Raw genomic sequence first — 56,670 nt, 5'->3', positions numbered from 1 at the left:
GCGGACCATCGTGCATGCCCGGCACCTCATAGACCGCAGCCGCGAGGATCTGCAGATCTTGTATCGCCTTGGCGGGCGCCTGGTGACACCCGATGATCCGGAATGGCCGGGGTGGCAGTTCCAGAGTTTCGCCATGATCGACACGAAGCGGATGCCGAGTGGGCGAGCACCGCTTGCACTCTGGGTGGTCGGTGAGCATTCCCTGTCGGAGGTGACGTCCCGGGCCGCGGCACTCGTCGGTACGCGCGCCTGCACGGGCTATGGCGAACATGTGACGGCCGAACTCGCAACGGGTTTGGTGGCGCGTGACGTAGCAGTGGTCTCCGGCGGCGCGTTTGGGATCGACGGTGTCGCGCATCGAGCGGCACTGGCCTGCGAGGGCATCACGATCGCTGTACTCGCGGGAGGTGTGGACGTACCCTATCCGGCCGGTCACTCGGGGCTGCTCTACCGAATCGCCCGCCACGGACTGGTGATCAGCGAGTACCCGCCAGGCGTGCGGCCCGCGCGATACCGATTTCTCACCCGAAATCGGTTGGTGGCAGCGCTCTCCGGCGCGACGGTGGTGGTGGAGGCGGGTATCCGCAGCGGAGCTGCCAACACCGCCGCCTGGGCGCGCGGGCTGGGCCGGCCCGTTGGTGCGGTGCCCGGCCCGATCACCTCGGTTGCGTCGGCGGGTACCCATATTGAGATAGCCGAACGCGGCGCGCGACTCATTGGCTGTGCCCAGGATGTGATCGAGTTGGCAGGTCGATTGGGCGAGTTCGCACCCGAGCTCGAAAGGCCCACCAACGTCGTCGACGAGCTCGGCGAGGACGAGAAGCGTGTCTACGAGGCACTGCCCGGTCGTGGTAGAGCCTCAATTCAACAACTGGTCGTCGAATCGGGGTTGAGTACCTGCCGAGTGCAGGGCGCGTTGGCGATCCTGGAGCTTGAGCAGTTGGTGGAAGACGCGGGCGGTGACTGGAAGGTCGCTCGCCGTCGCCGGTTGCGGCAGGTCTGAGGCCAAGGGAGGCGCTATACCCGACTATCGAGCCCCGCGGCGACAGCGACCACCTGGCGGATGCCGTGCGGGTCGACACTGCTCATTAAGTAGTCGTCGAAGTACTTGGTCCGTGCTATGACCTAGGCGGCCAGGCCCGCCCCGCACGCGGAGGCGAATTGACCGCATCGGAAAGCGCTTTGGCGTAGGGGTCGATGAACACGGCGTCTGGCCGCGTGCTCTCTATTGCCTTGATGCGGGCGATCCCCAGCGAAGCGCTCCATGAATGCCATTATCGACTTTGCCTGGTAGCTAGAGCGATTTGTTATGAACTGGCGCAGTCTGAACTTTTCTTGTGAATGTTGGGCATATCTATTCAAGCGGGTAGTCGTAACATCCAGAAGGCGAGATAGCCTCCGCTGCTGCGTCTTTCGAACACGGGGGGTATCCGCAGTTCGGCAAGGTAGTGGGCGTTCGAGTTTGTTGTGGCGGTGGATGATTGCCAACTGATTGCGGATTGGCGTTGCGGCATCCATGGATTCCAGGCATATTGGACTCGGGTGCTTTCAATGGCTGCGACGCCCATCGGAGAGATCTGCCGGGGCTGCCACCGTCGGCTGCAGAGTCTGCAAGTCGATGAATTCGCTTCCAGCAGTGCGTGTCTCGATGTGCTATGGGGAAGTGCTCCGATCCCCTCGGGAGTCAACCTTTGGTTGAATTAACTCAACTGTGTGTTGAAGATCACAGGCATGCTATACCCCGGTAGGGTATGAAGGAAATATGAGATCTGATCCGAAGACCGCCTGGAAGGCGCTCGAAGAGGGTAATCAGCGTTTTGTCGGTGGTTGTCCGCAGCATCCGAGCCAGAGCGTCGCGCGTCGTACCGAGCTGGCTAATGGCCAGAACCCGCAGGTGATGTTGTTTGGCTGCTCGGATAGCCGGGTGGCCGCGGAGATCATTTTCGATCAGGGCCTGGGCGACATGTTCATCGTGCGCACCGCGGGGCAGGTGATCGACTCGGCAGTGCTGGGTTCGATCGAATATGCGGTGGCGGTGTTGGGTGTGCCGCTGATCGCGATCTTGGGGCATGACTCCTGCGGCGCGGTGGGCGCCACGGTGCAGGCTCTGGACACCGGTGAGGTACCGGGCGGGTACATCAGGGATCTGGTGGTGCGGGTGATGCCCTCGATCCTGGGCGGCCGCAAAGACGGACTGACCCGGATCGATGAGTTCGAGGCCCGCCATGTCGAGGAGACCGGCATCAAGCTGCTGCAGCGCTCGCAGGTGGTGGCCGATGCGGTCGAGGCCAAGAAGCTCGCGCTGGTGTATCTGACCTACAAACTCGCCGACGGGCGCGTCGTTTTGCACGGCCACGTCGGCGACATCGGTAAGCCCTGAGTTCGCCGGTATGAACACGAAGAGGGGTGGCGGTTCGGTGGCCGTAGAGAACAGGTCTCAGGGCGATAGGGAAATCGACAATCGCAACGGTGATGCCGCGGCGTCCTCATCTGCCGACGCGGTCATAACACGCGAAGCCGCCATCGGAGGCGAGGCCCGGCTTTCCTGGCTGCTTTCCGGGCTCGCCGGAATGGTTGGGGCAGTGGCCTTCTTGCATAGCGCGGGCTACTTCGTGACGTTTATGACCGGTAACACCGAGCGTGCCGTGCTGACGTGGTTCAAGGTCACGGACAAACAGCAAGTGGCGGGTGCGGGTCCGATTGCCGCTATCTCGATGATCGGCGCCTTCCTCTTTGGGGTCATCGTGGCGTCGTACTGCAGGCGAAAATTTTGGAAGAATCACCCGCACGGGGCGACCGTCCTGACCACGTTCGGTCTTCTCGCGGCGGCCGCCGTCGACTTCTTCCAGGACCGGGGCTTCAACGCGAATGTTGACGTACATTTCACGCCAATTCTATTGTTGGCCTTTGCGATCGGGGCCTTGAACACGTCGTTCGTTAAGAAGGGTGAAACGGCCATTCCCTTGAGCTATGTCACGGGGACGGTCGTCAAACTGGGCCAAGGTATCGAGCGGCATCTCTTTGGCAAGGGTTCTGTCTTTGAATGGCTCGGGTACGCCATGCTTTACCTGTCCTTCATTCTGGGCGCCGCCATAGGCGGCGGCATAGCCTCGCTCTATAGCGGGTCCAAGGTGATACTCACCGTCGGATTGATATGCGGTGCAACAACTCTGATCACCTTTTTCCACTCCGACCGAAAAACCATTCTCGGTTGAGTGGTGCGGCGATTCTTGCCAGTTCGGTCTGTCGATAGCCGGAACGGTTCTTCCATAAAGTTAGAGAAGAGAAAGGATGCACGTCATGGAGCCTGGATTTCAGATATACGAAGCCCGGAAAGGTCAGCCGGACAGCCCTATCGAGCGCATGAACGACCTCGCGACGGCGATGATCATCGCGGTCCTGTTCATCGCTCTGGGAATGGCCAAATTCGGACCCCTCTGGCTCATCAACTACTGAATGTCGCAGGGACACCATATTTCTTCTCGTGAGCACGCCCAGTGGCCCCTCTGAGGTGGATCAGCCGTACCACTCGAACGCCACGAATACCGCAAGCACGATCAGGATCACGTTGACGGGGGCCAGCTTCCATTCGTTGCGACGAACGTGAACACCGAAGGCCCCTGCCTGCAACACCGCGAGTCCGGCCGCGGCAAGCGGGCTCAGCACCGGGGCGATTCCCGTCGCGTGGGGGAGTACTACGCCAATTGCGCCGAGCACTTCCAGTCCGCCGATCCCCTTGACGACGGTGGGGGTGAAGTCGCTGGCCCAGGCGAGGTTGGGATTGGCCGTGATTTTCTCGTACGGCGTGACCAGTTTGAACACACCCGCGCCGAGGTGCACCACGGCGAGAATGCCGGCACAGATCCACAACCAGGTAGCCATCGCGTCAGTATGCCCGGCCGTAACGGTGGTGTTCGGAGATCCCGATAAAGATCATGACCGTTGTGCGGAAGTCCTCAACGCGATTGCCGGTACGTGGGGGGATGATGGTTATGAAGGAAGGATGTGGCGGATTTCGTGACTGATGCCGGTGAGCTGACGCGGCGCCCTCGTGGCCGGCCGCGCAAAGGCGGGGAAGGAGTGTCGGCCGACGCGATCTTCACCGCGGCGCTACAGGCCTTCGCCACTCATGGGTATCAGGGCATGTCGATGCGCACCCTCAATCGCGAGCTGGGCGTGAGCCATAACCTGCTGCATCAACGGTTTTCGTCGAAGGAACAGCTCTGGTACGCCGCCATAGACTGGGGATTCCAGGCGATCGTCGACAAGGTTCTGGCAGACGACGACGAGAGCCTGAGTTCCTCCGAGCGGATCAAACGATTCATCAAGATGTTTGTGATCTTCGCCGCCGAGCACCCCGAGTTGATCCGCATCATGGACATCGAGGCGGGCCAGGACAGCGAGCGGCTGCAGCACATCTGTCAGGCCTACGTCATCCCCATGCAAGAACGGCTTGGCCCAGTCTACGAAGAGGCAGTCAAGGCGGGGGAGCTACGCGATGTACCGCTCCAGACCAGCTTCTTTCTCATCACGTCCGGCACCGCCGCCTTGTTCAGCAGCGGAGCGCTGGCCCGTACGGTGTTCGGGGATGCGGTGTTCGATCCGGAGCAAGTGCAGGCTCACGCCGAAGCCGCCGCCGAGTTGATCGTCAGGGGCATGTTGCCGTGACGGGGGCGCCCATTCGCGGTTGTTCCTCCGTATAGTCAAGGCAATTGACATAGAGGATTCGACGCAGGAGGCGATATGGCACGCCCGCTACATGAGTTGCAGGTAGTTCGGACCGAGCAGGTGACTCCGCATATCACCCGGGTGGTGCTTGGCGGTAACGGATTTGACGGTTTCGAGGCCACCCCAGACACCGACAGCTATGCCAAGCTGATATTTCTTCCGGAGGGCCACGAAGGGCCAGGTCCACGGGATATCGACCAGGCGCGTGACATGGAGGCCACCGTCCGCACCTACACCATCCGCTCCGTGGATGCCGACCGTCGCGAGATCGCCATCGACTTCGTCGTGCACGGGGGTTCCGGTGTGGCCGGCCCGTGGGCAGCGCGCGCCATACCCGGAGACAGGCTGTACGTCACCGACTCGCACGGCGCTTATTCGCCTGATCCAGCCGCCGACTGGCATCTACTGGCCGGTGACGAGTCGGCCATCCCGGCGATCACCGTCGCGTTGCAAGCACTGGCGGAGGGTGCCCGCGCCAAGGTGTTCATCGAGGTGGCCGGTCCGCAGGACGAGATCGCCTTCGATACCCGCGGCGATGTCGAGGTCGTCTGGGTCCACCGCGGCGCCGGTGCCGACGAGGTCGACGCGAACCTGGCGGGGGATAACGCTCCGTTGGTCGAGGCGGTGCGCTCCGCGGAGTGGCTGCCCGGGCAGGTGCAGGTGTTCATCCACGGCGAGGCTCAGACGGTGATGCACAATCTGCGGCCATACATCCGCAAGGAGCGTGGGATAGCACCGAAATGGGCCGCCTCAATCTCGGGATATTGGCGTCGCGGCCGCACCGAGGAGACTTTCCGCGTGTGGAAACAGGAGCTGGCGGCCGCCGAAGCTACCGTGAGGGAGTGACACCGCAGCTGACCGCGATTCTCGACGAGTTCGCCGAGCATCTGGCGCTGGAGCGCGGCCGGTCAGTCCACACGCAGCGCGCCTATCGGGGGGATCTCACCTCGTTGTTCGATCACCTCGCGGCGGCCCATCCGGACGCTACTCTGGCTGACCTGTCGCTTCCCGTGCTGCGGTCATGGCTTGGCGCTCAGGCCCGGCAGGGTGCGGCACGTTCCACCGTCGCGCGGCGTACCTCGGCGGTGAAGATTTTCACGGCCTGGGCGACCCGTCGCGGACTGTTGGAGACAGATCCCGCGATTCGCTTGCAACAGCCTAAGTCTCGCCGTACGTTGCCCGCTGTGCTGCGACAAGATCAGGCCGTCGCGGCGATGGAAGCAGCGCATTCGGGCGCCGAACAAGACGATCCGATGGCATTGAGGGATCGATTGATCGTCGAGATGCTCTACGCCACGGGGATCCGCGTCAGCGAGCTGTGCGGTCTGGATATCGACGATATCGACAGGTCGCGAAAAGTATTGCGCGTCTTGGGTAAGGGCGACAAGGAGCGCACTGTGCCATTCGGCGGTCCCGCCGCCGATGCTCTGACCGCATGGCTGGACCGCGGTCGACCACATCTTGCCACCGCCGGTTCTCGCGGGGCGGTGCTCCTCGGCGCGCGTGGGCGGCGCATCGATCCGCGTCAGGTCCGCACCGTGGTGCATCAAACCATGTCTGCCGTGCCCGGTGCCCCGGATATCGGCCCGCACGGTCTGCGGCACAGCGCCGCAACGCATCTGCTGGAAGGCGGCGCGGACTTGCGTGTCGTTCAGGAGCTGCTCGGGCACTCCACGCTGGCCACCACTCAGCTCTACACCCATGTCACCGTGGCGCGCCTGCGGGCCGTCCACGATCAGGCACACCCGCGGGCGTGAGGGCGTCACGCGCCATCTCGTGGCTTTCTTCTCCATCGGCACATCCGGGTGGGATTGACGCGACTCCTCCAGCGTTGCCGTCGGTTACGGCGGGTTCGTGCCTCCAAACTCGCCTTTTCTTGCCGTGATTGCTTGCGCATCATGCGGTCCACTTCGCGCTGGTAGTAGCTCATCGATCCGCCATTACCACCGGCCGCCCACAGGGCCACCACCACCAGGAACAGAAGCACTGCGGCGAACCCGGCTCCCGTAAGCACGGCCGTTACCCGCGGTTCCCAGCGCGCGATGTGACGATGCTGAGCTGTAGTGGGCCGAGGTTCAATTCGCAACTGCGGTCATCGAGATATCTTGTGCCCAGGTCCATCTCGAGTGATGTGCGAGGCGCAACGGTCGTTGATATGTCGCAGCTGCACATGTGCGCGTCACCTGCCTCCGGTGGTCACGAGCTGACTGCGGTCAGGAACATCCGGGGACGTAGCGCTGTGCGGGATCGCGTCGCGACCTGTGGCTCGGTCGTGCACCACCACGGGCCACCAGAACCAGCGACCCAGCAGTGTTGCGATGGAGGGGATCACGAACGATCGCACGATCAATGTATCCAACAGCAGCCCCAGACCGACGGTCGTACCGAGCTGGGCGATGTTATGCGCGTATCCAGCGATCATCGCGAACATGGTGAACCCGAACACCAATCCCGCGGTGGTGACCACTCCGCCGGTGTTGGCCATCGAGCGGATGATGCCCGTCTTGATACCGGCATGCATCTCCTCGCGGAATCTGGCGACCAACAGCATGTTGTAGTCGGCGCCCACCGCGACCAGGAAGACGAATGACAGCGGGGCCACCGACCAATGCAGCGGATTGCCGATGATGTCTTGCCAGACGAATATGGCCAGGCCTAGAGCGGAAAGGTAGGACAGCGCCACGGTACCGATGACCGCCATCGCGGCAACCAGACTGCGCAGCAGGATCAACACCACGCAGAACACGAAGGCGAATGCGGCCACCACGCTGGTGATGAAGTCCTCTCGCGTGAACGCTTCGATGTTCAGAAGGGTGCCGCCCGGGCCGCCGATGCTCACCGTGCTCCCGGCCAGCGACGTGTTCTTGATCGACTGCAATGCGGTCGGAATGATCTTGGCGCTCAGGTCCATTGCTTCGCGGCTGAATCCCTCCATATCCGGAGTGACGATCATCCGTGTCACCTTGCCGTCGGTGGAGAAGAAGAACGGCATCGCGTTCTTGAAGAGCGGGTTGTCGAATGCCTGACTGGGCAGGAAGAACGACGAGCCCGGATCACCTGCCGCGAAGCTCTTGCTGAGCTCTTCGGTGAATTGCGTGATCTCGGTGACCTGGGGCACCAGGATCTGCAGTGTGCTCTGCAGCGGGGCGGTGACCGCGTTGACCTGCGCGATGAAGGCCTTCAATCCTGATAGCTGTGCACCCAATTGCGGCAATGTCTGTGCCAGGGCGCCAGTTCCGTTCACCAGATTGCCCACCAGCCCGTCGAAACGGTGCAGATCGTCGAAGAGCGAGAAGCCGGTGATTGCGGCCTGGCAATACTCGTTGTCCCGGCAGTTCGGAATTGATCCCACGAAGTCCTCGGCCGGCTTGGCGGTTTCGCGTAGCGTGTCAACCTTTTGTACGACGGCGGCCAGGCTGGTGCGCAATTCGGTTGCACCCACCTGGATCTGGGTGGCACCCCGGGTCCCGTTCTGCAGTGCTTGCTCCAGCCCCTTGACGGTGAGCGAGAGCTGCCCGACCTGGCCGCTCAGGGCAGTGAGGTCGGTGATGCGCTGGTTGAGCAGATTGGTCATCTGGGTCAGCCGTCCACCGATGTATCCGGCTTGCGAGGTAAGTGCCCCTTGCTCCAGCGGGGCGCCGAGCGGGCGGGTAATGCCCTGCACATTGTTGATACCAGGGATGTCCAGCACGGCATTGGAGAGCTTCGCCAGTGCGATCATGTCCCCGGAGTTGCGCATGTCATGGTCCGACTCGATCAGGAAGAGGCTGGGGGCCATGATGTTTGGCGGCAGGTGGCGATCCGATGCGGCGAAACCCAGGTTCGCTGGGGAGTCGCTGGGTTGCGCGGTCTGCTCGTTAAAGCTGGGCCGGAATCCTGGGAGAACCAACAGTGCGAGCGCGAGCACGGCCATACTGCCCGCGAGTACCGGTCCCGGCCAGCGCACCACATAGGTGGCGATGCGGCGCCATCTGAGCTGCGACTTCTCTTGGCGCGGTTCGAAGAATCCGAGCCGGCTGCCCAGCGCCAGGAGTGCGGGTCCGAGGGTCAGTGCGGCAGCCAGGGTGACCACGACCGCGATGGTGCAGGGCAGCCCGGAAGTGCTGAAGATGGCCAATCGTGTGAAGACCATGCACGCGGTCGCCCCGGCGACAGTGAGTCCCGACGCAATGATGATGTGCTGGACCCCGGCCAATGCCGTGTAGTAGGCGGATTCCGGATCTTCGCCGGCGCGGCGAGCTTCCTGATATCTACCGAGGAGGAATATGCCGTAATCGATTCCGGCCCCCAGGACTATCACCGCGAGCAACGCGGACGCGAAAATTGACACCCCGATGACTTGATGTTCGCCGAGGAAGGCGACGATGGGCCGCCCCACGCCGAGCCCCGCGCCCGCGACGAGCAGTGGCATGGCGATCGTTATCGGGTTGCGGTACACCAGGAACAAGATGGCGCCAACCAAGAGGCCGCAGGAGATCAACAGCAACAGAATGGAATCGTTAATCGAGACCAGTTCGTCGTTGACAACAGCGGATGGTCCGGTCAGGTGTGCTGTAATCCCTTTGGGTGGTGGATATTCGGCGATAATGTCGCGAATGGCCTGGGTGGATTCCATGGCCAGGGCGGTACCCATGTTGCCGGAGAGGTTGATCAAGACATAGGCGGCCTTGCCGTCTGCGCTCTCGTTGGCGCGGGAGAATTGCGGGTTGGACCACAGGTCCATGGACGAGTTGACGTGCTTCTTGTCCTGGTTGATTCGGCCGAGGACCTCCGAGTAGTACCGGTGCGCATCGGCTCCCAGGGGGGCGTCGCCCTCGAGCAGTAGGTAGACGAAGTTGTTGGTTCCCGCCCCGCCGAAGTAGTTGCCCATCTTGACAATCGCCTGAACGGAGGCGGCGTCATCAGGCAGGAACGAACGGGCGTGCCCCTTGATCACCGTCTCCAGCTGGGGGACAGCGAGATTTAGTGCTCCGGCGGCAGCCAGCCACAGCACGATGACGGGAAGGGAGAACCGGTACATCAGCCGGGCGAGTAGGGGTCGCCGGTTGTTTTGGATGTTCACGCCACTACCACCTGGCAGGAGACGGCCGATGAGTCGGAGGACTTTTCGTCGCGGACCTCGCCGTTGATGCTGATGCTGCAGGACATCTGTCCCGCGGTGGCCTGGGCGACCACGCCGGTGGGGATGGTGAGTTTCCCTGTGCGCAAGGTGGTTTGCCAGGGGAGGGTGCCCGATACCTCGCGCACGGTGCCGTCTATGTCGAGATAGGACGCCGCAACGGTGGCACCGATCGGCCCGTCAAGTCGATACTCGACAACCTTTTCCCGCGGCTTACCGATCGACGGCGGCTTGGCCGAATGGCCGATCGCGGGGTCAGGAATGTCGCTGAGCCGCAGATGGGCTATGTAGGCCCCGGCGATACAGAGGACCGCCGTTGATACCAGATACACCCACGTGCCACGCATTCCAGCTCCTCATTGATCCGGTTGGTGAGCGTTGACGTTAACTGGCTGATCGTTAATTTAACAGTTGGTCATATCAATATCACACCGATCGGTCTACTGTGATGCGGAGCACATGAATACGTGGCCCTGGGTGACGCGAAACTGGTAGAAGGGACAGGTGACACGGGCAGGTACCAAGGGCATGCCCCGCGCGGAGCGGGAGCAACAGATCCTGGATGCCGCATGTCAGGAGTTCGGTCGCAGTGGATACGCGGGCATGTCCCTGGCCGCGGTGGCATCGGCCGTTGGAGTGTCCAAGCCCATGGTGCTGGCGTACTTCGGGTCCAAGGAGCAGCTCTATGTCGCGTGTGTACAGCGCGCGGGAGTCATCGTGGGCGATCAGATCGAGGCGGCCATGGAGGCCGCCCCGCCCACACTGGCGTTGCCGCGAGCTGTGCTGCAGGCCGTCTTTCAAGCCCTCGCGCCGCGACCCTCGGACTGGCTGGTCATCTGGGATCAGACCCTGCCCGAAGAGAGTGAAGCACTTGCCGCGGCCCGGGTCGCCAGAACGCGGCTCGCCGCACTGGCCGGTCAAGGTGTGGCCGCGGTGGGAAGCGCGGCCACGCAGCTGCGCGACCCGCAAGACATCGGTGTACTCACCCAGGGCTGGATGGGGATGGTCGGCGCCATGATCACCTGGTGGATCCGGCACCCCGAGCAGAGTGCGGAGCAGATGGCAGAGCGCGCCAGCCGGCTGATCGCCATCATCGCCAGTGCTGGGATATCCGAGGCGGAGTCGCCGGACGGGGCCGCCACGCCACGGCCCGGTAGGCCCGTACGGGGATCCGGTTCCGGGCAGCCACTCAACGCGGCATTCGATCTTTTCGGCCGACGTTGGGCAATCCTGGCACTGTGGGAATTGCGCTCTGGATCAAAGACTTTCTCCGAATTGAGGCGGGACATGAGTGGCCCCGGGGAAGTGTCGACTGGTGTGCTCACCACGCGTCTGGAGGAGTTGACCGCCGCGCATATCGTGCGGAGCCGGGATGGGGAGTATTCGCTGACGGCGGTGGGCAAGGCGCTACTCGTTGCGTTGGCCCCGCTGGAATTGTGGGCAAGAGCCTGGTCGGTATCGGTCCGATGACTACAGTGCCAAGCATGCGCGCCGGAATTCTGGTGGCGGCTACCGCCGCCGTGTTGAGCCTCGGAATCGTGGCACCGGGAACGGCACTCGCCGACGTGTATCCGCCGTGGTGGGTGTGCATGGCCAACGGCGGTGAGATGCGCGCGTTCTACCAAGTGATGACCGAGCAGGACGCACTCGACCGCTTTCATGACGCGGTGTCCAGGCTGTCGCAGGCCACCGGAAAACCCGCGCACGTCGATATTTGTCAGCCCGCCTGAGAGGCTCTTAGCCCCGCGTAAGCGGCTTCAGTCGCAGCGGCGTCGAGGCTAGAAGCCCCAGCGGATCCAGATAGTCCGCGGCTGACGCGGGTCCGCGTAGGGCTCCCCAGTGCAGGCAGGCCGCGCCGGGGCAGCCCGGATGCCCCGGTAGCAATGTCCCGATGAGCGAGCCTTTTGACACCCGCTGACCCGGTGTGACCAGCGGGGTGACCGGCTCGTAGGTAGTACGCAGGCCGCCCGTGTGCTCGATGGAGACCAGCGATCTACCGGCGAGCGATCCGGCGTACACCACCATTCCTGGCCCGGCTGCTACCACACGCTGGTCTGGGGTGCCGGCCATATCCACCCCGCGATGACCCCGGTTCCAGCGCTCCCGCGGCCCGTCGAAGTACCGGGTTATCGCAGCTCGGGGATGTAGCGGCCAGTCGAAACGGTCCTCCGTACCCCCGGCGGAGGCGGCCGCCATGGGGGAGGCGGCCAGCACCAGGGTGAGGATCAGTACGGGACGCCCGAACCCTCGGAACCACACGATGCCATGGTGGCCGGACGGTGGCGGTGCGGGAAAGAGCCATCTGGGCTCTGTGGATAACTGCCGGGGCTCCGGCGCGATCCTTCGGCGCGTGGCGAAAAGCACTCGTCGCAGCATGTAAACTCATGACCGCAACTCGCTGAGCGGGTTGACTTCGCGCGTCTGCACACGAGCTCGTGGCCAGCATGCCGGGCGGTCCCATCCAGGTGGGTTCCGGCATCAGCAGACGCTAGGGCCCAGGATCACCCGATCCCGGGCGGCAACCGACAACATAAAGGAATGGCTCACCATGGCCGTCGTAACAATGAAGCAGCTGCTTGACAGCGGCGCGCACTTCGGGCATCAGACCCGTCGTTGGAACCCCAAGATGAAGCGGTTCATCTTCACCGACCGCAACGGCATCTACATCATCGACTTGCAGCAGACGCTGACCTACATCGACAAGGCGTACGAGTTCGTCAAAGAGACCGTCGCCCACGGTGGTTCGGTCATGTTCGTCGGCACCAAGAAGCAGGCTCAGGAGCCCATCGCCGAAGAGGCGACCCGCGTCGGCATGCCCTACGTGAACCAGCGCTGGCTGGGCGGCATGCTCACCAACTTCTCCACCGTCCACAAGCGTCTGCAGCGCCTCAAGGAGCTGGAGTCCATGGAGCAGACCGGTGGCTTCGAGGGACGCACCAAGAAGGAAATCCTCATGCTGACGCGTGAGAAGAACAAGCTTGAGCGCAGCCTCGGCGGTATCCGCGATATGCAGAAGGTGCCTTCGGCGATCTTCGTGGTGGATACCAACAAGGAGCACCTCGCTGTTGCCGAGGCCCGCAAGCTGAACATCCCGATCATTGCGATCCTGGATACCAACTGCGATCCCGACGTCGTCGACTACCCGATCCCGGGCAACGATGACGCGATCCGCAGCGCTGCGCTGCTCACCAAGGTCGTCGCTTCCGCGATCGCCGAGGGCCTCCAGGCCCGCTCCGGCCTGGCCGGCGGCGACGAGAAGCCAGAGGCCGCCGAGCCGCTCGCCGAGTGGGAGCAGGAATTGCTTGCCTCCGCCGTCGCAGAGGTTCCGGCCGCTGAGGTTGCAGAGGCTCCTGCCGCCGAGGCCGCTGCTACCGAAACCACCGAGACCACAACCGAGGAAGGCTAAATGGCGAATTTCACTGCTGCCGATGTGAAGCGGCTCCGGGAACTGACCGGTGCCGGAATGCTCGACTGCAAGAACGCCCTGGCCGAGTCCGACGGTGATTTCGACAAGGCCGTCGAGGTGCTGCGTATCAAGGGCGCCAAGGACGTGGGCAAGCGCGCCGAGCGCGCGACTGCCGAGGGCCTGGTTGCCGCGCGTGACGGTGTGCTCGTCGAGCTGAACGCTGAGACCGACTTCGTCGCCAAGAACGCCGAATTCCAGGGGCTCGCCGACGCCATCGTCGGTGCGGCCGCGGCCGGCAAGATCGGTGATCTGGACGCCCTCAAGGCCGCGAAGGTCGAGGACGGCCGGACGGTCGAGCAGGCCATCGCTGACCTTTCCGCGAAGATCGGTGAGAAGCTGGAGCTGCGCCGGGTGGCGTACTTCGACGGCACCGTCGAGACCTACCTGCACAAGCGTGCTGCGGACCTGCCGCCCGCGGTAGGCGTGCTGGTCGAGTACACGGGATCTGGCGCCGAGGCCGCGCACGCGGTCGCACTGCAGATCGCCGCGCTCAAGGCCAAGTACCTGACGCGCGAGGACGTTCCGGCCGATGTGGTCGAGAACGAGCGTCGCATCGCCGAGGAGACCGCGAAGTCGGAAGGCAAGCCCGAGCAGGCTTTGCCCAAGATTGTCGAGGGTCGCGTCAACGGTTACTACAAGGACGTCGTGCTGCTGGATCAGGCATCGGTGTCCGATAGCAAGAAGACCGTCAAGGCGCTTCTTGACGAGGCCGGTGTCACCGTGACCCGCTTCGCGCGGTTCGAGGTTGGACAGGCCTAACTCACGTAAACAACTCGGCCCCGCCAGGATTCTTCCTGTGCGGGGCCGAGTTGTCATCGGGGCTCGATGGCCCCCGAGTCCACGCTCTGCTCGCATTGGTCGCAGGCAAGTTCAGGGGTAAACGGACGCCCGCACTCGCGATGGGTGAAGATCATCGCCGGGCCGTCTGTTGATCGGAAGTGCCGCTGCCCCCAGTCGACCGCCGTCATCACGACCGGGAAAAAGGCGAGGCCCTTTGGGGTCAGGTGATACTCGGACCAATCGGAACGTTTGGGGTGAGAGGCACGCTGCAGCACCCCCATGGTGCAAAAGCCGCGCAACCGGTCGGCGATTACGGCGGGTGGGGCGCTGAGCCGGGTTTGGAAGTCGCCGAACAGCCGTGAACCGAGGAAGGCGGCGGCCACCATCGCCGACGCCCAGCGGTTGCCGAGAATGGACATGGTCTCGGGGAACAGCCCGGCTTGTCCGCGCTTGTCGGCGCCGCTGCGCCGCCGAGTCGTGCCCTCGGGTACGGACCGGAGCCACCCGCCGCTCGGGCCCCATTCGGTGATGATGTGGTCGCGGGTCACGGGCTGGTGGCAATGCGCACAGCGAAGCACGGGTGAAAAGTCCTGCCCGCAGGTGAGGTGATGCATCAACGGCATCTTCTCGGGGTGCACTGGCACCCAGGTTCGTTCCCAATGCCAGATAGATACCAATACAGGCCACAGCTCCTGGCACTGTCGGGTGGGCTGGTAGCCCGCACGTAGTGGCCGTTCCTGGTACACCTCTCGCCGGAGCAAACCGTCGTCGACGAGCTTCTGGAGCCGCTGGGTGAGCACGGCGTTGGATATCGGCAATCGCTCCGAGAAGTCGCTGAATCGCCGTGCACCCAAAAGTGATTCGCGCACGAGAAGCAGGGTCCATTCGTCGCCCAGCAGACCAACCATGCGCCCGATGGCGTTGGTGCTGACGGGCTTGAGCGTTGAGGTCAACGTGGGCCCCGGGCCTGACGCAGCTCTGCCCCCGGTACCCATGTGGAATGGGTACCGCTGCAGATTCTTTCGGGAAGCTGCAGTTTGCATACCGGGCCTTCGGTCATTCGGGAGGCCTCGAACACCAGGCAGTAGGAGGAATCGGCGTTCATGTCGGTGGTGAGTGTCACCAGGTAGCCGTCCTCTTCGGATGTGCTGCCGGGTCGCGGCGCCATGGCCGTCTCGCTGCCGAAGACGCCATCGCCGAACGAGATTCGTTCCTCCGAACCAGTGTGTAGGTCGTGGCGCACCAAACCGTCGAACAGGAACCAGCCCGGCTTGCCGGTCGCCGCGTAGGTGTACCGGTAGGGCCGGGTTTCAAAATTTCGATTCATCATGCCGAATTCGGTGTAGTTGTCGCTGAGTCGCTCCTCGGTGGTGGTGCCCGTGACCAGGTTGAATCGCCAGCGATGCAGTGTGGATTTGAACCCGTCCAGGGCCAAGTAGCGAAACGCGGCCTCCTGTAATGAGTTTGTGCCCTCGGTCGAAGGGGTCGGGTCGTTCTGGAAGAATCCGTCCAGCACGATGTCGTCACCGTCTTCGTAGGCGTTAACGAAATGCAGTGCGTAGGTCGGTGCGGCCTCGAACCAGCGGATTTGTGATGAGTCGCCACGGCGTGGGACCACCGCGAATCGGGAGGGGAGATCCGGATGGAAGACCGGCGCGTGCACACCGTGCTTCATGAGTGAGGGCTCCCAAAACAGCGGAAAGTCGTTGAGTATCACGTAGTTTTCCGTGTAGGCCATGTCGTGAGGAAGGCGCGGACCGGGCAGCGGGACATCGACGTGATGCACCAAGTTGGCGTCCTTGTCCACGACCCCGTATCGCAGGTGCGGCTCCTCCTTGCTGTAGCTGAAGAACAGCATCTCGCCGGTGATCGGATCGGTTTTCGGATGCGCCGACACCCCCCACTCGGTGGGGAACTTGCCATGCCAGGTCTCCTTGCCGACGGTCTCGGCGGTGTACGGGTCGACTTGGTACAGATCGCCGCACATGTAGAAGCTGGTCAACGCGAGGCCACGGTGTACCACCACATCGGTGCTGGAGGCGTCCTTCATGCGGCGGCGAGCGCCCCATCCGTCGTCTCGTTTTGCGGCGGTGGGCATTTCAATGAATCCAGCCCACAGTGGGCCACCAGCCGCGTTCTCGGCGGCGAAGCCATCGGTGCGCACAAACCGGTTGCGGTAGGACGCCTTGCCGCCTGCGAACTCGACGACGTGCAGCATGCCGTCCCCGTCGAACGGGTGATAGTTGGTTGCCGCGGGGTGTAGTGGGTTCTCGGTGTTGCGCAGGTATAGGCCGTCGAGGTCAGCGGGTACTTCGCCCTCGACGACCGTGAGGTCGGATGCGTCCCACTCGCGCAGCTGGGGCCGCCACGGACCGGTGCGGTAGGGGTGGTCGTCGTCGGCCGGAAGGGTCGAGGTCCAGGTGTTGATCAGTTCGGTGGCCATGGCTTCTCCCGCGGTTCGGCGTATGCGGCCAAGCTATGCTTGACAGAGTTACTCTGTCAATTGAATCATAAGCGGATGTCTCAGGGTATCTGGATCCTCGGCGCCTATCAGAGCGACTTCGGGCGCAATTTCACGCGCGAGGGGCTCGATTTCGCCGATCTCACCCGCGAGGTAATCGATGGCACGTTAGCTTCTGCGGGTGTGGCCGGAGGTGATGTCGGTGTGGTGCACGTAGGCAACGCGTTCGGTGAAATGTTCTCGGCTCAAGGCCATCTGGGTGCGATGCCGGCGACGGTCCATGAGGAGTTGTGGGGCATTCCGGCGGCCCGGCACGAAGCGGCGTGCGCATCCGGTAGCGTTGCGGCCCTCGCTGCGATCGCAGACTTGCGCGCCGGGTTTTATGACTCGGCGCTGGTGTTGGGACTCGAGCTGGAGAAGACGGTGCCCGGTGAGGTCGGTGCCGCACACCTGGCCGCCGCCGCGTGGACCGGGCACGAGGACGACGGCGTCACGTACATGTGGCCGCATGTTTTCTCGCGAGTCGCCGAGGAGTACGACCGGCGCTACGGAATCGACGAGGCCCATCTACGGGCCATTGCCGCCAACAACTTCGGGAACGCCCGGCGAAATCCGAACGCGCAAACCCGGGCCTGGACGTTGCCGGATCTGGAAAGCCTTGACGACGTGTCCAATCCGGTGATTGAGGGCCGCATCCGCCGTCTGGACTGTAGTCAGTTGACTGACGGTGGCGCCGGTCTGGTCCTCGTCACCGATGGGTACATGCGCGAGCGCCCGGGGGCTCGCCCGCTTGGGCGCATCGACGGCTGGGGTCACCGGACGGTAGGGCTGGGGCTGCAACAGAAATTCGAGCGCGATGCGCAATCGCCCTACGTGTTCCCACACGTTCGAATGGCTGTCACCGATGCGTTCGAACGGGCCGGGGTGACACTCGGTGCCGTGAGCGGATTCGAGGTGCATGACTGCTTCACGCCGAGTGAGTATCTCGCCATCGACCACATAGGGCTGACCGAACCGGGAGAGTCGTGGAAGGCAATCGAGAACGGGGACATCGAGATCGGTGGCCAGCTGCCTATCAACCCGAGCGGTGGACTGATCGGGTCCGGACATCCGGTGGGCGCGACCGGTATCCGGATGCTGGTCGATGCCGCTAAGCAGGTCAGCGGAACCGCCGGTGACTATCAGGTCGAGGGTGCAGACTGTTTCGGCACCCTGAATATCGGCGGCAGCACGGCGACCGCGGTCAGTTTTGTGGTCCGCGCACAATCCAGGTAGCAGGCTGTTTACCTGCGCCCGGACTGATCGCCCCGGCCTCTTGAGGGCCGTGGTGCTGGGAGGTTGCGCTAGCCTTCGGCCATGCCAGCTGTCGGGCGATATGCCAAGGGTGAGACCAAGCGCCAGGAAATCCTTGCCGCAGCGTTGACGGTCCTCGAGCGTGACGGGGAGGCCGGTGCCTCGATGCGGGTCATCGCCAGGGAGGCCAACATCAGTCTGGCCGGACTGATGCACTACTTCCCGGCCCGGGACGTGATTCTCACCGAAATACAACGCGGCGCTGATGCCACATTCGAAGAGCGGTACCGCAACTCGTCAGCAGAGATCGATCCGGGTGAGGTGCTGGCGCAGGCCATGCTGGATAAGGCGAGTAAGCCCGGTTCGGGGACGGTGTACCTGTCCTTGGCCGCCGCTGCGGCCGTCGACCCGGAGCATCCTGCCGGGGCGTACCTGCGTGACAGGTACGAGAGAATGCGCGCACGCATCGCCGACTATGTGCGGGGACGCCAGGCCGACGGCACGGTGCCCGCACATGTCGATGCCGACTTCGCCGCCACGGCGTTGATCGCCGCCGCTGACGGCATTCAGATCCAATGGATGTCGGACCCGTCCATCGACATGGGTGATCACATGCGCCGGGTCTGGGAGCAACTCCTCCGCTAAAACCATACAGTGTATGGTTTTGGTATGAAGTGGATAACCGCCGTCATGGCCTCGGCAGTCGTATTCGCGGTGGGGTTGACCGCCTGCAGTCCCCGCCAGGAAGGTGCGGGGGACGGCTCCACCTGGGACCGTGGCTTCTATTGGGGCACTGCCACCGCGGGCTACCAGGTGGAGGGGAGTGCGCCGGATAGCAATTGGCGCCGCTACGTCGACCGCACCGCGGGGATGCCCGCGATGGCCGATCAATCCAACCCTCTCGGGGGCGGTCCCGTCGACCCGTATCGGCAGGCCGACGACTTTCGGCACCGGTACGCCGAGGATATCGCCAATGCACATGCCATGGGTGTCAACACATTTCGATTCGGGCTGGAGTGGTCGCGGGTCATGCCCCAACCAGGCAAGTGGGACGAGAAGGAACTGGCGTACTACGACTCCATCGTCGCCACGCTGCGCGAGAACGGCATGACGCCGATGATCACGCTCATGCACTGGGTGTACCCGGGCTGGGTTGCCGACAGCGGCGGGTTTATGAACAACGTCGCGGCATTCGAGGACTTCGCCAAGGCGATCACCAAACGCTATGCCGGGCAAGGGGTGCTGTGGGTCAGCATCAACGAGCCACTGGCCTTCGGGGCGATGGAGGTGCGCACCGGCGCGATCAAGCCCGACCAGTTCGATGGGTTCCTGGATCGGGTCGCCGAGGCTCACCGCGCGGTGTACCGGGCCGCTCACGAGGCGGACCCCAAGGCCAAAGTGACGACCAACGAGGCCTACATCCCGCCGGATGTGTTGGCGCAGTTCGCAGGTTTCGGGGTGAAGGGTATCGAGGGATCGTTCTTCGACCGGGTCGCCGGCAGCCTGGATTATCTGGGGTTCGACTATTACACCGGCACTGCGGCAGATAATCCTGCCTCGGCACAAAGCATGGCTGCGCGCTGGGACATCAAGCTGCAGCCCGAAGACATCTACTACGTATCGCGGCACTACGCGCAGCGATACCCCGGGCTGCCGATCTACATCGTCGAGAACGGGATGGTCACCGATAACGGAAAACCGCGGGCAGACGGCGTGACGCGGTCGCAGTACCTCAACGACACCGTCTTCTGGCTGCAGCGGGCCAAGGCCGACGGCATCCCGATCATCGGGTACAACTACTGGTCGTTGGTCGATAACTACGAATGGGGAAGCTACCGGCCACGTTTCGGCCTGTACACCGTCGACGCGCTGGGCGATCCGGCGCTGAAGCGGGTGCCCACCGATGCCGTCCAGGCCTACACACAGATCACCCGGGACGCGGGCACATCGCCCGGCTATCGCCCGGTGATCCCGGCGGCGAAATGCTCGACGACGGTGGGGCAGGACAGCTGTGCGCCACTTGATCCGAAGGGGCCGACGGTTCCCCTGCGCTAATCGCCGAGCAGGAAATAGCGGTCCGGATCGTCCAGGACCACCTCGGGGTTACCGTCGACGGTGATGTCGGCGCGCCCCGCGGTGGGGTCCTGGCGGAAGTGTTCGTCTTCCGCCTCAATCCACAGTCGCCAGAACTCGCGGAGCTCCGCGCCATCGCGAGCCTCCGCGCGGAGCCGACGGGTTGCCTGGTCGGTCCGCACCCAGATCAGCGAACTCAACTGGTCGGCGGCGGCCGAGCGGCCGGACCCGACGCCCTCGAGAATCAGCACCGAAGGAGGTGGGCACTGCTCCTGCGGACCGAACTCGCGGGCCTCCCAGTCGTACCGTCGATACTGGGCCGCCATGCCGTGCGTCCAGGGCGTCAGTACCTGCTCCTGGAACCGGGGCCACCATCCGAAGAACGCGTCCCAGGACGCAAAGTCATCGGTGTGCAGGACCACCGTCGACGGGGTTGTCGCTGACAGTGCGGCGTGTAATCGCGCAGCAAAGGTGCTCTTACCGGCGGCGCCCCTGCCGTCGATGGCGACGACGCGCACATCCCCACACCGTGGCTGACTCTCATTGATGAGCCCGGCCAGCCACGAGAAGCTCCGCAGTCGGGCCGGTGTTGCCATGGCGCGAGCTTACTGGTGCTCGGCTAGCCTGTTGCCGTGGACTGGACTGAGCTAATCGGCAGCATGGCCGGTGTGCTATTCGTCATCCTTGCTGTCCGGCAAAATATTTGGACCTTTCCGGTGGCGATCGTCAGCTCGCTGTTCTACATCGTGGTCTTCGCGCGGCAGACCCTGTACGCCGATGCTGCCCTGCAGATCATGTTTATCGCGCTAGCCGTGCAGGGTTGGTACCTGTGGGGGAGGCGGAGCCAGGGACGGCACGGGGCAGTAGTGCGGCGGACGCCGTCGTGGGCGTGGCTGCCGTTGGCGGTGTCGCTGGTGGCCTTGGTGGCAGGACTCTATGTATTCCTGATCACCTTTACCGATTCCAATGCCCCTCAGCTTGATTCGGCAATCACTGGGCTCAGTGTCGTATCCCAATTCATGATGAACCGAAAATGGATAGAGAATTGGGCCTTGTGGATCGTCACCGACTCGTTTTCCGTGGGTGTCTATCTGTTCAAGGGCCTCAATCTCACCGCGGGCTTCTACGCCTTCCTGACCGTCATGGCCGCGGTCGGCCTGTGGAGCTGGAGAAAAGAGCTGCGGACGATGGCGGCCGCCGACTCGATATGAATAACCCGCCCCTTTCAACATATATCGGACAGGGGGGCTTGCGGCAAGACCCCGGTCATACCGCACAATCGCAGGCTGGATATCACAGACTGAATGTCAGATGCCATGAACGAGAACGAAAACGGGGAACATCCGGTTGACGACATACGAAGAAGAACTGGAATCCGAGCGGGAGTACATCGCCGGACTCTACGAGCGGCTGGACGCCGAACGTGCCCGCGTCAGGGGGCGATACCGCAGTGCCCTGCGCGAGCCGGTCGATCAGCAGAACGGCGCCGCGATGGTCGAGCGCGATGACGAGGTGCGCGCACTGGCCCGGCAGGCACAACGCTTGGACGTCGCCGATGACGGGCTGTGCTTCGGCCGGTTGGACGCCCTCACGGGGGAGCACTCCTACGTCGGGCGCATTGGCCTTCTCGACAAGACGAACGACTATGAACCGCTGCTGATCGATTGGCGGGCTCCGGCGGCGCAGGCGTTCTACACCGCCACCGGCGCCAACCCGGAAAACACCCGCCGGCGACGTCAATTCCGGACTCGGGGACGTCACGTGGATGCCTTCGCGGACGAGCTCCTCGGGCGGCCGGACGGTGAAGACCACGACGGTGAACGCGGGAGCATGAGTGACGCGGCGCTGCTCGCTGCCGTCAACGCGCCACGCGGCAACGGGATGCGCGACATCGTGGCGACCATTCAGGCCGAACAAGACCGGATCATCCGGCTTGATCATCCCGGCGTGCTGGTCATCGAGGGCGGGCCCGGCACGGGCAAGACCGTTGTGGCCCTGCACCGCGTTGCCTACCTGCTGTATACCCAGCGCCAGCGGATGGAACGCCACGGCGTGTTGGTTGTGGGCCCGAATGCTGCCTTCCTGAGCCATATTTCACGGGTGCTGCCGTCGCTGGGCGAGACCAATGTGGTGTTCACGACGGCGGGAGAGCTGTTGCCGGGTCTTAAGGTCACGGCAGAGGATGGAGCGGATGCGGCGCGGCTCAAGGGCTCGTTGCAGATTCTCGACGTGCTCGCGGCGGCGGTCGCGGATCGGCAGCGGACTCCCGTGGAGCCACTGCGGATCCAGCTCACCGATGTCTCGGTGCGCATCGATGCCGATATCGCGCAGTGGGCCATCGATGAGGCGCGCGCGAGCAAGCTCCCGCACAACGAGGCGCGGGCCGTCTTCACCGACGTCCTGACGTGGGCGCTCACGGAACGGGCGATCCCGCGCATCGGCAAGGGGTGGCTCACCCGTGAGGACCGCAAGGCCTGGGAGCACCTGCGTGCGGAGCTGCTGGACGAACTCGGGGATCACGAGGGATTCGCCGCTGCGCTCGAGGAGCTGTGGCCGACGCTGACACCCGAGACGCTGTTGTCGGAGCTGTACGCCTCACCAGAGCGGCTGCGCGCCGCCGGTGGTGATCCGGCGCTGGCACGCGCTGTCGGCGATGCCTGGACGGTCTCAGACGTACCCCTGCTGGACGAGCTGATCGATCTGGTGGGCCCCGACAAGGCGGCGGAAGAGGCCGCCGAGCGTGAACGCAGGGCCGAGGCCGAGTACGCCTCCGGTGTGCTGGACATGATGACCGGCCGCGAGGACATGATGGACGACGAGGACCACCTCTTCGCCACCGATCTGCTCGGTGCCGAGGACCTGGCGGAACGCTTCACCGAACGCGACACTCGCGACCTCGTCGAACGTGCGTCGGCCGACCGCGACTGGACATACGGGCACATCGTGATCGATGAGGCGCAGGAACTGTCCGAAATGGACTGGCGCGTGCTGATGCGCCGCTGCCCGAGTCGTTCGTTCACGGTGGTCGGAGATCTTGCCCAGCGCCGATCGGTGGCCGGGGCGACCTCCTGGGACGCGATCCTGGCGCCATACGTACCGGGGCGTTGGTTGTACCGGCCGTTGTCGGTGAACTATCGCACTCCTGCTGAGATCATGGCCGTCGCCTCGGCGCTGCTGGCCGAGTTCGCGCCGGGTACCCAGCCGCCCGAGTCCGTTCGTTCCTGTGGCGTCCTGCCCTGGTCCAGACATCTCGCCGAGGATGAATTGCCAAAAGCCATTGAGGAATTCACCCATGACGAGGAGTCTCGAGAGGGCACGAGTGTGGTGATCGGGCCGCCGGGCGTGCCGGGTACGGTGCCCGCCTCGGAGACCAAGGGGCTGGAGTTCGACGCCGTCCTGGTGGTGGCGCCGGAACGGATCATGGCCACTGGCCCACGAGGTGCGGCCGAGCTCTATGTGGCGCTCACCCGCGCCACCCAGCGTCTCGGCGTGCTGCACGTGGCGCCATTGCCGCAGGCGCTCGTCGGCCTCACCGAAACCACAGCCGACCCGGGCTCGGTTCGCCGGGTCGTGCCAACGAGCGTCGCCCAATAGGGCAGGATGGACACCGCCGTCGCGGCCTTCCGATGAGCCGCTTGCGTGAAGAGCGGAAGCAGCGGGCCCGATGGCTGTGCTTTGCGCACCGGCTTTCGAACCCGTACCGAGGAGGCGTGATGACTCGCGATGTGAGCCGCACCGGATATAAGCGGGTGCTGCTCAAGCTCGGCGGCGAGATGTTCGGCGGGGGAGCCGTCGGTCTTGACCCGGATGTGGTCCACCGGGTGGCCAGCCAGATTGCTGAGGTGGTCCGCAGCGGTGCCGAGGTCGCGGTCGTGATCGGCGGCGGCAACTTCTTCCGTGGCGCACAGCTGCAGCAGCGCGGTATGGAGCGGACCCGCTCGGACTACATGGGCATGCTCGGCACTGTCATGAACAGCCTTGCGCTCCAAGACTTCCTGGAAAAGGAAGGCATTGTCACGCGCGTGCAGACCGCCATCACCATGGGGCAGGTCGCCGAGCCGTACATTCCGCTGCGGGCCAGAAGGCATCTTGAGAAGGGGCGCGTCGTCATCTTCGGCGCCGGTATGGGACTGCCGTACTTCTCCACCGATACCACCGCAGCGCAGCGCGCCCTGGAGATCGGTGCCGAGGTGGTGCTGATGGCCAAGGCGGTCGACGGCATCTTCACCGATGATCCACGCGCTAATCCCGATGCCGAATTCCTGCCGGAGATCACGCATCGCGAGGTCATCGACCGTGGCCTGCAGGTCGCCGATGCCACCGCGTTCAGCCTGTGTATGGACAACCGGATGCCGATCCTGGTGTTCAACCTGCTTACCGAAGGCAATATCGCCAGGGCGGTCGCAGGTGAGAAGATCGGAACGCTGGTAACACCATGATGAGCCGCTTGCGCGAAGATCATCAAACCCGATGGGAGATCAATCGTGATTGACGAGGTTCTTCTCGATGCCGAGGAGAAGATGGAAAAGGCCGTGGCGGTCGCCCGCGATGACTTCGCGACGATTCGCACCGGGCGTGCCAATCCGAGCATGTTCCAGCGGGTAGTCATCGACTACTACGGCACGATCACGCCGATCACGCAGGTCGCCGGCATCAATGTGCCCGAGGCCCGCCTGGTGGTCATCAAGCCCTACGAGGCCAATCAGCTCAAGGCCATCGAGGAGGCGATCCGCAATTCGGACCTGGGTCTGAACCCCAGCAATGACGGCAGCATCATTCGCGTTGCTGTCCCGCAGCTCACCGAGGAACGCCGCCGCGAGCTCGTCAAGCAGGCCAAGGGCAAGGGCGAGGACGCCAAGGTGACCCTGCGCAGTATCCGGCGTAAGGCCAATGACGAGCTCAACCGGATCAAGAAGGACGGCGAGGCCGGCGAGGACGAAGTAGGCCGCGCGGAAAAGGATCTGGACAAGACCACGTCCCAGTACGTGACCCAGATCGACGAGTTGGTGAAGCACAAAGAAGGCGAGTTACTGGAGGTCTAGGGCCCCCGGTAATGACGACCATGGGAGATACCGACGCGGCTCCGGCCCCCGGCAACAGCCCTGCGCCCCCTTCCGGGGCGAAGTCCCGAGCCGGACGCAACCTGCCGGCTGCCATCGGCGTTGGCGTTGTCCTCGCCGCCATGATCATTTTCTCGCTCCTGTACCAGAAGGAGATCTGGGTCGGGATCATCTCGGTCTTCCTCGGGATCGCGATGTGGGAGGTGACCAAGCGGCTACGCCAGGCCGATATCTCGGTGCCGTTCATCCCGCTGTTCTTCGGCGGGCAGGCGATGATCTGGCTGACGTGGCCGTGGGGCACGGCCGGTGCACTGGGAGCGTTTGGCGCAACCGTCGTGGTCTGCATGATCTGGCGTCTCGTTGGACACGGCTTGAATCAGCAGCCGGTCAACTATCTGCGCGATGTCGCCATCACGGTGTTCGTCGCCGCATGGATCCCGCTGTTCGCGTCATTCGGCGCGCTGCTGGTCTACCCAGAAAACGGTGCGGAGCAGGTGTTCTGCCTGATGCTCGGTGTCACTTTCTCCGATATCGGCGGTTACGCGGCGGGCGTCTTGTTCGGCAAGCATCCGATGGCGCCCGCGATCAGCCCCAAGAAATCTTGGGAGGGCTTGGCGGGCTCACTGCTGGTGGGGACGATCGCGTCGACCCTTGCGGTGACGTTCCTGCTCGGACATCACCCGTTCGTCGGTGTCGCCCTGGGCATCATGCTCGTCATCACCGGAACGCTCGGCGACTTGGTGGAGTCCCAGGTCAAGCGCGACTTGGGTATCAAGGACATGGGCACACTGCTGCCGGGCCATGGCGGCATCATGGATCGGCTCGATTCGCTGCTGCCCTCGGCCGTCGCCACCTGGATTGTGTTGACTCTCTTTATCTAGCCCGAGCGGGCACGTCGGTAGAGCTCCGTTTGATAGATGCCGCTGACGGTTGCCCCGTAAAGCACTGCCATCGCGATCCATAACCCTCCGCACAGCCCGAGTACCCCGGACAGCACTCCATGTCCCACCGCAGCGGCCGCGAAGAGCATGCCCACTCCGGGCAACACCAGCATCAGGATGAAGAGTCGCAGGGCGAGCTGGGCAAGGATGTTCTTGGACAGCATGCGCCGCAGCGTCCTCGTGCAGTCTTTGGTGGCCTCTATGGCGCCGACGTCCTTGAGGACCATTGTCGGCAGCACCTGAAACGAGACGGCGCGCCACATCAGGTCCAAGAACCGTCCGATGAACAGGACGTGGACGAGGCTACCGACGTACAGCAGCTTCTCGTCGATGATGCCAAGACCCCACGTGACGGTGGTGTCGATGAGCACCCAGGGCAGCAGCCGGGTGCGGTAGTGGCGCGCGGCAGCCACACCGCGGGCGAAGCTCGGCGCTTCACCCTCTAGCGCGTCGTTCGCCTGCGCGACGAGAGCAGTGAGCCAGAACAACATGAGGTACATGAGGATGGCGTAGTCGACGGCCAAGGCGGCACGGACGAACTGCGGCGCGGTCTTGTCGATATTCGGCGGTAGCAGGAGGCCCAGAGCTATCAGGACCAGGACGAACAGGGTGACGGTGACGGCGGCCGCGGCGGGGAACAGTACGAGGGTTTTATGGCGGCGCGGCAGATGTATTGACGTTCTGAATATGTCCCACGATGTCGACAGAGCGTTGGATGAAGCCACCAAGTCCCCTGATAATTCGTTACCTGTGTTACACAAGTTATCAGTGTGACGCGTGAGGTGTAAGGGAGCGTGACACGCGCCACGGGAAGCTGAGGATGACGCCGACGCTGCGTAACGACGTTTAGCGCGTTTTGAGCGCCTGGCGCAGGTCCACCCCGGCGAACGGTCCGGGCACCTGGCCGTCAACCGTGAACCGGTACAGGGCGGTCTGGAAAATCCCGGTGAGCGCGGCGCCGATGATGGACGCCGCCAGGATCCACAGCACACCGAGTGCTGCGAACACGCCAGTCACGGCACTCACATTCGCCGCGATGCCCAGGTAGATCAATCCGACTCCGGGAAGCGTCAACATGGCGGTGAAAAAGCTCAGTCCCACGATGCCGACGACGTTCTGGCCCCAGGCGTGCTTAAGGGTTTCCTTGGTCTTCTTGATGGCGTCGATGGCGCCGCGGTTCTCCAGCACGATCGTGGGCAGCACCTGGAAAGAGACCACGCGCCACGCGACGTCGAGCAATCGCCCGACGAACGGCACCCGCTCCTCGACGGCGCTGATGATCCAGGAGACGACACCGGTGATGAGAACCCAGGGCAGCAGACGACCGCCATGCTGGGCTGCCGTCGAGATACCCGCGGCGACACTCGGGTCTCCGCCCTCCAACGCGATATTCGCCTGCGAAATGAGCGCCGCTTGCCAGAAGGTCGTGACGTACATCAGCACGAAGTACCCGATGGCGAAGACTGGGTAAAAGAGCGGCGGCACCGAATCTCCGGTCGTCGCGGGCAGGAGCAGGACGCCGAGGGCCACCATCCCGATCAGCACGAGCAATGCGGTGAGCCCGGACAGAATCGGGAAAACCACGAGTTCCTTGCGGGAGCTGAGCACCTTCGCGGACGTTTTGAAAATTTGCCACGATGTGGACAGCGTACTGGCGAAGGCCATCAGATTCCCCCTGGTCATTGACAGATAGTGAGGCCCAAGATACCAGTGCACTAGCTGCTCAGCCTGGTGGCTGGTTTGATGGAAACATGTCTCGCCGCGATGTTCAGATCCGCACGCCCGACGGGCAATGCCCTGCAACGCTGCACGTTCCGGACAAGCCCGGATCCGCCGTCATCGTCTATCCCGACGCGGGTGGTGCCCGTGAGGTCATGCGGGAGATGGGGGACCGGCTCGCGGCGCTCGGATACGTGGCACTGGTGCCCGATGTCTACTACCGCGAAGGCGATTGGAAAGCATTCGATCTGGCGACGGCATTTGGAGACCCGGAAGAGCGTGGCCGTCTCTTCGCGACGATGGGGACGCTAACCCCCGCCCGGATCGATGCCGATGCGGGCGCCTTTCTGGAGTTCCTCGCTCAGCAGCCCGAGGTGACGGGTGACACGGTGGGCCTGACGGGCTACTGCATGGGAGGACGGATCTCGTTGCGGGTGGCGGCGACTCACGCGTCCAGGGTGGGTGCGGTCGCGTCATTCCACGGCGGCAATCTCGCCAACGCCGACGACCCCAACAGTCCACACCACGTCGCCGACAGGATCACTGGCGTCGTGCTGGTGGCCGCCGCGGAGCACGACGCGTCCTTCCCGCCCGAGCAAGACCAGCTGCTGGCACAGGTGCTGACCGATGCCGGGGTGCGGCACACCATCGAGACGTATCCCGCCAAACACGGGTTCGCGGTCACCGACAACGCCACCTACGACAAAGCGGCGGCCGAGCGTCACTGGCGAGCGCTCGAAGAGCTCTACGGTTCTCACCTGGGCGTCTAATGCTGTTCGAGCCGCGGCTGCGGGCCGGAATCCATGACGGCACCATCTCGGTTGCGTACCGGCGCTGGAAGCGCCCGCAGGTCAAGGTGGGCGGTCGCTACCGTGTCGGTTCGGACCGCATTCGCTCCATGACCGAATTCGACTTCATCGAGGTCGATGCCGTCGACGAGATCACCGCACGCGATATCGACGATGCCGACGCGTTGTTGGCGGGGTACCCCTCGGCCGCGCTGGCGCGAAGCGATATCGGTGCGAGCGGAGCCGACCCGCTGTACCGCTTGGCATTTCGCAAGATTGCGATGGCCGATCCACGTGCGGCGCTGGCATCATCGGCGACGCTCTCGGCCGACGATGTCGCCCACATCGACGCGAGACTGGATCGGATGGACCGTAGCGCCACGGCGGGGCCCTGGACCCGCGAGGTGCTGCGCGAGATAGCCCGACGTCCGGAGGTGCGGGCCAAAGACCTCGAATCCTGCTCGCGTTGGCCCGATTTGGCTACCTTCAAGGTGCACGTGCGCAAGCTCAAGAACTTGGGTCTGACCCTGAGTCTGCCCGTCGGCTATCGGCTCTCGCCGCGCGGTGCGGAGTATCTAGCCCGCGTACTGGACTAGCAGCTGAATTCCCGGCCACTGCCGTCGGCGGGGGTGGTCTCTTTCAGGCAGCCGAATGGTTCGATTCCGGCGTCGCTGATCCGAATGGCGGACTTTGTCTTGGTGTTCGCGCAGAACAATCCGGAAGTCTCGCTGCGGCAACCGAAGTCTCCGAATGTCAGGCGGCCGCCGTAGTCGAGTGGGTTTCCGTCGCCACTTTGGAAGGGGCCGGGATCGCCATGCAATCCACCCACCGTGACCTGGTGGCCATTGAAATCTGTCCATCCGCCGACCCAGTTGCCCTCGGTGCCGGCGGGCCTTTTCGGCGGATTTGTGAGATTGACCAGGCAGGACAGCGTATCCGACTCGATATTGCTCGTCATGCATCGTGTTTTGCCCGACGGAGTCCTGAACGCGACGTTGTCACCGAGATCGGTCTTTTGCCCGTCCTGGCTGGTGGCCGAGTGGAAGTTGGCGACATCCACCGGCGCTCCCTTGGAAATCCACTGCGCCACTGCGTCATACGGCGCACCCGCGACGGGCTCGGGTAGTTCGATGGGAGTCGTCGTAGTGGTCGAGGTGGGGGCCTTGCTTGTGATGCTGCTTGATGGCGGCGTACTGGATGAGGGCGTGGTCGGCGAGACCGATGCCCCCTTCGAGCATCCGGTGACAAGGAGCAGTGCTCCCAGCATGGTCAGACCACCGAGTAACAGGGCACGCATGCAGCCAGGCTAGCTGGCCACCACCGGCTGACGGGTAGGCGCGGCGGCTGCCGCCTCGATTGCGGGGTTCCCGTGAGCCTTGGATGGCCGGCTTGCCCGCGCGTTCAGCCAGCAGGCGAGTGCGCCGATCACCAGGCCGATTCCCATTCCGATATCCACCCGCTGGCCCAGCAGGATCCAGGACAACAGTCCCGCCACCGCGGGAATGACACAGAACAGCATGGCCACCGCGGCCGCACCGAACTTGCTGACCGACCGAACATAGAGCGAGGTGCACAGGGTGGCGTTGAACAGCACCACCGCCGCGACAGCTCCCGCGGCCTTCCAGGGGTCGTGCACGGCACTGGGTGTCAGTAATGCCAGCGCCCCAGCGGGCAGGAGGCCGGCCAGATTCTGGATGGCACTGTTGACCCGGAAGTCGACGTCGGCACAGAAGCGCTGCTGATACACCCCGCCGGCGGCCAGGCCCAACAACGCGACCAGAAGCAGCACCAGCACGGTGTCGATACCGCCCGTGGCGAGCAGTCGACGGGCACATGCGGCCAATACGGCCAGCACTCCCAGGCCCAGGGCAACAATCCGCCAGCCATTGAGGCGTTCACTCAGGAACAGGGCGGCCAACACGGCGGTGACCACCGGATTCATGGAGATGACGACGGCGCCGAGGACGGCAGGAGCCCCGTGCTCGAGCGCTTCGTACAGCGCGCAGAACTGCACGGCCTGCATCAGCAGCCCGGCGACGATGACGTGGCCGAGCTTGCGGCCCGTCGGCCAGGCGACCTTCGCGAAGAACGCCCAGGTGGCAAGGATTGCTCCGGCGAGGGCGAACCGGGCCACCAGGACCAGCATGGGCGTCATGGCCGATACGGAGAGCGCGCCAATCGGGTACCCGAGCGCGTACAGAAACGTCAGTGCGACCGCGTAGGACGCCGGCATCTTCTGCATGGCAGCCATCGTCGCCGGTCCGGACGGCTGATGTCCAACGATAATTGCTGATCAGAATCAATCAGCAATTGTGATCGATTGATATTCAACGTGCCTGCCAGGCTGATGCTAGACGCGTGGACGAGGAAATATTGATCAAATATTGTGATCGGACTACGGTGGCGACATGGCGAGTTCGACACTCGATATCGCGCCGCTGCGGTCGCTGGTCGCGGTCGCCGATTGCGGGGGATTCCATCGGGCCGCGGCCGTGCTGCATCTGACCCAATCCGCGGTGAGCCAACATGTACGCAAGCTGGAGACCGCGGTCGGCGAGCCGGTGGTCCGGCGCTCGGGGCGCGGTGTGGTGTTCACCGATAAGGGCGCGCAGCTGCTGGCGCATGCCCGCCGCATCCTCGCCGCGCACGATGCCGCGGTAGACGATCTAATAGCCGGTCAGGAGCGCACGGTGATTCTCGGGGTCACCGAGCATGGCGCGGACCTGATACTGCCGAGCATCACCACGGCACTGCGTAGTCACCTCCCGGACTGGTCGGTGCGTGTGCGGTTCGACCGCAACGTCTACCTCGCCGAATCCGTCGACCGGGGAAGTATGGACCTGGCCGTCATTCTCGATGGGTCAGGCCTGGATCGTGCCAATGCGGTGGGCACGGTGCGCTTGCAGTGGGTGGCGGCGCGTGGCTACAAGGCGAGTTCCGCTGAGCCCTTGCCGGTCATGACCTTCACCGAACCCTGTACCTTGCGCGCCCCCATGTTCAGTGCGCTGCACACTCTGGGCCGTCCGTACCAGATTGTCGGCGAATCACCGGATTTGTCGGGGCTGTACGCGGGTCTGCGGTCGGGTCTGGGGATGGCGTTGCTGCCCATCATCGGGTGGCTGCCCGACGGCATCGCTCCGGTGGAGGCCATGCCCGCGGCGAACCTGGCGACACTCTCGGTCGTCGGCCGCCGCGGGCTCGACCCCGCCGTGTTTTCAGCCGTGGAAGGTGCTGCGCGCGAGGCTCTTTCGGGAGAATCCGCGGCTATCGCCTAGGTTGTTACCCGGCTGGCTTACGCTCAGCACGCAGCACCGTATCGGCGATATCGAACTCTTCGTCGTCCCGCGTGAAGGTGCGATTGCGTGACTCGGCGACAAGGACATTCCACTGGTCCGGGTCGAGGGCGTCGGCGATGTCCTCCGCGGTGAAATACCAGTCGGGCAGGTCCGGCCGCCCGATCGCCGCCTGCATGTCCGAGGGATGGTGCCCGACAATCAACAAGGTTCCCCCCGGGGCCACTGCTGCGGCCAGCGCCGTGAACACCGGCTCACGAAGCTTTGTCGGCAGGTGCATGAAATGTGATGTCACCAAATCAAATCGACGACTCGGCTGCCATGTGGTCAGGTCGGCTTGCATCCAGGTGATCCTGGTGGCAAGTTCGGGGTCTGCCCGGGTGGCATTGTCGGCGGCGCGGCGCAAGGCGGTCTCCGCGAAATCCATTCCGGTGACCTGCCAACCCTTCTGGGCGAGCCAGATCGCGTCACCGCCCTCGCCGCAGCCGGCATCCAGCGCGGTACGTGGCGGCAAGGTCGAAATCTCTTGTACCAGTTGTGGGTTGGCATTGCCACTCCATAACGCGTCGTGCGACCGGTAGAACTCATCCCACGATTTCTCGTCGGACGGCGGATTGTGGTGATCACACATGTTGTAACTCCTGGGCGTCGGCGACCGCGAGGTCGGCGTTGATGGTTGCGGCGACCTCGGTTCCGGCCGCAGCCGAGGTGATGACTTGCGCCTTGATGTCGGTGACGTTCCCGGCGGCGTAGATTCCCGGCACAGTGGTGGCACCCCTGGTGACCGGCAGATACGTCCCCAACAGGTGGTTTCCGAGTCGCATCTCCTGCGCCGTCAGCCCTGTCGGCGCAAGCATGTCGATGCGTGCCGACACCATCGTCGCGACGACTAGCGCCTCACATGGAACCGTGGCTCCGGTTTCCAGCTCTACCCCGGTGAGTGCGTCGTCGGTGATCCGCAGCCGTGTCACCGGTCCGTCCACGACGCCGATGTCCCGGCGGGCCAGCTGCGCGGCGTCGTCAGGCGAAAGTGGAAAATCGTTGTGCCGCAGTAGCACGACGTTATCGCTGAGCTGGCGGAAGATGAGGGCGTGGTGCACCGCCAGGGGGCCGGTGCCCAGTACGACGATGGCGCGATCGCGCACCTCCCAGCCGTGGCAGTAAGCACAGTGCAGGACGTCGCGGCCCCAGCGCTCCGCCAGTCCCTCGACGTCGGGCAGTTCATCCACCGCTCCCGTGGCCACCAGGACCCGGCGGGCGTGGACCGTCGAGGTCGTGTTGTCCGGTAAATCCACTGCCACGTCGAAATGGTTGTCCGCGTGGGATACCGAGGTGACGCGTGCGTCGCGGAAGGTCGCGCCGTATTGCTCGGCTTCACCGCGCCCGATGCTGAACAGCTCGGCCGGGGGTGTCGACTCGCGTCCGAGGTAGTTGTGAACCCGATCCGCTGGCGCGTTACGCGGGTGGTGATCGTCGATCACGACGACCGACCGCCGCGACCGGGCGAGAGTGATGGCCGCCGACAGGCCCGCGGCACCGCCACCGATGATGGCTACATCCCAGAGTGTCTTCATGGCACCACTATTGGGGCGAATCTGCGAAAAGCGCAAGCTTTCTTGCCAAAGCGGCAATTTCGTTGTCACTATGGTCGGTGTGGACGATCAGAATCAGCGGTTGGAGGCCGTGCTCGATGCCCTGGGGCCGCGGCTGCGGGCCTTGCGCCTGCACCGTCAGGTCACTCTGGCGCAGTTGTCCGAGACGACGGGTATCTCCGAAAGCACGTTGTCTCGTCTGGAGTCCGGTCAGCGCCGACCCACCCTGGAGCTTCTTCTGCTCCTTGCCGAGGCGCACCAGGTGCCGCTCGACGAGCTGGTGAACGCGCCCGCCACGGGGGATCCGCGCATCCACCCCAAACCGTTCACCCGACACGGATCGGTGTACCTGCCGCTGACACGCCGGCCCGGCGGGGTGCAGTGCTACAAGCAGATCATCCCGCCGCGTTCGCCGAAGGGGGAGCCCAACCTGAAGGTTCACGACGGCTACGAGTGGATGTATGTGCTGTCCGGGAAGGTCCGCCTGTTGCTCGGCGAGCTGGACCTGATCCTGCCTGCCGGTGAGGCCGCCGAGTTCGATACGCACATCCCGCATTGGTTCGGCAATCCGACCGATAAGCCCGTCGAGGTGTTGCATATTTTCGGCCCGCAGGGGGAGCGCATGCATGTGCGGGCACGTTCTAGTTCGGGGAACTAGCGCGGGCCTGGGATACTGAGTCGGTTATGTCTGCCGACAAAGGATCCCTGCCTCTGGTGTTCGACGCTCCGCGTCGGGCCATGCCGCCGCGTCACCTGGCCGATATGACCGCCGCCGATTGTCGTGACGCTGTGTTGGCCCTGGGGCTTCCGGCGTTTCGCGCCAAGCAGCTCGCGAACCAGTACTACGGACGGCTGGTGGGCGATCCCGCGGCGATGACGGACCTGCCTGCGGGTGCGCGCGATGGTGTGGGTGAGGCACTGTTTCCCCGACTGCTCAACCCGCTGCGCCAGGTGGCCTGCGATTCCGGCGACACCCGAAAGACCTTGTGGCGCTTACACGACGGCAGCACCGTCGAGTCAGTGCTCATGCGCTACTCCGACCGCAACACGCTGTGTATCTCCTCTCAGGCCGGGTGCGGTATGGCCTGCCCGTTCTGTGCCACCGGTCAGGGCGGATTGACGCGCAACCTGTCGGCCGCCGAGATTCTGGAACAGGTGCGTGACGCTGCGGCAGCATTGCGCGACGGCGAGCTGCCGGGCGGGCCCGGCCGGCTGTCGAACATCGTCTTCATGGGTATGGGTGAGCCCTTGGCGAACTACAACCGGGTGCTCACGGTGCTGCGCAAGATCACTGCGCCGCCCCCCGAGGGATTCGGCATATCGCAGCGCGGTGTCACGGTGTCAACCGTGGGGCTGGCGCCGGCCATTCGCAAACTTGCCGACGAGGGGTTGGGGGTCACACTCGCGGTTTCGCTGCACTGCCCGGATGACGAGCTGCGCGACACCCTGGTGCCGGTCAACACCCGGTGGGCGATCGGTGAGGTGCTCGATGCCGCGCGCTACTACGCCGATGTCACCGGCCGGCGAGTGTCCATCGAATACGCGCTCATCCGCGATGTGAACGACCAGCCCTGGCGTGCCGACCTACTTGGCAAGAAGCTGCGAAAAGCCTTGGGCCAGTTAGTTCATGTCAATCTGATTCCGCTGAACCCGACGCCGGGCAGCCAATGGGACGCCAGCCCAAAGCCTGTCGAGCGGGAGTTTGTGCGACGCGTACGCGAGCAGGGAGTCTCCTGCACGGTGCGTGATACCCGGGGCCGGGAGATTGCCGCGGCATGCGGCCAACTGGCGGCGTCCGAGCGTTAGCTAGCGGATGCGGCCGGAACGGCGGCCGAGGTAGTCGTTCACGGTGAAGGCCAGGACGATGATGGCGAAACCGACACAGAAGATGTCCTCAACCTTGCCGACGTGATTGCCCTTAAGTAGCAGCAGTAAGAAGGCCACGATGGCAAGGCCGAGGATGTGGAAGATCCGGGGGTTCTGGCCCGAGAGCCCGCGCCCGAACGCTGCGGACGGCACGTCCTCGACGTCGACTCCGTCGTGCTTGACAACCTCAGTCGTGGCCACCGCCAGCCCTCCAATCTCAGACGTCTACTACAGCCCATAGTCTGCCACGCCCACCCGCTCCCGGGTGAAGGCGGCACCCCTGCCCGGCGGGAAGTCTCGGGAAGTGACACTTGATATGACACTGAAATGGTGTCACCATGACACCATGGATTTGCAACCGTATGTCGACGCGGTGCGTCAGGAACTCGCGGTGGCCGCTCGAGCCGGAGGGCCGGAGGCGGAGGAGCTCGCGGATCGATTGACCGCTCCGTTGGAATCGGCGTTCCGGCTGGCCCTGCTGGACGCGCTGTCGGCGGCGGCCGAGCAGATCACCCGAGAGCTCGCACCTGCGTCCGTCGATCTGCGGTTGCGTGGCCGCGAGCCGGAGTTCGTGGTGAGCCGGCCGGTGGATCAACAGGAGGCTGAACCCGCCGTCGCGATCGACGAGAGCGCCGGCACCTGGCGAGTGACGCTGCGACTCCCGGAAAGCCTGCGCGCCATTGTCGAGGCCGCCGCCGGGAACGAGGGGATCTCGCTCAACGCCTGGCTGGTGCGTGCCGCGGCCACTGCGGCCAAAAAGCCCTCCAGTTCAACAACATTCAGTACCGGTCGCACCATCAGCGGCTGGGTCCGCTAACACAGGAAAGGGAACACCATGACTGCTCTGCCGGAATTTGAAACGCATGACCCCATCGCCGCCAAGGTTGAACTTGCCCGCGGGACACTTCAGATCGTCGCGAGCCAGCGCACCAATACCGTGGTGGACGTCCGGCCACGTGATGCAGGCAAGGCGCTGGACGTCAAGACCGCCGAGCGCACCAAGGTCGTCTTCTCCAAGGGGGTGTTGACTGTGCTTTCTTCGCAGGGGCTGACCTTCCGCACCGGCACCATCGACGTCATCATCGAGCTGCCCAGCCAGTCAATGCTGGACATCGCGGTGGCCTCGGCCGAAGTGCGCGCCGACGGCGCGTTCGGCGATGTGCAATTTCAGTCGGCCAGTGGTGATTTGTTGATCGACACCATCACCGGGGACGCCCGCATCAATACCGCGTCGGGCGGGGTATCGATCCGTGAGCTCACCGGCGATGCCGGCTTCAACACCGCTCGGGGAGAGCTCGCCGTGAAGGAACTGCGCGGCAATATCAAGGCCGCCTCGTCCTCGGGATCGGTGACCATCGGATCGGCGGTCGTCGGCGGACTGATCTTCGACACCGCCAGCGGCGATACCTCCATCGGTATCGCGACGGGCACCGCGGCCCGGCTGCAGATCGACACCGCCAGCGGCGTCGTCACCAACTCGCTGGACTCGGTGGACGGACCGTTGGCGGGGGACGAGAAGTTCCTCGTGAAGGTGCGTTCGGCCTCCGGTGACGTCGAACTGCACCGTCCGGTGGGAGTCTCGGGCTAGCGCAGGCCGCACAATATCTAGGTGACACGTAGTTCAGAGGTCAGTCGGGTGCTGCTGCTCGGCAGCACCGGGTCCATCGGGACCCAGGCGCTCGAGGTCATCGCCGCCAACCCCGATCGCTTCGAGGTGGTCGGCCTGGCGGCCGGTGGCGGGAACATCGACCTGCTGCGGCAACAGATCGCCGACACCGGGATCACCAACGTCGCGGTGGCGGACGAGAGTGCCGCTGAACGGCTCGACATACCCGTACTCAGCGGGCCCGGTGCCGTTACCGAGCTGGTGGAGAACACCGAGGCCGACGTGGTGCTCAATGCGCTCGTCGGCGCCCTGGGTCTGCGTCCCACCCTGGCCGCGCTGAAGACGGGGGCACGACTGGCACTGGCCAACAAGGAGTCCCTGGTGGCCGGAGGGCCGCTCGTCACCAAGGCTGCCGCCCCCGGCCAGATCGTCCCCGTCGACTCCGAACATTCCGCGCTCGCGCAATGTCTGCGCGGCGGCACGCGCGGTGAGGTGGCGCAGCTGATCCTGACCGCGTCGGGCGGGCCGTTTCGAGGCTGGACGGCGCCGCAGCTCCAGGACGTCACCCCCGAACAGGCCGGTGCGCATCCCACCTGGTCGATGGGACCGATGAACACCCTCAATTCGGCCTCCCTGGTCAATAAGGGGCTCGAGCTCATTGAGACGCACCTGCTGTTCGGTGTGCCGTACCGGCAGATCGGGGTGGTCGTGCATCCGCAGTCGATCGTGCACTCGATGGTGACGTTCACCGATGGGTCGACGCTGGCACAGGCCAGCCCGCCCGATATGAAACTGCCCATCGCCCTGGCACTGGGATGGCCGGACCGGGTAGCCGCCGCAGCTATGGCCTGCGACTTCAGCACCGCCTCTACCTGGGAGTTCGAGCCGCTGGATGCCCAGGTTTTTCCCGCCGTCGATTTGGCCCGGAGTGCCGGAGAAGCGGGGGGATGCATGACCGCCGTCTACAACGCCGCCAACGAAACCGCGGCCGCGGCCTTCCTGGCCGGACGTATCGGATTCAGGTCCATCGTGCGAACAATTGCTGATGTGCTCGATGCCGCAAGCCAATGGGAGGGAACCTCTGCGGAACCCGCTACCGTTGACGATGTACTTGATGCGCAGAACTGGGCTGACCAGCAGGCTGCGCAACTCATCTCCGCGGAGGAAAATCGAACCTGATGGCTGCGTACGTGATCGGAATCGCACTATTCGCGCTGGCGATCTTGGTGTCGGTGGCGCTGCATGAGTGCGGGCACATGTGGGTGGCGCAGGCCACCGGCATGAAGGTGCGCCGCTACTTCGTGGGATTCGGTCCGACGCTGTGGTCGACCAAGCGCAAGAGTAACCGTGGCGCCAACGACGTCATCGAATACGGCTTCAAGGCCGTCCCGTTGGGCGGCTTCTGCGATATCGCGGGCATGACCTCGGTGGAACAGCTCACCCCCGAAGAATCCGACCGTGCCATGTACAAGCAGAAGGTCTGGAAGCGGGTCGCGGTGCTGTTCGCCGGACCGGCCATGAACTTCCTCATCGGCATCGTGGTCTTCTACGGCGTCGTCCTGTTCTGGGGCTTGCCCGACAACAACGCGCCTACACATCCCGAGATCAAGCAAACGAGCTGTGTGGCACCGCAAAAGAGCGCCGATCCCAAGGACATGGCGACCTGCACCGGGGAGGGGCCGGCGGCGCTCGGGGGCTTGCGCGAGGGGGACCAAGTGCTCGCCGTCGCAGGCAAGCCGCTCAGCACATCCAGCGACATGGTCACCGCCATCCGAGAGCTGCGCGGTCCGCAGGTTTTCGAGATCGTCCGCGACGGCAAGCAGCAATCGCTCCTCGTGACCGTCACCGAGACGCAGCGCTGGGACGAGAAGGCAGGCAAGCTCATCTCGGTGGGTGCCGTCGGTGCCTCACTGGGCACCTATGTACCGCAGAAGCACTACAACCCGTTGACCGCGGTTCCCGCCACCGGAAACCTCATCGGGACCGTCGCCGTCGAAACCGTGAAGGCCATCGGGAAGATCCCCACTAAGGTTGGCGCCCTTTGGGACTCGATCACCGGCAGCGAGCGGGCGATGGACACTCCGATGAGCATCGTCGGCGCGAGCCGCATGGGTGGCGAGACAGTAGAGCACGACATGTGGATCATGTTCTGGATACTGTTGGCGCAGCTGAACTTTGCGCTCGGTGCCATCAACCTGTTGCCGTTGTTGCCTTTTGATGGTGGACACATCGCGGTCGCCACCTACGAGAAGATCCGCAACATGATCCGGTCGGCGCGTGGCCTCACCGCGGGCGCGCCCGTCAACTACATGAAGTTGATGCCGGCGACCTATCTCGTCCTGGTGGTGGTTGTCGGTTACATGCTGTTGACGATCACCGCCGACATCGTCAATCCGATTAGACTTTTTCAATAGCGATCCAATTGGAGGATCACATGACCAGCCTGGGCATTCCGAGTGCACCGCCGCCGACACTGTCGCCGCGGCGTAAGACACGTCAGCTCATGGTCGGAAACGTCGGAGTGGGCAGCGACTCGCTGGTCTCGGTGCAGTCGATGTGTACCACCAAGACCCACGATGTGAACTCGACCTTGCAGCAGATCGCCGAGCTGACGACCTCCGGCTGTGACATGGTGCGGGTGGCCTGCCCGCGACAGGAAGACGCCGACGCGCTCGCCGAGATCGCCCGCAAGAGCAAGATCCCGGTGATCGCCGATATCCACTTTCAGCCCAAGTACATCTTCGCGGCGATTGACGCTGGCTGTGCCGCGGTGCGCGTGAATCCGGGGAACATCAAGGAATTCGATGGTCGCGTCAAGGAGGTCGCCAAGGCCGCCGGTGAGGCGGGGATCCCGATCCGTATCGGCGTGAATGCGGGCTCGCTCGATCCGCGCATTCTCGGCAAGTACGGCAAGGCCACGCCGGAGGCGCTCGTCGAGTCGGCGCTCTGGGAGGCCGGCCTGTTCGAGGAGCATGGCTTCGGCGATATCAAGATCAGCGTCAAGCACAACGACCCGGTGATCATGGTCGCCGCGTATGAATTGCTGGCCTCACAGTGTGATTACCCGCTGCACCTGGGTGTCACGGAGGCCGGCCCGGCATTCCAGGGCACCATCAAGTCGGCGGTGGCGTTCGGTGCGCTGTTGTCCAAGGGCATCGGCGACACCATCCGGGTATCCCTTTCGGCGCCGCCCGTTGAGGAGGTCAAGGTCGGCAACCAGATTCTGGAGTCCCTCAACCTGCGTCCGCGTGGGCTGGAAATCGTGTCCTGCCCCTCCTGCGGTCGCGCGCAGGTAGACGTCTACACCCTGGCCAACGCGGTCAGCGCAGGCTTGGAGGGGCTGGACGTACCGCTGCGTGTCGCGGTCATGGGCTGCGTCGTCAATGGCCCGGGGGAGGCCCGTGAGGCCGACCTGGGCGTGGCATCCGGCAACGGCAAGGGACAGATCTTCGTGAAGGGCGAGGTCATCAAGACCGTGCCCGAGGCGCTGATCGTCGAAACGCTGATCGACGAGGCCATGCGGTTGGCTGAAGAGATGGGCGCGGAGATCGGAACCGACGGAACTCCGACAGGCCAGCCGGTCGTCACCGTAAGCTGAACGAAGCTCGGCGTAACGGGACACACGGGAGCGATTGCCGATGACGACAACACTGCCTGCGCCTGGAGCGCCCGGAGCATCGTCGTCCGACGCCGTGCGTGTGCTCGGGTTATCGGATACCGAGGCGGTACGCGCCGTCCTGGACGTCGACCCCGTGGCATCCTGCATGCTCGCCGCTCGCGTCGAGGCCCGTGGTGCCGATCCCACGGCCATCGGCGGCGAGATCTGGTCGACGGGAGCGTTGACGGACTCTCTGTGCTTTGTCGGGACCACGATCATTCCGTTGGCGGGCGGTCCCGGGGCCACTCGGCTGTTCGCCGAACGTGCCATCGAGCAGCACCGGATCTGCCCTTCCCTGGTCGGCCCGGCCGATGTGGTTCTGGACATGTGGTGCCATCTCGATCCCGTCTGGGGGCCCGCGCGCGAGGTTCGCGCCTGTCAGCCGCTGCTGGCGATGCTCGATGCGCCCACGTGTGCCGTGGACCCCGCGGTGCGGCAGGTGCGTGCCGAGGAGCTCGACCAGTATTTGAACGCGTCGATTCAGATGTTCATCGGCGAGATGGGCGTCGACCCGCGTAATGGCGACGGAGGTCGCGGGTACCGGCGGCGGGTGGCCGGTCTCATCGAAGCGGGCAGGGCGTGGGCACGTTTCGAGGATGGGCGGGTCATCTTCAAGGCCGAGATCGGATCGCAATCCCTGTCCGTCAGCCAGATTCAAGGTGTGTGGGTTGACCCCGAATTCCGTGGCCGCGGACTCGGTACTGCGGGGGTGGCCGCGGTGGCGGCGGCGGTGCACCGCAGCGGGCGGATCCCGAGTCTCTACGTGAACAGCTTCAATGAGGTGGCCCGCGCGTCCTATGCCAGGGCGGGATTCACCCGGATCGGCACGTTCGCGACGGTTCTCATTAGCTAGTCGCCGTTACACCCGTGTGCCTGCGGGGTTTTGACAGCTCGCGGTCTTAGCATCGACCCGATGTTCAGACGTGTTTGGTCCCTCCCGTTGTTCGGCACCGCGCTGCTGGTGGTCGGCGCGGTTGCGTGCACCCCACGCCCCGACGGGCCCGGGCCCGTAGCGGAGAAGTTTTTCGAGGCGCTGGCCAGCGGCGACACCGCCGCTGCCGCGAAACTGACCGACGATCCGGATGGTGCGAAAGTGGGCCTGGATCAAGCATTTTCGGGCCTACAGGCGACATCGTTCAAGGCCGCCGTCAACGGATCGCAGTACACCCAGGACACCGGCAGCGCCGACGCGACGTATGTCTGGCAGCTACCCAGGAAGCGCACCTGGACCTACAACGGGCGCCTGGAAATGCTGCGTACCGCCGGCAGCTGGCAGGTGCGCTGGGCGCCGAGCGATCTGCACCCCAAACTCGGTGAGCGACAATTGCTCTCGTTGCGCACGGATCCGGCCAAGCGGGCAACGGTCAACGAGGCCGGCGGTACGACCGTGCTGGCACCGGCCAACCTGTACAAGATCTCATTCGACGCGTCGCAGGCCGGAAAATCGTTGATGAGCACCGCCACGGCGCTGGCCGATGCCATTCGGCCCTACGACGACCAGATGAACGCGGCGTCCCTCGCCGAGCAGGCAAGTGCGCAGACCTCGCCGATGAACATCATCACGCTGCGCAAGGACGATTGGGACAAGGTGTCCGTGGCGCTGGAGACCCGGCCCGGCGCACTGCGGCCCGGGGTCGTGATGACGCCGATCGCCGACCTTCTGCCCACCGATGACTCCTTTGCGCCCGATATCGTCGCGCAGGTCAAGAAGGCAGTGCTCGACGAGCTGGACGGCGAGGCCGGCTGGCGGGTGGTGAGTGTCAACCAGAACGGGGTTGACACCGCCGTGCTCAGTGAGGTGAAACCCACTCCGGCGCCGTCGAAGACGATCAGCTTGGACCGTGCCGTACAGAACGCCGCGCAGAACGCCGTCAACACACGCGGTCAGAAGGCCATGATGGTGGTGATCAAGCCGTCGACAGGGGAGATCCTGGCGGTCGCGCAGAACGCCGCCGCCAACGCGGACGGACCACTGGCCACCACGGGGCTCTTCCCGCCTGGATCGACCTTCAAGATCATCACCGCGGGTGCCGCACTCGAGCGCGGAATGGCGACCCCGGACACCATGGTGGGCTGTCCGAAGCGGGTCACCATCGGAGACCGCAGCATCCCCAACTACAACGAGTTCGATCTCGGCACGGTGCCCATGTGGCGTGCCTTCGCGAATTCGTGCAACACGACTTTCGCCAAACTGGCCAGTGAGATGCCACTGGACGGCTTGACCATCGCCGCTTCGCAATTCGGCATCGGCCCCGATTACGACGTAGCGGGCATCCCCACCATCTCCGGAGATGTGCCGCCCACCGTCAATCTGGCGGAACGCACCGAGGACGGTTTCGGTCAGGGCAAGGTGCTGGTCACGCCGTTCGGCATGGCGCTGGCTGCCGCAACCGTGGCCAACGGTAAAACACCTGTACCGCAGTTGATTTCGGGTCAGATCACCGGCATCACCGGTGCGCGGCCAGCGGTGACCCCGACCATGATCGACGGTCTGCGCGGGATGATGCGCGAGACGGTGCTCAGCGGTACCGCGATGGATCTCAAGGGCGAGGGCTCGGTCTATGGGAAGACGGGTGAGGCAGAGTTCCCGGGTGGATCACACGCCTGGTTCGCGGGATATCGCGGTGATATGGCCTTCGCCACGCTGATCGTCGGGGGCGGCGGCTCGGAGGCCGCGGTGCGGGCCACCCGGGTTATGTTCCAGTCGCTTCCGCCGGATTATCTGGCCTAGCCCGGACTCGACGCCAGCACGCAGAACTCGTTGCCCTCGGGATCGGCGAGCACGATCCAGCTCGACTCGCCCTGACCGATATCGACCGTGGTAGCGCCGTGCGCCAGAAACCGATCCACCGCGGCGTGTTGGTCGTCACCCCGAAAGTCCAGGTGTAATCGATTCTTGGCCACCTTCTGATCGGGGTTAGCCAGGAAGAACAACGAGGGTGGGTGCCGGTCGGGCTGGAATACCTCGACGTCTCCGTCGTCATCGACGGAGTACGGCCATTCCAGCGCGTCGGCCCACCAGCGGCCGAGTGTGGCTGCATCATGGCAGTCGATCACAATCGCTTCTAATGTGAGTCCGGCGGACATGCCCATGAAGCCGATTGTGCGCGCTGTCGCTAACGTTCGGCCAGAAGATTACGAACTACCATGTAGTAAAACAGCATCCAGGGAGGATCGAGAGCTTGCGCAGAGCATTTCGGAGTGTGCTTGTGGTGACCGGGCTCGCCAGCCTCCTGATGAACATGGCCATCACCGCACCAGCGACCCTCGGCCACGCAGTGGCCGCATCGTCCAGTGGAGTGGCGTCCGTCTCGCCTACGCCGGGGCAGACGGTCGGGGTGGCCATGCCCGTGACGATTCATTTCGCGGCCCCGGTCGCCGATCGGCCGGCCGCCGAGCGAACCATCACCTTCTCCGCGTCGAAGGTCCCCGCCGGGGCGTTCAGCTGGGTCGACGATGCGACCGTCCGGTTCACTCCCCGCGAGTACTGGCCCGCGCACTCGACCATCTCCGTGTCGGTGAACGGCATCAGTGGCATGAAATACAAGTTCCAGACCGGCTCGGAGGTGCTGGGCATCGGCAGCATCAGTGCCCATACCTTCACGGTCAAGATCGACGGCACGGTCATGCGCGAGATGCCCGCATCGATGGGAAAGCCCAAACACCCCACGCCGATCGGCTCGTTCACCGCCTTGGAGAAGCAGAGTCCCGTGGTCATGGATTCCCGGACCATCGGCATTCCGCTGAATGACCCAGAGGGCTACAAGCTGACCGTCTACTACGCGGTCCGCGTCACCTGGGGTGGTGTCTATGTGCACAGTGCCCCGTGGTCGACGGGAGCGCAGGGTAATTCCAACGTCAGCCACGGGTGCATCAACCTGAGTCCCGACAACGCGGCCTGGTACTACAACACCGTCGGCATCGGCGACCCCATCGTCATCAACGGGTAGCGGTCTCGACGGGCCCCGCTACGCTGCCTTCATGACTGTTCGTGCCGCACTGCGTCCGGGAACGTTGTCCCCCGAGCGCCAGGTTCCCGTGTCGATTGACCGCCCCGAGTACGTGGGTAAGTCCAAGGTCGCGGAAGCCATCGGGGAGCCGTACGTCCAGACACCCGAGGTGATCGAGAAGATGCGCGTCGCGGGCAGGATCGCGGCGCAGGCACTGGCGCTCGCCGGTGAGGCCGTCGCCCCCGGCGTCACCACCGACGAACTGGACCGAATCGCGCACGACTACATGGTTTCCCAGGGTGCGTACCCGTCGACGCTGGGGTACAAGGGATTTCCCAAGTCGTGCTGCACATCGCTCAACGAGATCATCTGTCATGGGATACCGGATTCGACCGTGATCGAGGACGGTGACATCGTCAACATCGATGTCACCGCCTATATCGATGGTGTGCACGGCGATACCAACGCCACGTTCCTGGCCGGGGATGTCTCCGAGGAACACCGCCTCCTGGTCGAGCGGACCCGGGAGGCCACCATGCGAGCCATTAATGCGGTCAAGCCGGGCCGGGCCCTGAGCGTCGTTGGCCGGGTCATCGAGGCCTACGCAAAGCGGTTCGGCTATAACGTGGTTCGCTCCTTCACCGGGCACGGCGTGGGCCCGACGTTTCACAACGGACTCATCGTGCCGCATTACGACGACCCCAACCTGGACATCGTCATCGAGCCGGGGATGACCTTCACCATTGAACCGATGATCAACCTGGGATCGCTGGACTACGAGATCTGGGACGACACCTGGACAGTGGCGACCACCGACAAGCTATGGACCGCGCAGTTCGAGCACACCATGGTGGTCACCGACGACGGAGTAGAGATCCTGACCGTGCCATGACCGGCGCGCTGCTGGTAGGGGGCGTCAGCTCCGATGCCGGTAAGAGTCTGGTCGTTACCGGCCTGTGCCGGTTACTGGCCCGCAAGGGGATTCGCGTCGCGCCGTTCAAGGCGCAGAACATGTCCAACAACTCCGTGGTGACGATAGACGGCGGAGAGATCGGTCGCGCGCAGGCCCTGCAAGCGCGCGCGTGCGGGCTGGAACCGTCGGTACGGTTCAATCCGGTACTCCTCAAGCCCGGCAGCGACCGAACCTCACAGCTGGTGGTACGCGGGCAGGCGACAGGAAACGTCAGTGCCCGTTCCTATATCGAGCATCGCGAGGAATTGCGGCAGGTCGTCGCCGAGGAGCTGCGCGCGCTGCGTGCGGAATTCGACGTCGTGATCTGCGAGGGCGCCGGCTCGGTCGCCGAGATCAACCTGCGAGCCACCGACATCGCCAACATGGGCCTGGCGCAGACAGCGGGTCTGCCGGTGGTGCTGGTCGGCGATATCGACCGGGGTGGAGTGCTGGCGCACCTGTTCGGATCGGTGGCCGTGCTCGAGCCCGCCGATCAACGACTCGTCGCCGGATTCATCGTCAACAAGTTCCGCGGTGATCCCACGCTGCTGGAGCCGGGGCTGGAACAGCTTGCCGTACTGACCGGCCGAACCACGTACGGCGTGCTGCCCTACGACGACCAATTATGGCTCGACGCAGAGGATTCGGTGTCTGTCGTGGCGTCGGCTCAGGTGGGGCGCCCGGCCACCCCGGCCGGGCAGGAATGGCTGCGGGTGGCCGCGGTGCGCCTGCCCCGAATCTCGAATTCAACCGATATCGAGGCCATCGCCTGCGAACCGGGCGTGATTGTCCGGTGGGCGGCGCATCCCGCTGATATCGTCGACGCCGATGTGGTGGTCCTCCCGGGGACCAAGGCCACCGTCGCCGATCTTGCCTGGATGCGCAGCAACGGCATCGCCGAGGCGGTGGTCGCGCACGCCCGTTCGGGCGGGCCGGTGCTGGGTATTTGTGGCGGATTCCAGATGCTCGCCACCACAATCGACGATCGCGTCGAGTCCGGTGCCGGCAGGGTCCAGGGGCTGGGTCTGCTCGATGTGGATATCGCCTTCGAACCGGCCAAGACCCTGCGGCGCTGGCAGTCACCGGGCCTGACCGGATACGAGATTCACCACGGGACCGTCACCCGCTCGGCCGTGGCGCCGTGGCTCACCGAGTACCACGAGGGCGCCGCCGAGGGCGCGGTTCGCGGCACCCATTGGCACGGAGTGCTGGACAACGACGAATTCCGGCGCACCTGGCTTACCGAGGCGGCGGCCGCGGCCGGACGGTCGGGATTCACCGTCGCGGCAGACACCAATGTCGGAGATCGTCGCGCGGCTCAACTGGACAGATTGGCTGACCTCATCGACAGCCACGTCGACGTCGATGCCCTGCGGGCGGTGTGGGAAGAATCCGGGCGGCCGCGCTCTGGCCCGTCATACCCGGTAATTGCGGCGCGGGTCGAATAGCCTGTGCGGGTGCATCGGGGCCTCAGGAACATCACAGCTATCGCAGCATCCGCACTGGCGCTTGCGGGTTGCACCCAGACGGTGCCGGGTACCGCCACGTGGCCGGGAGCGCGCATCGCGCAGTCACTGCTCACCGCCGATGAGCTGCCGCAGGGCACCAAGTACGACAGGGTTGTCGCCGATCTGGGCCCCGTGACCGTCAACAATCAGCAGGTCGTCGGTGCGATGCCCTCGAATCCGCAGGGGTGCGCGGACGGCTTGTCTCCCCGGTTGGCCAACGCGGGCAGAGCGGGCCCCGAGAACACCGCGCGGTACATCGCCCGGTTCAACGGAGCGAACATCATCGTCAGCCTGTTGCGCGACACCATCGACCTGGCCAACGTCAAGGACGTGGCGACCCGCTGCGCGACCTACGAGGTGTTCTTCGACAAGAATTCGCCCGGCACGCGGATGGTCACCGAACCAGTGCGGGGCGGTCCGGTCGGCGTCCTCACCTACAAGCAAACAATGATCATGCCCAAGGGAAGCACTTCCCGGTATATGGCGTTCGCGAATGTCCAGGGGGTGGCGATGGTGGCGACATCCTTCGACCTGCGCGATCCGACGGTCAAGGCCACAGCCACCATGCCCCAGACATTCCTGGATATCGTGGCGAAACAGGTCGACAAGATCGAACGCACGTAACGGGTCCGGGTGAAATTTTCCTGAAAGGGCTGGTTAAAAGCCCAACCGGATCGGTCGTACTCAGGTACCGTGCGCCCATGCCCAAGGTCTTCGCGCAAGCGGCTCATCCATGAGTCCGACGCCTGAGCTTCGTCGCCCGCGCCCGGGGCCCCCGCCTGCGCGCGACGGTGAGTTGCATCAGGTCGTCACGATTGACGGCCGAACGGTGCAGGTCAATGTGTCGGGGCCCGATAAGGGAACCACCGTCGTCATGCTGGCCGCGGCCGGGCACTTCGCGCTCAGTTATCGTGCGGTGTGCGAGCGGCTGCACACCGCGGGGCTACGTACCGCGGTGATCGGACACGATCCGCATCTTCATGCCAAGGCCATCACGGGAGTGCTCGACGACATCGGTGTCAAGGTGGCGCTCTTGGTCGGGGACCGTGCGGGTGGCGAACTGGCCTGGGATCTGGCGGCCAGCAAACTTGACAGGTTTATCGGCCTGGTGGCGATCGACCGTGGACATCCGCGGGTGGCCGACCGTGCCGGGCTGGTCCGCGACAAGCACTGCCCGCCGGTGGAGATCAACACCACGGTGTTGGTCACCTCGGACACCACTCGGGCCATCGCCCGCGCCAGCCAGCGCTTCGTCTACGGCGACTATCGGATTGTCGAACTGATGGGACGCCGGTCGGCGACTCGCGACCTCACCCCGGAGCTGGCCGCCGAGGTGGTGCTGCGCAGCAGCTCATGGTGAATTAGCTGCCCGCCTCGTACCAGTCCAGCCAGGAATTCAGTTCCTGGTACGCCCGTACGCGTGGCTCCGCCACCGACAGGAACACATCGTGTTTGGCATCGGGGATCGGGATGATGCGTTGATAGTTGCCGATGCACCCCGCCCAGCGTGCAATCTGCTGAACATCCAGGACCGCATCGCCGTGTAGCGCGGCCGCGGGGTCAACGTCTCCGGGGAGGCTGCGATCCGAGCGCAGGATCAGGTTGGACACGCCGACATCCAGGCCGCGGTGCAGCTCGGCATGTCCGTGCCGGATGGCACTGATCCACCCGAATCGCACCGGGAACCCGCCGACCGGTTTCCATTCCAGGTTGTAGTCGAACTCTCCATGAAAGTCCTTGTGCAGGCTGGCGCCGTAGGCGCCCTCGTGCGGTAGCGGGATCGCTTGTTTGGCACGGAACCGCGAAATCGCCTTGACGGCAGCGGTGGTGCCGCCGCTGCGGAGAAAGGGGCGGCCCTGAAGATCCAGCCAGGGGCTGTTGAGGATGAGGCCCGCGATACCGCCCAGGCCATCGGCAACCCGTAGACGGTTGAGCCACAGCGAGACGATGAGACCGCCGGCGGAGTGTCCGTAGATGAGCAGTGGTGCGTCCGTGCTCTGCCCCCCGGCCTCCCCGGTGATGATGTTCACCGCGGCGTTGAGTTCGGCGTCGTAGAGCGACAGATCACTGATGTAGTGCGGGGTCTGGTGAACGCGCCGAGAACGCCCGCATTTGCGCAAGTCGAGTGCGAAGAAGCGATAGCCGCGAGCCAGGAAATGTTCGGCAAGCTCGGTATGGAAGAAGTAGTCGGTATATCCGTGCACCATGAGCACCGCGCGTCCGGTATCCGGCTGAGTTTCAGGGCGCACCAGTGTGGCGGTAATTACACCTTCGCCGTCAGGGTCAATGCCCAGTTCAATGGTCTGACGAAGGTAGCCATCGAGGACATCGGATTCCCATGTCACGGGCATAGCCTAGTTGAAGGAATGACGGAATTACCCGCGCGATAACCTGTGTGTACTCCCGGGTAGTGGCGAAGCGTTGCCACTCCATCAGATTCGAAAAGGACAGTGAACCGGTGTCAAACGCGCAGGTGGAGCAGACAGACGTTGCCCTGATTGGGTCGGGGATCATGAGCGCGACGCTCAGCGCCTTGCTGCGGTTGGTCGAACCCGACCTGTCGATCACCTTGATCGAACGCCTCGATGCGGCCGCGAGTGAAAGCAGCGACCCGTGGAACAACGCGGGTACCGGTCACTCGGCGCTCTGCGAGCTCAACTACACGCCGCAGAAGGCGGACGGCTCGATCGACATCACGAAGGCCATCACGGTCAACGAGCAGTTCCAGGTATCGCGCCAGTTCTGGGCGTATGCCGTCGAGAACGGCGTGCTGCCCGACGTCCGCGGGTTCCTCAATCCCATCCCGCATGTGAGCTATGTGCACGGAGCCGACAAGGTCGAGTTTCTGCGTAAGCGCCACGACGCTCTGGTCGGTAACCCGCTGTTCGCGAAGATGGAGTTCATCAACGACGACGACGAATTCGGGCGCCGGCTGCCGTTGATGGCGGCCGGACGCGATTTCTCCGACCCGGTGGGGTTGAACTGGAGCCAGGACGGCACCGACGTCGACTTCGGTGAGCTGTCAAAGCAATTGGTCGGCTTTGGCGTTCGCAGCGGCACCAGCGCGATCTTCGGCACCGAGGTGCGCAATATCAGCCGCGAACGCGACGGCGGATGGATCCTCAAGCTGGTCAACGGACGCACCGGCGAAAAGCGCAAGCTCAAGGCCAAGTTCGTGTTCGTTGGCGCCGGTGGCGGCGCGCTGGGTCTGCTGCAGAAGGCCGGCATCCCGGAAGCCAAGGGCTTCGGCGGATTCCCGGTGAGCGGCGCCTTCTTGCGCACCAACAACATCGACCTCACCGAGGGGCACAAGGCCAAGGTGTACGGCTTCCCGCCGCTCGGCGCACCGCCGATGTCGGCGCCGCACTTGGACACCCGTGTGATCAACGGAAAGGAATGGCTGCTGTTCGGGCCGTTCGCCGGATGGTCGCCCAAGTTCCTCAAGATGGGCAAGGTCACCGACCTGCCCGCGTCGGTGAAACCCAACAACCTTGCGTCGATGGTCGGCGTTGGTCTCACCGAGTTCAAGCTTGCGACCTTCCTGCTGAGTCAACTGCGGCTCACTCCGGATGACCGCATCGACATGCTGCGCGAATTCGCGCCCAAGGCACAGCGTTCCGATTGGGAGCTGATCACCGCTGGCCAGCGCGTACAGGTCATTCGACCGGCCAAGGGCAAGGGCGGTGCACTCGAATTCGGCACCATGGTGCTCAATTCGGCCGACGGCAGCATCGCCGGTCTGCTCGGCGCCTCGCCGGGTGCGTCTACCGCCGTGCCAGCCATGCTCGATGTCATGCAGCGGTGCTTCCCTGACCGGTTCGCCAACTGGATGCCCAAGCTCAAGGAAATGATCCCGTCGCTGGGTATCAGCCTGTCGGACGAGCCCTCACTGTTCGGTGAGGTATGGGACTGGGGCACACAGGTTCTCGGCCTGGAGCAGTGACGCCGCCGGCCGTGCTGGCACAACCGGGGTGGTCCTGGTCCGCTGACCTGGACACCGCGACGCTGTACGGACTGCTGCGGTTGCGCGCCGAGGCGTTCATCGTCGGTCAGAACTGTGCCTACCAAGATCTCGACGGTCGCGATCTCAAGCCAGAGACCCGGCATTTTTGGATCAAGAACGAGAACGACGATGTCGTCAGTGGTCTACGGGTGCTCGCGGATCCGGAGGGTTCGGGGTTCTGGATCGGCCGGGTATGTACGGCCGACGCCGAACGCGGCCATGGGCATGCGGCGCGATTGGTCCGTGCCGCGCTGACCGAGATCGGCGGTGCACGCTGTCGACTGAATGCGCAGGCCCACCTGGGAGACATGTATGGCAAGCTGGGATTCGTAGTCTCCGGTGACGAATTTCTCGAGGACGGGATACCGCACGTGCCCATGACCTGGATGGCCGGGAAATGACCAGCGCCACAGGCATTCCCGGATACCCGCTCAGCGCAATCGTGGGCCACGACCAGCTGCGGTTGGCGCTCGTGCTCTCCGCGGTGCGCCCCGATATCGGCGGAGTGCTTATCCGCGGGGAGAAGGGCACGGCCAAGTCGACGGCGGTGCGCGCCCTGACCTCCGTGCTGGGTTCTGTCGACGGCGCACGCCTGGTGGAACTCCCTATCGGTGCGACCGAAGATCGGGTCGTTGGATCCCTGGACCTGCAGAAGGTGCTGCGCGACGGCGAACACGCATTTTCCCCAGGGCTTTTGGCGCGGGCCAACGGCGGCGTGCTGTACGTGGACGAGGTCAACCTGCTGCACGACCATCTGGTTGACGTGATCCTCGATGCGGCGGCGATGGGTCGGGTGCATGTAGAACGCGATGGCGTATCCCATTCGTACGACGCACGATTCGTGCTGATTGGCACCATGAACCCCGAGGAGGGAGAGCTGCGGCCGCAGCTGCTGGATCGCTTCGGATTCGCGGTGGATGTACACGCCTCTCGGGAGGTGTCGGTGCGGGCCGAGGTCATCCGTAGGCGACTTGCCTATGAGGCAGATCCCGCGGGGTTCGTCTCCCGTTACGCCTCCGAGGAGGCCGAGCTGGCGGGACGGATTGCCGATGCTCGACAGCTGCTGCCCCGGGTCACCTTGCCCGATGCCGAATTACTGCGTATTGCCGCTCTGTGCGCGGCTTTCGATGTGGATGGGATGCGCGCCGATCTGGTGGTGGCCCGTGCCGCTGTCGCCCATGCCGCATGGCGTGGTGCCGAAGTGGTCGGGGAGTCCGATATCCGGGTGGCCGCCGAGCTGGCGCTGCCGCACCGCCGACGGCGAGACCCGTTCGACGAGCCGGGCCTGGATCAGGAGCAGCTCGACCAGGCGATGCGCGATAGCGCGCCGCCGCAGGATCACGATCCCGGCGGAGACGACCCAGACCCCGATCCGGATGGCCCCGGTGGTGGCGCACCCGAACCTTCGTCGAATCCTCCTAAAGCTGATGATTCGCAACAGGAGTCAGCGTCGATGCCGGCGCCGTCCCGGCCCAGCCCGACGCCTTCGGCGACATTTCGCGCCAAGACGCTTCGGGTGCCGGGCGTTGGCATGGGTGCCCCCGGACGACGTTCCGCGGCGCGCAACCGTACCGGCAAGGTGATCGCCCCGAGCTCCGATGAGGGATTCGGGGTGCACGTGATTGGCACGCTGATGTCCGCTGCGGGCAGGGTGACCGAACCCGGCAGGCTGCCCAAACCGGTGTTCTCCGATGTGCAGTGGGCGATCAGGGAAGGGCGCGAAGGCAATCTGGTGATTTTCGTTGTCGACGCCTCCGGGTCGATGGCGGCACGCCAGAAGATGTCGGCGGTCAGTGGAGCCACCTTGTCGCTGCTGCGCGATGCCTATCAGCGACGCGACAAGGTCGCGGTCATTACCTTCCGTGGCCAGGAAGCGGCGACGCTGCTGGCGCCGACAAGTTCGACGCATATCGCGGGGCGAAGGCTTCAGCAGTTCGACACCGGCGGTAAAACGCCGTTGGCACAAGGACTTTTGGCGGCGCGCGATCTCGTGTCCCGCGAGCGTGGCCGTGATCCGCATCGTCGCGCCCTGGTAGTCGTGCTCACCGATGGGCGCGCTACCGGGGGCCCGGATCCCTTGGGGCGGGCTCGTCGCGCCGCGGGAATGCTGCGCGCCGAACAGGTGGCTTGTGTGGTGGTCGATTGCGAGACATCTTTCGTAAGAATGGATTTGGCGGTCACACTGGCGCAACAGCTTGATGCACCGGTGATCCAGCTGGACCACCTGAATGCCGACCGGCTCGCCGGTGTGGTCCGCGGCGCCACTGCAGCTGCGTGAGATAGCGGAGGAGGTTCAATGCCGCAGGGACAACCGCTGGTAGTGCCAGAAGACGGGCTCACCACGAAAGCGCGTCGTAATGCCCCGGTACTCGCGGTGCATACCGGTGCCGGAAAAGGCAAGTCCACCGCTGCCTTTGGCATGGCGCTGCGTGCCTGGCATCACGGTGCGGATGTCGCTGTGTTCCAGTTCGTCAAGAGTGCGAAGTGGCGAGTGGGCGAGGAGTCGGTTTTCGGTGAGCTCGCTAAGCTGCACGATGAGCACGGGATCGGCGGTTCGGTTCAGTGGCACAAGATGGGGTCGGGCTGGTCCTGGTCGCGTCGGGCGGGCACCGAAACCGACCATGCTGCCGATGCCGCCGCCGGATGGGCCGAGATTGCCCGGCGACTGGCCGCCGAGGAACACGGCTTCTACGTACTCGACGAATTCACCTACCCGCTCAAGTGGGGCTGGGTTGACGTCGACGAGGTGGTCTCTGTGCTGCGGAATCGCCCTGGTATGCAGCACGTCGTGATCACCGGACGCGATGCGCCGCAACAGCTTCTGGATGCCGCCGACTTGGTCACCGAGATGACGAAGGTTAAGCATCCGATGGACCAGGGCCGCAAGGGTCAACGCGGCATCGAGTGGTAATCCGATGGTAGTGCGTGGTGTCCGTTAACGTTCCCGCGATCGTGATCGCCGCGCCCGCATCGGGCAGCGGAAAGACCACAGTGGCAACGGGTTTGATGGGCGCGCTGCGGCGTGTGGGGCACCGGGTCGCGCCGTTCAAGGTGGGTCCGGATTACATCGATCCCGGATATCACAGTCTGGCGACCGGTAAGCCGGGCCGCAACCTCGACAGTGTGCTCGTGGGCACCGATCTCATCGGGCCGCTGTTCGGTCACGGTTGTCGGAACGCGGATATCGCGGTCGTCGAAGGGGTGATGGGTCTTTTCGACGGCCGGATCGGCGACGCGAAGGGGTCCACGGCCCAGATCGCCGCCTTGCTCGGGGCGCCGGTGGTGCTGGTGGTCGACGCGAGGGGGTACAGCCAGAGCATGGCTGCGCTGCTGCATGGTTTTGTGGCGCATGCCGCCGAGGCGGGGATCAGGATCGCCGGGGTGATTCTGAACCGGGTCGGATCGGCGCGGCACCGGGAGATCCTCACGGCAGCAGCCGACCGTGCCGGACTTGCCGTGCTCGGGGCGCTGCCTCGTGTCGAGGAGATATCGGTCCCATCGCGACATTTAGGATTGGTGACAGCTATCGAACATGGCCAGGCAGCACGTGATGCGATCGAGGCGATGACGCGGCTGGTTGGCGCGCATGTGGACATACCCGCGATTGTCGCCGCTGCCCGCAGTGATGTGCCGGGCCCCGCGTGGGATCCCGCGGACGCCATTGGCACTCGGGTGGTCGGGGAGCCCGTGGTGGCGCTGGCCGCTGGCTCGGCGTTTACCTTCGGCTACGCCGAACATCGCGAGTTGTTGACCGCAGCGGGTGCGGTGGTGGCTGAATTCGACCCGCGAAGGGACGCCTTGCCTGAGGAGACCGCTGCGTTGGTGCTGCCGGGTGGATTTCCGGAGCAGTTCGCCGCCGAACTTTCGTCCAATGAATCACTACGCCAACAGGTTCGTGATATGTCGGGACCGATTCATGCCGAATGCGCGGGGCTCACCTACCTGTGCCACGACCTCGATGGCGCCCCGATGTGTGGGGTGATCGACGCGCGTGCACGTTTCACGGATTCGCTCACCCTCGGGTACCGGGACGCGGTGGCGATCACCGGTTCTGTGCTATTCGACGAGGGGGAACGATTGAGCGGGCACGAGTTTCATCGCACCACGGTCGACTATCGCGACGATGCTGGGCATCGTGCCTGGGCCTGGAGCACCCCCAACGGTGTCCGTCGTGAGGGCGTGGTGGCAGGAGAGGGCCGCATCCACGCCTCGTACCTGCACACGCATCCGGCGGCGCACCCTCATGCGGTGGCCCGGTTTGTGTCACGGGCAACGACGTGGGGATATAGACCGCGACTCTGAGCCGAGGGGCATTGTGACAGACCCGCAGGACCAAGGGATTCCACGTCCGGGGCCTCGATCCGGTTGTGGCAGCAGAAACAACTGTGACAGAAGCCGTTTCGCGCACAACGAGTCGTGAGCCCGGAGCGGCGAAAATTTGCCTGGTACCATCGTTGACATGTCAGGTCGCGGGGTGCCCAGCTGTCGGCTGAGCTCTGCGATCGTGCTGGCAATTCTATGCTTGTTGGTCGGGGGCGCTTGCTTGTTGCCCGGCGAGAGTTCGAATTTGGCAAACGCGGCGACCTCGGTATCGTTGTATGACACTGCCGAGGTTCATCATTGGGAACCGGTGCAGCACGGCATGGCCGTCACCCGTGCTCGCCTCGGGCTGGTTGTGCAGCCGGTGTGGCTGCCTCTCACCGTGTCGGTCTTCGCACTTGGTGGCGCGGCACTGCTGGTTCTGTTGATGTCACGGCGTAGCGCGTTACTTTCTCATGCCCCGGATAATGCTGGGTGGCAACGGCTTCTGTTCTTAGGGATCAATCGGCGCTGAGGGACCTCCGAGTCGGCAATTGCCGCCGTCTTGCGTGTGTCAAACCTTCACCAGCCGTGCAACGCCCGTTATCGGGGTGCCTGGGCGGCTCCGTATCTGTTGATTGGACCGGTTCTTGTGGCGACTTCTGCCTCTATCTGTAAACCCTCGTTGTTTGTGAACGTGCGCCACCATGTGCTGGCGTCTCGCTCTCGTCTCCCCGTGGTATCCCACCTGCGCATGGAATGGCGGATTTCGTGATTGCCCGCCTCATCAGCACGGGCTTCTTCATGGCCGCGTGCGGGCTCACAGATACCGCCACGGCCATCGCAGAGCCAAAAGATATGGCGCCGCAGCAATATTCGAGGACCACTCGAGACGGATGGCATCTGGAGATCCGGTTGGAGAACGAGCGCGTGAACTCCGTGCCCAACCTGGCGGCGGCCACGAACTCACGCGAGGCCTTCATTACGCTCTCGGGTACGGCAACCGCGACCGGTGGCAGCAATCCCATCACCGACAGCCTGTTCCTCATCGGCTACCAGCTCGGCTGCCAATCCGATGTGTCATCGGGATTGCAGATCGGCGGATCCGCAGGCATCGCGCCGTCGGTGAACGTCGGCGTGCTTCCCCTGCAGACGGTGGGAGTTGGAGGCAGCGCTGGAGTCAGCGGATTTGTGCAAACCGTGGTGCAACCGGGCGTCATTGTGAACCTGCCGCTGGGAAATATGGTTCTGTCGCGGGGCAATACGGGGGCGCTGGATCTGGACAACGTCCATGTGAAGGCGGACGCCTGCGGAGGGGACGTTACTGTCCGGTCCTTTGCCTCGCTGCGTGTGTCCACCGAGACCGGCCACACTGAATTCGCCATCTATGGCGACCCGATCAAGATCTGATGATGAAATTCTTCTGTGCCGCAACGGTCTTGATATGTTCGTTGTGCGGGGCGCCGGTGGCCGCCGCGGACCCGCTGCCGATAAAGCCGATGCCCGCAGTGCCGG

General features: G+C 64.3%; 60 protein-coding genes and 1 pseudogene (2 of these 61 cut by a window edge). 44 read left to right on the top strand and 17 right to left on the bottom strand.

The window, feature by feature from the left end; translation table 11 throughout:
* Positions 1-1,003, top strand: partial view of a DNA-processing protein DprA gene (dprA, locus tag B4400_RS15165; RefSeq protein WP_078311107.1) — the 3' portion only. 140 nt of this gene lie to the left of the window's left edge; the window shows 1,003 of its 1,143 coding nt (coding positions 141-1,143); its start codon lies off the left edge, out of view; the stop codon is at positions 1,001-1,003.
* A gap of 17 nt (positions 1,004-1,020) precedes the next feature.
* Here dprA and B4400_RS15160 read toward each other — a convergent pair.
* Positions 1,021-1,119, bottom strand: a pseudogene (locus tag B4400_RS15160) (class I SAM-dependent methyltransferase); the annotation flags it as partial.
* A gap of 643 nt (positions 1,120-1,762) precedes the next feature.
* Between B4400_RS15160 and B4400_RS15155 the strand changes: the two are divergent.
* The 3 genes from B4400_RS15155 (at position 1,763) to B4400_RS24690 (ending at position 3,456) form a co-directional block, all read left to right on the top strand.
* Complete coding sequence (locus tag B4400_RS15155; protein ID WP_078311106.1) at positions 1,763-2,380, top strand: carbonic anhydrase; 618 nt, start codon at positions 1,763-1,765, stop codon at positions 2,378-2,380.
* Between the two features lie 10 nt (positions 2,381-2,390).
* Positions 2,391-3,215 (top strand): YoaK family protein, encoded by an 825-nt coding sequence (locus tag B4400_RS15150; RefSeq protein ID WP_078311105.1) that lies wholly within the window; start codon positions 2,391-2,393, stop codon positions 3,213-3,215.
* Positions 3,216-3,300: 85 nt separating this feature from the next.
* The gene (locus B4400_RS24690) at positions 3,301-3,456 is read left to right on the top strand and encodes a hypothetical protein (RefSeq protein WP_170915017.1); all 156 of its coding nucleotides are present in this window, start codon (positions 3,301-3,303) and stop codon (positions 3,454-3,456) included.
* A 60-nt stretch (positions 3,457-3,516) separates the two neighbouring features.
* Here B4400_RS24690 and B4400_RS15145 read toward each other — a convergent pair whose 3' ends face one another.
* Positions 3,517-3,882, bottom strand: coding sequence for a DoxX family protein (locus B4400_RS15145; protein ID WP_078311104.1), 366 nt, complete (start codon positions 3,880-3,882; stop codon positions 3,517-3,519).
* 198 nt (positions 3,883-4,080) lie between these two features.
* Between B4400_RS15145 and B4400_RS15140 the strand changes: the two genes are divergently transcribed.
* The 3 genes from B4400_RS15140 to B4400_RS15130 all read left to right on the top strand — a co-directional run bounded on the left by B4400_RS15140 (position 4,081) and on the right by B4400_RS15130 (position 6,485).
* Positions 4,081-4,668 (top strand): TetR/AcrR family transcriptional regulator, encoded by a 588-nt coding sequence (locus B4400_RS15140; RefSeq protein ID WP_078311164.1) that lies wholly within the window; start codon positions 4,081-4,083, stop codon positions 4,666-4,668.
* A 75-nt stretch (positions 4,669-4,743) separates the two neighbouring features.
* Positions 4,744-5,574: a siderophore-interacting protein gene (locus tag B4400_RS15135; RefSeq protein ID WP_078311103.1), complete on the top strand. Its 831-nt coding sequence runs from the start codon at positions 4,744-4,746 to the stop codon at positions 5,572-5,574.
* Between the two features lie 8 nt (positions 5,575-5,582).
* Entirely contained in the window at positions 5,583-6,485 is a 903-nt protein-coding gene (locus tag B4400_RS15130) for a tyrosine recombinase XerC (protein ID WP_170915020.1), read from the top strand.
* A 422-nt stretch (positions 6,486-6,907) separates the two neighbouring features.
* On the opposite strand, the gene B4400_RS15120 is transcribed toward B4400_RS15130, so the two are convergent.
* Entirely contained in the window at positions 6,908-9,748 is a 2,841-nt protein-coding gene (locus B4400_RS15120; protein ID WP_286151273.1) for an MMPL/RND family transporter, read from the bottom strand.
* Positions 9,749-9,786: 38 nt separating this feature from the next.
* Positions 9,787-10,194, bottom strand: coding sequence for an MmpS family transport accessory protein (locus B4400_RS15115; protein WP_078311099.1), 408 nt, complete (start codon positions 10,192-10,194; stop codon positions 9,787-9,789).
* Between the two features lie 157 nt (positions 10,195-10,351).
* Between B4400_RS15115 and B4400_RS15110 the strand changes: the two genes are divergently transcribed.
* Both B4400_RS15110 and B4400_RS15105 read left to right on the top strand, forming a co-directional pair.
* Entirely contained in the window at positions 10,352-11,317 is a 966-nt protein-coding gene (locus B4400_RS15110) for a TetR family transcriptional regulator (protein WP_078311098.1), read from the top strand.
* Positions 11,318-11,331: 14 nt separating this feature from the next.
* On the top strand, positions 11,332-11,577 hold the full coding sequence (locus tag B4400_RS15105) for a hypothetical protein (protein WP_078311097.1): 246 nt from the start codon (positions 11,332-11,334) through the stop codon (positions 11,575-11,577).
* A 7-nt stretch (positions 11,578-11,584) separates the two neighbouring features.
* Here the strand turns inward: B4400_RS15105 and B4400_RS15100 are convergent, their stop codons facing one another.
* Positions 11,585-12,043 (bottom strand): M23 family metallopeptidase, encoded by a 459-nt coding sequence (locus tag B4400_RS15100; RefSeq protein ID WP_212566654.1) that lies wholly within the window; start codon positions 12,041-12,043, stop codon positions 11,585-11,587.
* A 352-nt stretch (positions 12,044-12,395) separates the two neighbouring features.
* Here B4400_RS15100 and rpsB point away from each other — a divergent pair, with 352 nt between their 5' ends.
* Together rpsB and tsf are read left to right on the top strand one after the other, a co-directional pair.
* Complete coding sequence (gene rpsB / locus B4400_RS15095; RefSeq protein ID WP_078311096.1) at positions 12,396-13,253, top strand: 30S ribosomal protein S2; 858 nt, start codon at positions 12,396-12,398, stop codon at positions 13,251-13,253.
* Positions 13,254-14,072: a translation elongation factor Ts gene (tsf, locus tag B4400_RS15090; protein WP_078311095.1), complete on the top strand. Its 819-nt coding sequence runs from the start codon at positions 13,254-13,256 to the stop codon at positions 14,070-14,072.
* Positions 14,073-14,125: 53 nt separating this feature from the next.
* Here the strand turns inward: tsf and B4400_RS15085 are convergent, their stop codons facing one another.
* Together B4400_RS15085 and B4400_RS15080 are read right to left on the bottom strand one after the other, a co-directional pair.
* The gene (locus B4400_RS15085; RefSeq protein ID WP_502688405.1) at positions 14,126-15,046 is read right to left on the bottom strand and encodes a winged helix-turn-helix transcriptional regulator; all 921 of its coding nucleotides are present in this window, start codon (positions 15,044-15,046) and stop codon (positions 14,126-14,128) included.
* Positions 15,043-16,536 (bottom strand): carotenoid oxygenase family protein, encoded by a 1,494-nt coding sequence (locus tag B4400_RS15080; RefSeq protein WP_078311093.1) that lies wholly within the window; start codon positions 16,534-16,536, stop codon positions 15,043-15,045. The genes B4400_RS15085 and B4400_RS15080 overlap by 4 nt, the downstream gene beginning before the upstream one ends.
* 75 nt (positions 16,537-16,611) lie before the next feature.
* On the opposite strand from B4400_RS15080, the gene B4400_RS15075 reads away from it, so the two are divergent.
* The 3 genes from B4400_RS15075 (at position 16,612) to B4400_RS15065 (ending at position 19,902) form a co-directional block, all read left to right on the top strand.
* Positions 16,612-17,829: an acetyl-CoA acetyltransferase gene (locus B4400_RS15075; RefSeq protein ID WP_078311092.1), complete on the top strand. Its 1,218-nt coding sequence runs from the start codon at positions 16,612-16,614 to the stop codon at positions 17,827-17,829.
* 81 nt (positions 17,830-17,910) lie between these two features.
* Positions 17,911-18,492: a TetR/AcrR family transcriptional regulator gene (locus tag B4400_RS15070; RefSeq protein WP_078311091.1), complete on the top strand. Its 582-nt coding sequence runs from the start codon at positions 17,911-17,913 to the stop codon at positions 18,490-18,492.
* A gap of 24 nt (positions 18,493-18,516) precedes the next feature.
* Complete coding sequence (locus tag B4400_RS15065; RefSeq protein ID WP_078311090.1) at positions 18,517-19,902, top strand: family 1 glycosylhydrolase; 1,386 nt, start codon at positions 18,517-18,519, stop codon at positions 19,900-19,902.
* Here the strand turns inward: B4400_RS15065 and B4400_RS15060 are convergent.
* Positions 19,899-20,516 (bottom strand): uridine kinase family protein, encoded by a 618-nt coding sequence (locus B4400_RS15060; protein ID WP_078311089.1) that lies wholly within the window; start codon positions 20,514-20,516, stop codon positions 19,899-19,901. The genes B4400_RS15065 and B4400_RS15060 overlap by 4 nt on opposite strands.
* Positions 20,517-20,552: 36 nt before the next feature.
* On the opposite strand from B4400_RS15060, the gene pnuC reads away from it, so the two are divergent.
* The 5 genes from pnuC (at position 20,553) to B4400_RS15035 (ending at position 25,861) form a co-directional block, all read left to right on the top strand.
* Complete coding sequence (gene pnuC / locus B4400_RS15055) at positions 20,553-21,131, top strand: nicotinamide riboside transporter PnuC (protein ID WP_078311088.1); 579 nt, start codon at positions 20,553-20,555, stop codon at positions 21,129-21,131.
* Positions 21,132-21,267: 136 nt separating this feature from the next.
* Positions 21,268-23,514 carry an RNA polymerase recycling motor ATPase HelR gene (helR, locus tag B4400_RS15050; RefSeq protein ID WP_078311087.1) on the top strand — a complete coding sequence of 749 codons (2,247 nt, stop codon included), beginning with the start codon at positions 21,268-21,270 and terminating at the stop codon, positions 23,512-23,514.
* Positions 23,515-23,633: 119 nt separating this feature from the next.
* Positions 23,634-24,359, top strand: a complete 726-nt coding sequence (gene pyrH / locus B4400_RS15045; protein WP_030094003.1) for a UMP kinase — start codon at positions 23,634-23,636, stop codon at positions 24,357-24,359.
* 45 nt (positions 24,360-24,404) lie between these two features.
* A complete protein-coding gene (gene frr / locus B4400_RS15040) occupies positions 24,405-24,962 on the top strand; it encodes a ribosome recycling factor (protein WP_078311086.1) in 558 nt (185 codons plus the stop codon).
* Positions 24,963-24,982: 20 nt separating this feature from the next.
* Complete coding sequence (locus tag B4400_RS15035) at positions 24,983-25,861, top strand: phosphatidate cytidylyltransferase (protein WP_078311162.1); 879 nt, start codon at positions 24,983-24,985, stop codon at positions 25,859-25,861.
* Here B4400_RS15035 and B4400_RS15030 read toward each other — a convergent pair.
* Together B4400_RS15030 and B4400_RS15025 are read right to left on the bottom strand one after the other, a co-directional pair.
* On the bottom strand, positions 25,858-26,646 hold the full coding sequence (locus tag B4400_RS15030) for a DUF6159 family protein (RefSeq protein ID WP_078311085.1): 789 nt from the start codon (positions 26,644-26,646) through the stop codon (positions 25,858-25,860). The two genes, B4400_RS15035 and B4400_RS15030, sit on opposite strands and share 4 nt — an antisense overlap.
* A gap of 121 nt (positions 26,647-26,767) precedes the next feature.
* Positions 26,768-27,604, bottom strand: a complete 837-nt coding sequence (locus tag B4400_RS15025; RefSeq protein ID WP_078311084.1) for a DUF6159 family protein — start codon at positions 27,602-27,604, stop codon at positions 26,768-26,770.
* 68 nt (positions 27,605-27,672) lie between these two features.
* On the opposite strand from B4400_RS15025, the gene B4400_RS15020 reads away from it, so the two are divergent.
* Together B4400_RS15020 and B4400_RS15015 are read left to right on the top strand one after the other, a co-directional pair.
* Positions 27,673-28,410 carry a dienelactone hydrolase family protein gene (locus B4400_RS15020; RefSeq protein ID WP_078311083.1) on the top strand — a complete coding sequence of 246 codons (738 nt, stop codon included), beginning with the start codon at positions 27,673-27,675 and terminating at the stop codon, positions 28,408-28,410.
* Positions 28,410-29,024: an ASCH domain-containing protein gene (locus B4400_RS15015; RefSeq protein ID WP_078311082.1), complete on the top strand. Its 615-nt coding sequence runs from the start codon at positions 28,410-28,412 to the stop codon at positions 29,022-29,024. The genes B4400_RS15020 and B4400_RS15015 overlap by 1 nt, the downstream gene beginning before the upstream one ends.
* Here B4400_RS15015 and B4400_RS15010 read toward each other — a convergent pair.
* Together B4400_RS15010 and B4400_RS15005 are read right to left on the bottom strand one after the other, a co-directional pair.
* The gene (locus B4400_RS15010) at positions 29,021-29,725 is read right to left on the bottom strand and encodes a hypothetical protein (RefSeq protein ID WP_078311081.1); all 705 of its coding nucleotides are present in this window, start codon (positions 29,723-29,725) and stop codon (positions 29,021-29,023) included. The two genes, B4400_RS15015 and B4400_RS15010, sit on opposite strands and share 4 nt — an antisense overlap.
* Positions 29,726-29,734: 9 nt before the next feature.
* Positions 29,735-30,679, bottom strand: coding sequence for a DMT family transporter (locus B4400_RS15005; protein ID WP_502688404.1), 945 nt, complete (start codon positions 30,677-30,679; stop codon positions 29,735-29,737).
* Between the two features lie 157 nt (positions 30,680-30,836).
* Here B4400_RS15005 and B4400_RS15000 point away from each other — a divergent pair, with 157 nt between their 5' ends.
* Entirely contained in the window at positions 30,837-31,703 is an 867-nt protein-coding gene (locus B4400_RS15000; protein WP_078311079.1) for a LysR family transcriptional regulator, read from the top strand.
* 4 nt (positions 31,704-31,707) lie between these two features.
* Here the strand turns inward: B4400_RS15000 and B4400_RS14995 are convergent, their stop codons facing one another.
* Positions 31,708-32,352 (bottom strand): class I SAM-dependent methyltransferase, encoded by a 645-nt coding sequence (locus tag B4400_RS14995; RefSeq protein WP_078311078.1) that lies wholly within the window; start codon positions 32,350-32,352, stop codon positions 31,708-31,710.
* Positions 32,345-33,295, bottom strand: a complete 951-nt coding sequence (locus B4400_RS14990) for an NAD(P)/FAD-dependent oxidoreductase (protein WP_078311077.1) — start codon at positions 33,293-33,295, stop codon at positions 32,345-32,347. Before B4400_RS14990 ends, B4400_RS14995 begins: the two co-directional genes overlap by 8 nt.
* A 100-nt stretch (positions 33,296-33,395) precedes the next feature.
* Between B4400_RS14990 and B4400_RS14985 the strand changes: the two genes are divergently transcribed.
* Positions 33,396-33,971 (top strand): helix-turn-helix domain-containing protein, encoded by a 576-nt coding sequence (locus tag B4400_RS14985; RefSeq protein WP_170915019.1) that lies wholly within the window; start codon positions 33,396-33,398, stop codon positions 33,969-33,971.
* Positions 33,972-33,997: 26 nt separating this feature from the next.
* Positions 33,998-35,119 carry a dual-specificity RNA methyltransferase RlmN gene (rlmN, locus tag B4400_RS14980; protein ID WP_078311075.1) on the top strand — a complete coding sequence of 374 codons (1,122 nt, stop codon included), beginning with the start codon at positions 33,998-34,000 and terminating at the stop codon, positions 35,117-35,119.
* Here rlmN and B4400_RS14975 read toward each other — a convergent pair whose 3' ends face one another.
* On the bottom strand, positions 35,120-35,380 hold the full coding sequence (locus tag B4400_RS14975) for a DUF2631 domain-containing protein (protein ID WP_078311074.1): 261 nt from the start codon (positions 35,378-35,380) through the stop codon (positions 35,120-35,122). It abuts the gene before it with no gap.
* A gap of 145 nt (positions 35,381-35,525) precedes the next feature.
* Between B4400_RS14975 and B4400_RS14970 the strand changes: the two genes are divergently transcribed.
* The 7 genes from B4400_RS14970 to B4400_RS14940 all read left to right on the top strand — a co-directional run bounded on the left by B4400_RS14970 (position 35,526) and on the right by B4400_RS14940 (position 43,174).
* On the top strand, positions 35,526-35,996 hold the full coding sequence (locus B4400_RS14970) for a toxin-antitoxin system HicB family antitoxin (protein WP_078311073.1): 471 nt from the start codon (positions 35,526-35,528) through the stop codon (positions 35,994-35,996).
* An 18-nt stretch (positions 35,997-36,014) separates the two neighbouring features.
* Positions 36,015-36,767, top strand: a complete 753-nt coding sequence (locus B4400_RS14965; RefSeq protein ID WP_078311072.1) for a DUF4097 family beta strand repeat-containing protein — start codon at positions 36,015-36,017, stop codon at positions 36,765-36,767.
* A 21-nt stretch (positions 36,768-36,788) separates the two neighbouring features.
* Entirely contained in the window at positions 36,789-37,964 is a 1,176-nt protein-coding gene (gene dxr, locus B4400_RS14960) for a 1-deoxy-D-xylulose-5-phosphate reductoisomerase (RefSeq protein ID WP_078311071.1), read from the top strand.
* Entirely contained in the window at positions 37,964-39,199 is a 1,236-nt protein-coding gene (locus B4400_RS14955) for a M50 family metallopeptidase (RefSeq protein WP_078287587.1), read from the top strand. Before dxr ends, B4400_RS14955 begins: the two co-directional genes overlap by 1 nt.
* 20 nt (positions 39,200-39,219) lie before the next feature.
* Entirely contained in the window at positions 39,220-40,383 is a 1,164-nt protein-coding gene (gene ispG, locus B4400_RS14950; RefSeq protein WP_078311070.1) for a flavodoxin-dependent (E)-4-hydroxy-3-methylbut-2-enyl-diphosphate synthase, read from the top strand.
* 100 nt (positions 40,384-40,483) lie between these two features.
* The gene (locus tag B4400_RS14945) at positions 40,484-41,296 is read left to right on the top strand and encodes a GNAT family N-acetyltransferase (RefSeq protein ID WP_078311161.1); all 813 of its coding nucleotides are present in this window, start codon (positions 40,484-40,486) and stop codon (positions 41,294-41,296) included.
* A 60-nt stretch (positions 41,297-41,356) separates the two neighbouring features.
* Positions 41,357-43,174 (top strand): penicillin-binding transpeptidase domain-containing protein, encoded by a 1,818-nt coding sequence (locus tag B4400_RS14940; protein ID WP_078311069.1) that lies wholly within the window; start codon positions 41,357-41,359, stop codon positions 43,172-43,174.
* On the opposite strand, the gene B4400_RS14935 is transcribed toward B4400_RS14940, so the two are convergent.
* Positions 43,171-43,536, bottom strand: a complete 366-nt coding sequence (locus B4400_RS14935; RefSeq protein ID WP_078311068.1) for a VOC family protein — start codon at positions 43,534-43,536, stop codon at positions 43,171-43,173. The two genes, B4400_RS14940 and B4400_RS14935, sit on opposite strands and share 4 nt — an antisense overlap.
* 116 nt (positions 43,537-43,652) lie before the next feature.
* Here B4400_RS14935 and B4400_RS14930 point away from each other — a divergent pair, with 116 nt between their 5' ends.
* From B4400_RS14930 to B4400_RS14910, 5 genes are all read left to right on the top strand, one after another.
* Positions 43,653-44,393: a L,D-transpeptidase gene (locus B4400_RS14930; protein ID WP_078311067.1), complete on the top strand. Its 741-nt coding sequence runs from the start codon at positions 43,653-43,655 to the stop codon at positions 44,391-44,393.
* Positions 44,394-44,424: 31 nt separating this feature from the next.
* On the top strand, positions 44,425-45,285 hold the full coding sequence (map, locus tag B4400_RS14925) for a type I methionyl aminopeptidase (RefSeq protein WP_078311066.1): 861 nt from the start codon (positions 44,425-44,427) through the stop codon (positions 45,283-45,285).
* Entirely contained in the window at positions 45,282-46,793 is a 1,512-nt protein-coding gene (locus B4400_RS14920; RefSeq protein WP_078311065.1) for a cobyric acid synthase, read from the top strand. The genes map and B4400_RS14920 overlap by 4 nt, the downstream gene beginning before the upstream one ends.
* A gap of 54 nt (positions 46,794-46,847) precedes the next feature.
* On the top strand, positions 46,848-47,477 hold the full coding sequence (locus tag B4400_RS14915; protein WP_078311160.1) for a hypothetical protein: 630 nt from the start codon (positions 46,848-46,850) through the stop codon (positions 47,475-47,477).
* 109 nt (positions 47,478-47,586) lie between these two features.
* On the top strand, positions 47,587-48,213 hold the full coding sequence (locus B4400_RS14910) for an alpha/beta fold hydrolase (protein ID WP_078311064.1): 627 nt from the start codon (positions 47,587-47,589) through the stop codon (positions 48,211-48,213).
* Position 48,214: 1 nt separating this feature from the next.
* Here the strand turns inward: B4400_RS14910 and B4400_RS14905 are convergent, their stop codons facing one another.
* A complete protein-coding gene (locus B4400_RS14905) occupies positions 48,215-49,204 on the bottom strand; it encodes an alpha/beta hydrolase (RefSeq protein WP_078311063.1) in 990 nt (329 codons plus the stop codon).
* Between the two features lie 107 nt (positions 49,205-49,311).
* Between B4400_RS14905 and mqo the strand changes: the two genes are divergently transcribed.
* The 8 genes from mqo to B4400_RS24685 form a co-directional block, all read left to right on the top strand.
* A complete protein-coding gene (gene mqo, locus B4400_RS14900; RefSeq protein ID WP_078311159.1) occupies positions 49,312-50,796 on the top strand; it encodes a malate dehydrogenase (quinone) in 1,485 nt (494 codons plus the stop codon).
* An 11-nt stretch (positions 50,797-50,807) separates the two neighbouring features.
* Complete coding sequence (locus B4400_RS14895) at positions 50,808-51,257, top strand: GNAT family N-acetyltransferase (RefSeq protein ID WP_502688407.1); 450 nt, start codon at positions 50,808-50,810, stop codon at positions 51,255-51,257.
* Positions 51,254-53,134 (top strand): magnesium chelatase subunit D family protein, encoded by a 1,881-nt coding sequence (locus B4400_RS14890; RefSeq protein ID WP_078311061.1) that lies wholly within the window; start codon positions 51,254-51,256, stop codon positions 53,132-53,134. Before B4400_RS14895 ends, B4400_RS14890 begins: the two co-directional genes overlap by 4 nt.
* A gap of 18 nt (positions 53,135-53,152) precedes the next feature.
* Complete coding sequence (gene cobO / locus B4400_RS14885) at positions 53,153-53,767, top strand: cob(I)yrinic acid a,c-diamide adenosyltransferase (protein WP_078311060.1); 615 nt, start codon at positions 53,153-53,155, stop codon at positions 53,765-53,767.
* Positions 53,768-53,805: 38 nt separating this feature from the next.
* Positions 53,806-55,158: a cobyrinic acid a,c-diamide synthase CobB gene (locus tag B4400_RS14880; protein WP_078311158.1), complete on the top strand. Its 1,353-nt coding sequence runs from the start codon at positions 53,806-53,808 to the stop codon at positions 55,156-55,158.
* Between the two features lie 244 nt (positions 55,159-55,402).
* A complete protein-coding gene (locus B4400_RS25055) occupies positions 55,403-55,690 on the top strand; it encodes a hypothetical protein (RefSeq protein WP_078311157.1) in 288 nt (95 codons plus the stop codon).
* A 236-nt stretch (positions 55,691-55,926) separates the two neighbouring features.
* A complete protein-coding gene (locus B4400_RS14870; protein ID WP_078311155.1) occupies positions 55,927-56,565 on the top strand; it encodes an MspA family porin in 639 nt (212 codons plus the stop codon).
* Positions 56,566-56,567: 2 nt separating this feature from the next.
* Positions 56,568-56,670, top strand: the 5' end (the start) of a protein-coding gene (locus B4400_RS24685; RefSeq protein WP_078311156.1) for a hypothetical protein. It continues 197 nt past the right edge of the window; only the first 103 of its 300 coding nucleotides appear in the window; its start codon is at positions 56,568-56,570; its stop codon lies off the right edge, out of view.

It is taken from the genome of Mycobacterium sp. D16Q13, from assembly GCF_002013375.1.
Taxonomy (GTDB): Bacteria; Actinomycetota; Actinomycetes; order Mycobacteriales; family Mycobacteriaceae; genus Mycobacterium.
This window is presented reverse-complemented; position numbering and strand designations above follow the sequence as displayed.

Coding starts and splice junctions, on each gene's coding strand:
- B4400_RS15000 (WP_078311079.1), top strand. CDS start 30,837: ATGGCGAGTTCGACACTCGATATCGCGCCGCTGCGGTCGCTGGTCGCG.
- B4400_RS15075 (WP_078311092.1), top strand. CDS start 16,612: ATGTCTCAGGGTATCTGGATCCTCGGCGCCTATCAGAGCGACTTCGGG.
- B4400_RS15070 (WP_078311091.1), top strand. CDS start 17,911: ATGCCAGCTGTCGGGCGATATGCCAAGGGTGAGACCAAGCGCCAGGAA.
- B4400_RS15005 (WP_502688404.1), bottom strand. CDS start 30,679: ATGGCTGCCATGCAGAAGATGCCGGCGTCCTACGCGGTCGCACTGACG.
- B4400_RS15025 (WP_078311084.1), bottom strand. CDS start 27,604: ATGACCAGGGGGAATCTGATGGCCTTCGCCAGTACGCTGTCCACATCG.
- rpsB (WP_078311096.1), top strand. CDS start 12,396: ATGGCCGTCGTAACAATGAAGCAGCTGCTTGACAGCGGCGCGCACTTC.
- B4400_RS15120 (WP_286151273.1), bottom strand. CDS start 9,748: ATGTACCGGTTCTCCCTTCCCGTCATCGTGCTGTGGCTGGCTGCCGCC.
- B4400_RS14965 (WP_078311072.1), top strand. CDS start 36,015: ATGACTGCTCTGCCGGAATTTGAAACGCATGACCCCATCGCCGCCAAG.
- B4400_RS14990 (WP_078311077.1), bottom strand. CDS start 33,295: ATGAAGACACTCTGGGATGTAGCCATCATCGGTGGCGGTGCCGCGGGC.
- B4400_RS14940 (WP_078311069.1), top strand. CDS start 41,357: ATGTTCAGACGTGTTTGGTCCCTCCCGTTGTTCGGCACCGCGCTGCTG.
- B4400_RS15035 (WP_078311162.1), top strand. CDS start 24,983: ATGGGAGATACCGACGCGGCTCCGGCCCCCGGCAACAGCCCTGCGCCC.
- B4400_RS14905 (WP_078311063.1), bottom strand. CDS start 49,204: ATGCCCGTGACATGGGAATCCGATGTCCTCGATGGCTACCTTCGTCAG.
- B4400_RS15150 (WP_078311105.1), top strand. CDS start 2,391: ATGAACACGAAGAGGGGTGGCGGTTCGGTGGCCGTAGAGAACAGGTCT.
- B4400_RS15145 (WP_078311104.1), bottom strand. CDS start 3,882: ATGGCTACCTGGTTGTGGATCTGTGCCGGCATTCTCGCCGTGGTGCAC.
- pyrH (WP_030094003.1), top strand. CDS start 23,634: ATGACTCGCGATGTGAGCCGCACCGGATATAAGCGGGTGCTGCTCAAG.
- B4400_RS15100 (WP_212566654.1), bottom strand. CDS start 12,043: ATGGCGGCCGCCTCCGCCGGGGGTACGGAGGACCGTTTCGACTGGCCG.
- B4400_RS14935 (WP_078311068.1), bottom strand. CDS start 43,536: ATGGGCATGTCCGCCGGACTCACATTAGAAGCGATTGTGATCGACTGC.
- B4400_RS14910 (WP_078311064.1), top strand. CDS start 47,587: ATGAGTCCGACGCCTGAGCTTCGTCGCCCGCGCCCGGGGCCCCCGCCT.
- B4400_RS14890 (WP_078311061.1), top strand. CDS start 51,254: ATGACCAGCGCCACAGGCATTCCCGGATACCCGCTCAGCGCAATCGTG.
- B4400_RS15010 (WP_078311081.1), bottom strand. CDS start 29,725: ATGCGTGCCCTGTTACTCGGTGGTCTGACCATGCTGGGAGCACTGCTC.
- B4400_RS15105 (WP_078311097.1), top strand. CDS start 11,332: ATGCGCGCCGGAATTCTGGTGGCGGCTACCGCCGCCGTGTTGAGCCTC.
- B4400_RS14920 (WP_078311065.1), top strand. CDS start 45,282: ATGACCGGCGCGCTGCTGGTAGGGGGCGTCAGCTCCGATGCCGGTAAG.
- B4400_RS15135 (WP_078311103.1), top strand. CDS start 4,744: ATGGCACGCCCGCTACATGAGTTGCAGGTAGTTCGGACCGAGCAGGTG.
- B4400_RS15060 (WP_078311089.1), bottom strand. CDS start 20,516: ATGGCAACACCGGCCCGACTGCGGAGCTTCTCGTGGCTGGCCGGGCTC.
- cobO (WP_078311060.1), top strand. CDS start 53,153: ATGCCGCAGGGACAACCGCTGGTAGTGCCAGAAGACGGGCTCACCACG.
- B4400_RS14995 (WP_078311078.1), bottom strand. CDS start 32,352: ATGTGTGATCACCACAATCCGCCGTCCGACGAGAAATCGTGGGATGAG.
- B4400_RS15020 (WP_078311083.1), top strand. CDS start 27,673: ATGTCTCGCCGCGATGTTCAGATCCGCACGCCCGACGGGCAATGCCCT.
- B4400_RS14970 (WP_078311073.1), top strand. CDS start 35,526: ATGGATTTGCAACCGTATGTCGACGCGGTGCGTCAGGAACTCGCGGTG.
- rlmN (WP_078311075.1), top strand. CDS start 33,998: ATGTCTGCCGACAAAGGATCCCTGCCTCTGGTGTTCGACGCTCCGCGT.
- B4400_RS15155 (WP_078311106.1), top strand. CDS start 1,763: ATGAGATCTGATCCGAAGACCGCCTGGAAGGCGCTCGAAGAGGGTAAT.
- B4400_RS24690 (WP_170915017.1), top strand. CDS start 3,301: ATGGAGCCTGGATTTCAGATATACGAAGCCCGGAAAGGTCAGCCGGAC.
- B4400_RS15080 (WP_078311093.1), bottom strand. CDS start 16,536: ATGGCCACCGAACTGATCAACACCTGGACCTCGACCCTTCCGGCCGAC.
- tsf (WP_078311095.1), top strand. CDS start 13,254: ATGGCGAATTTCACTGCTGCCGATGTGAAGCGGCTCCGGGAACTGACC.
- B4400_RS15115 (WP_078311099.1), bottom strand. CDS start 10,194: ATGCGTGGCACGTGGGTGTATCTGGTATCAACGGCGGTCCTCTGTATC.
- B4400_RS15065 (WP_078311090.1), top strand. CDS start 18,517: ATGAAGTGGATAACCGCCGTCATGGCCTCGGCAGTCGTATTCGCGGTG.
- B4400_RS15015 (WP_078311082.1), top strand. CDS start 28,410: ATGCTGTTCGAGCCGCGGCTGCGGGCCGGAATCCATGACGGCACCATC.
- map (WP_078311066.1), top strand. CDS start 44,425: ATGACTGTTCGTGCCGCACTGCGTCCGGGAACGTTGTCCCCCGAGCGC.
- B4400_RS14955 (WP_078287587.1), top strand. CDS start 37,964: ATGGCTGCGTACGTGATCGGAATCGCACTATTCGCGCTGGCGATCTTG.
- ispG (WP_078311070.1), top strand. CDS start 39,220: ATGACCAGCCTGGGCATTCCGAGTGCACCGCCGCCGACACTGTCGCCG.